Source organism: Neobacillus sp. C211, assembly GCF_051842875.1.
Classification (GTDB): Bacteria; Bacillota; Bacilli; order Bacillales; family Cytobacillaceae; genus Neobacillus.
On the sequence record NZ_JBPXRO010000015.1, the window covers coordinates 1 to 57,671 of the forward strand.

Annotated in this window: 50 protein-coding genes and 6 pseudogenes (1 of these 56 running past the window's edge); 21 read left to right on the forward strand and 35 right to left on the reverse strand. The window is 37.1% G+C overall.

The window, feature by feature from the left end:
• Positions 1-232: 232 nt before the first annotated feature.
• A pseudogene (locus tag ACSU6B_RS15245) lies at positions 233-591 on the forward strand (IS3 family transposase); the annotation flags it as partial.
• A 398-nt stretch (positions 592-989) separates the two neighbouring features.
• On the opposite strand, the gene ACSU6B_RS15250 reads toward ACSU6B_RS15245, so the two are convergent.
• The 7 genes and pseudogenes from ACSU6B_RS15250 to ACSU6B_RS15280 all read right to left on the reverse strand — a co-directional run bounded on the left by ACSU6B_RS15250 (position 990) and on the right by ACSU6B_RS15280 (position 4,380).
• Positions 990-1,118 (reverse strand): hypothetical protein, encoded by a 129-nt coding sequence (locus ACSU6B_RS15250; protein ID WP_410886434.1) that lies wholly within the window; start codon positions 1,116-1,118, stop codon positions 990-992.
• A gap of 71 nt (positions 1,119-1,189) precedes the next feature.
• Complete coding sequence (locus ACSU6B_RS15255; protein WP_410886436.1) at positions 1,190-1,465, reverse strand: hypothetical protein; 276 nt, start codon at positions 1,463-1,465, stop codon at positions 1,190-1,192.
• Between the two features lie 317 nt (positions 1,466-1,782).
• Entirely contained in the window at positions 1,783-2,373 is a 591-nt protein-coding gene (locus ACSU6B_RS15260) for a molybdopterin-dependent oxidoreductase (protein WP_410886438.1), read from the reverse strand.
• 230 nt (positions 2,374-2,603) lie between these two features.
• On the reverse strand, positions 2,604-3,185 hold the full coding sequence (locus ACSU6B_RS15265) for a pyridoxamine 5'-phosphate oxidase family protein (RefSeq protein ID WP_410886440.1): 582 nt from the start codon (positions 3,183-3,185) through the stop codon (positions 2,604-2,606).
• Positions 3,186-3,621: 436 nt separating this feature from the next.
• Positions 3,622-3,890 (reverse strand): annotated as a pseudogene (locus ACSU6B_RS15270) (permease prefix domain 1-containing protein); the annotation flags it as partial.
• Positions 3,880-4,095, reverse strand: a pseudogene (lstR, locus tag ACSU6B_RS15275) (PadR family transcriptional regulator); the annotation flags it as partial. The pseudogenes ACSU6B_RS15270 and lstR, both read right to left, overlap by 11 nt.
• Positions 4,096-4,097: 2 nt before the next feature.
• Positions 4,098-4,380: pseudogene (locus ACSU6B_RS15280) on the reverse strand (sigma factor-like helix-turn-helix DNA-binding protein).
• A 222-nt stretch (positions 4,381-4,602) separates the two neighbouring features.
• Here ACSU6B_RS15280 and ACSU6B_RS15285 point away from each other — a divergent pair.
• The 3 genes from ACSU6B_RS15285 (at position 4,603) to ACSU6B_RS15295 (ending at position 7,053) form a co-directional block, all read left to right on the forward strand.
• Complete coding sequence (locus ACSU6B_RS15285; protein WP_410886442.1) at positions 4,603-4,986, forward strand: hypothetical protein; 384 nt, start codon at positions 4,603-4,605, stop codon at positions 4,984-4,986.
• A 72-nt stretch (positions 4,987-5,058) separates the two neighbouring features.
• On the forward strand, positions 5,059-5,502 hold the full coding sequence (locus tag ACSU6B_RS15290) for a cell wall hydrolase (protein WP_168241952.1): 444 nt from the start codon (positions 5,059-5,061) through the stop codon (positions 5,500-5,502).
• Between the two features lie 180 nt (positions 5,503-5,682).
• Complete coding sequence (locus tag ACSU6B_RS15295) at positions 5,683-7,053, forward strand: MATE family efflux transporter (RefSeq protein ID WP_410886444.1); 1,371 nt, start codon at positions 5,683-5,685, stop codon at positions 7,051-7,053.
• A 183-nt stretch (positions 7,054-7,236) separates the two neighbouring features.
• On the opposite strand, the gene ACSU6B_RS15300 is transcribed toward ACSU6B_RS15295, so the two are convergent.
• Together ACSU6B_RS15300 and ACSU6B_RS15305 are read right to left on the reverse strand one after the other, a co-directional pair.
• Positions 7,237-7,644: a DUF1259 domain-containing protein gene (locus ACSU6B_RS15300; protein WP_410886635.1), complete on the reverse strand. Its 408-nt coding sequence runs from the start codon at positions 7,642-7,644 to the stop codon at positions 7,237-7,239.
• A gap of 175 nt (positions 7,645-7,819) precedes the next feature.
• On the reverse strand, positions 7,820-9,412 hold the full coding sequence (locus tag ACSU6B_RS15305; protein WP_410886446.1) for a GMC family oxidoreductase: 1,593 nt from the start codon (positions 9,410-9,412) through the stop codon (positions 7,820-7,822).
• A 244-nt stretch (positions 9,413-9,656) separates the two neighbouring features.
• Here ACSU6B_RS15305 and ACSU6B_RS15310 point away from each other — a divergent pair.
• Positions 9,657-10,095 (forward strand): annotated as a pseudogene (locus tag ACSU6B_RS15310) (YfmQ family protein).
• A gap of 445 nt (positions 10,096-10,540) precedes the next feature.
• Here ACSU6B_RS15310 and ACSU6B_RS15315 read toward each other — a convergent pair.
• The 3 genes from ACSU6B_RS15315 to ACSU6B_RS15325 form a co-directional block, all read right to left on the reverse strand.
• A complete protein-coding gene (locus ACSU6B_RS15315) occupies positions 10,541-12,055 on the reverse strand; it encodes a malate:quinone oxidoreductase (RefSeq protein ID WP_410886637.1) in 1,515 nt (504 codons plus the stop codon).
• Positions 12,056-12,342: 287 nt separating this feature from the next.
• Positions 12,343-12,831, reverse strand: coding sequence for a peptide ABC transporter substrate-binding protein (locus ACSU6B_RS15320; protein WP_410886448.1), 489 nt, complete (start codon positions 12,829-12,831; stop codon positions 12,343-12,345).
• Between the two features lie 370 nt (positions 12,832-13,201).
• Positions 13,202-13,669 (reverse strand): GNAT family N-acetyltransferase, encoded by a 468-nt coding sequence (locus ACSU6B_RS15325; protein ID WP_410886450.1) that lies wholly within the window; start codon positions 13,667-13,669, stop codon positions 13,202-13,204.
• Between the two features lie 97 nt (positions 13,670-13,766).
• On the opposite strand from ACSU6B_RS15325, the gene ACSU6B_RS15330 reads away from it, so the two are divergent.
• Entirely contained in the window at positions 13,767-14,183 is a 417-nt protein-coding gene (locus ACSU6B_RS15330) for a very short patch repair endonuclease (RefSeq protein ID WP_410886452.1), read from the forward strand.
• 442 nt (positions 14,184-14,625) lie between these two features.
• On the opposite strand, the gene ACSU6B_RS15335 is transcribed toward ACSU6B_RS15330, so the two are convergent.
• The 12 genes and pseudogenes from ACSU6B_RS15335 to ACSU6B_RS15390 all read right to left on the reverse strand — a co-directional run bounded on the left by ACSU6B_RS15335 (position 14,626) and on the right by ACSU6B_RS15390 (position 33,664).
• Positions 14,626-16,668 (reverse strand): AIPR family protein, encoded by a 2,043-nt coding sequence (locus ACSU6B_RS15335; RefSeq protein WP_410886454.1) that lies wholly within the window; start codon positions 16,666-16,668, stop codon positions 14,626-14,628.
• A gap of 15 nt (positions 16,669-16,683) precedes the next feature.
• Positions 16,684-17,628: a PD-(D/E)XK motif protein gene (locus ACSU6B_RS15340; protein ID WP_410886639.1), complete on the reverse strand. Its 945-nt coding sequence runs from the start codon at positions 17,626-17,628 to the stop codon at positions 16,684-16,686.
• Positions 17,600-20,314 carry a Z1 domain-containing protein gene (locus ACSU6B_RS15345; RefSeq protein WP_410886641.1) on the reverse strand — a complete coding sequence of 905 codons (2,715 nt, stop codon included), beginning with the start codon at positions 20,312-20,314 and terminating at the stop codon, positions 17,600-17,602. Before ACSU6B_RS15345 ends, ACSU6B_RS15340 begins: the two co-directional genes overlap by 29 nt.
• Entirely contained in the window at positions 20,298-21,728 is a 1,431-nt protein-coding gene (locus ACSU6B_RS15350) for an ATP-binding protein (protein WP_410886456.1), read from the reverse strand. Before ACSU6B_RS15350 ends, ACSU6B_RS15345 begins: the two co-directional genes overlap by 17 nt.
• Before the next feature lie 317 nt (positions 21,729-22,045).
• Positions 22,046-23,767, reverse strand: a complete 1,722-nt coding sequence (locus ACSU6B_RS15355; protein ID WP_410886458.1) for a DNA cytosine methyltransferase — start codon at positions 23,765-23,767, stop codon at positions 22,046-22,048.
• Between the two features lie 286 nt (positions 23,768-24,053).
• The gene (locus tag ACSU6B_RS15360; protein WP_410886460.1) at positions 24,054-25,871 is read right to left on the reverse strand and encodes an AIPR family protein; all 1,818 of its coding nucleotides are present in this window, start codon (positions 25,869-25,871) and stop codon (positions 24,054-24,056) included.
• Positions 25,868-26,896 (reverse strand): PD-(D/E)XK motif protein, encoded by a 1,029-nt coding sequence (locus tag ACSU6B_RS15365; protein ID WP_410886462.1) that lies wholly within the window; start codon positions 26,894-26,896, stop codon positions 25,868-25,870. The genes ACSU6B_RS15360 and ACSU6B_RS15365 overlap by 4 nt, the downstream gene beginning before the upstream one ends.
• Before the next feature lie 22 nt (positions 26,897-26,918).
• Positions 26,919-29,567, reverse strand: a complete 2,649-nt coding sequence (locus tag ACSU6B_RS15370) for a Z1 domain-containing protein (RefSeq protein WP_410886464.1) — start codon at positions 29,565-29,567, stop codon at positions 26,919-26,921.
• Complete coding sequence (locus ACSU6B_RS15375) at positions 29,560-31,032, reverse strand: ATP-binding protein (RefSeq protein WP_410886466.1); 1,473 nt, start codon at positions 31,030-31,032, stop codon at positions 29,560-29,562. The genes ACSU6B_RS15370 and ACSU6B_RS15375 overlap by 8 nt, the downstream gene beginning before the upstream one ends.
• A gap of 1,069 nt (positions 31,033-32,101) precedes the next feature.
• Positions 32,102-32,416: pseudogene (locus ACSU6B_RS15380) on the reverse strand (glutaminase); the annotation flags it as partial.
• 109 nt (positions 32,417-32,525) lie between these two features.
• Positions 32,526-32,747 (reverse strand): YdbC family protein, encoded by a 222-nt coding sequence (locus tag ACSU6B_RS15385; RefSeq protein ID WP_410886643.1) that lies wholly within the window; start codon positions 32,745-32,747, stop codon positions 32,526-32,528.
• Positions 32,748-32,791: 44 nt separating this feature from the next.
• Positions 32,792-33,664 carry a LysR family transcriptional regulator gene (locus tag ACSU6B_RS15390; protein ID WP_410886468.1) on the reverse strand — a complete coding sequence of 291 codons (873 nt, stop codon included), beginning with the start codon at positions 33,662-33,664 and terminating at the stop codon, positions 32,792-32,794.
• Between the two features lie 122 nt (positions 33,665-33,786).
• Here ACSU6B_RS15390 and ACSU6B_RS15395 point away from each other — a divergent pair, with 122 nt between their 5' ends.
• Positions 33,787-35,073, forward strand: coding sequence for an NCS2 family permease (locus ACSU6B_RS15395; RefSeq protein WP_410886470.1), 1,287 nt, complete (start codon positions 33,787-33,789; stop codon positions 35,071-35,073).
• Positions 35,074-35,120: 47 nt separating this feature from the next.
• Positions 35,121-35,339: a DUF4177 domain-containing protein gene (locus ACSU6B_RS15400; RefSeq protein WP_410886472.1), complete on the forward strand. Its 219-nt coding sequence runs from the start codon at positions 35,121-35,123 to the stop codon at positions 35,337-35,339.
• 182 nt (positions 35,340-35,521) lie between these two features.
• Here the strand turns inward: ACSU6B_RS15400 and ACSU6B_RS15405 are convergent, their stop codons facing one another.
• The 6 genes from ACSU6B_RS15405 to ACSU6B_RS15430 are packed head-to-tail and all read right to left on the reverse strand — an operon-like array spanning position 35,522 to position 41,587.
• On the reverse strand, positions 35,522-36,847 hold the full coding sequence (locus ACSU6B_RS15405) for a GntP family permease (protein ID WP_214715858.1): 1,326 nt from the start codon (positions 36,845-36,847) through the stop codon (positions 35,522-35,524).
• A gap of 52 nt (positions 36,848-36,899) precedes the next feature.
• Complete coding sequence (locus ACSU6B_RS15410; RefSeq protein ID WP_410886474.1) at positions 36,900-37,622, reverse strand: GntR family transcriptional regulator; 723 nt, start codon at positions 37,620-37,622, stop codon at positions 36,900-36,902.
• Positions 37,623-37,638: 16 nt separating this feature from the next.
• The gene (locus ACSU6B_RS15415; protein ID WP_410886476.1) at positions 37,639-38,652 is read right to left on the reverse strand and encodes a sugar kinase; all 1,014 of its coding nucleotides are present in this window, start codon (positions 38,650-38,652) and stop codon (positions 37,639-37,641) included.
• Complete coding sequence (gene dagF / locus ACSU6B_RS15420) at positions 38,645-39,400, reverse strand: 2-dehydro-3-deoxy-phosphogluconate aldolase (protein WP_410886478.1); 756 nt, start codon at positions 39,398-39,400, stop codon at positions 38,645-38,647. The genes ACSU6B_RS15415 and dagF overlap by 8 nt, the downstream gene beginning before the upstream one ends.
• Positions 39,397-40,506 (reverse strand): DgaE family pyridoxal phosphate-dependent ammonia lyase, encoded by a 1,110-nt coding sequence (locus tag ACSU6B_RS15425; protein ID WP_410886480.1) that lies wholly within the window; start codon positions 40,504-40,506, stop codon positions 39,397-39,399. The genes dagF and ACSU6B_RS15425 overlap by 4 nt, the downstream gene beginning before the upstream one ends.
• A complete protein-coding gene (locus ACSU6B_RS15430; RefSeq protein ID WP_410886482.1) occupies positions 40,484-41,587 on the reverse strand; it encodes an amidohydrolase/deacetylase family metallohydrolase in 1,104 nt (367 codons plus the stop codon). The genes ACSU6B_RS15425 and ACSU6B_RS15430 overlap by 23 nt, the downstream gene beginning before the upstream one ends.
• A 673-nt stretch (positions 41,588-42,260) precedes the next feature.
• Between ACSU6B_RS15430 and ACSU6B_RS15435 the strand changes: the two genes are divergently transcribed.
• Positions 42,261-42,884, forward strand: coding sequence for a histidine phosphatase family protein (locus ACSU6B_RS15435; protein ID WP_410886484.1), 624 nt, complete (start codon positions 42,261-42,263; stop codon positions 42,882-42,884).
• A 108-nt stretch (positions 42,885-42,992) separates the two neighbouring features.
• On the opposite strand, the gene ACSU6B_RS15440 is transcribed toward ACSU6B_RS15435, so the two are convergent.
• Complete coding sequence (locus ACSU6B_RS15440; RefSeq protein WP_410886486.1) at positions 42,993-43,544, reverse strand: DJ-1/PfpI family protein; 552 nt, start codon at positions 43,542-43,544, stop codon at positions 42,993-42,995.
• Positions 43,545-43,920: 376 nt separating this feature from the next.
• Between ACSU6B_RS15440 and ACSU6B_RS15445 the strand changes: the two genes are divergently transcribed.
• Both ACSU6B_RS15445 and ACSU6B_RS15450 read left to right on the forward strand, forming a co-directional pair.
• Positions 43,921-44,475 carry a PadR family transcriptional regulator gene (locus ACSU6B_RS15445; protein ID WP_168241935.1) on the forward strand — a complete coding sequence of 185 codons (555 nt, stop codon included), beginning with the start codon at positions 43,921-43,923 and terminating at the stop codon, positions 44,473-44,475.
• Between the two features lie 2 nt (positions 44,476-44,477).
• The gene (locus tag ACSU6B_RS15450) at positions 44,478-44,951 is read left to right on the forward strand and encodes a DUF4188 domain-containing protein (protein ID WP_168241934.1); all 474 of its coding nucleotides are present in this window, start codon (positions 44,478-44,480) and stop codon (positions 44,949-44,951) included.
• A gap of 426 nt (positions 44,952-45,377) precedes the next feature.
• On the opposite strand, the gene ACSU6B_RS15455 is transcribed toward ACSU6B_RS15450, so the two are convergent.
• Positions 45,378-46,292 carry a LysR family transcriptional regulator gene (locus ACSU6B_RS15455; RefSeq protein ID WP_410886488.1) on the reverse strand — a complete coding sequence of 305 codons (915 nt, stop codon included), beginning with the start codon at positions 46,290-46,292 and terminating at the stop codon, positions 45,378-45,380.
• Positions 46,293-46,413: 121 nt separating this feature from the next.
• On the opposite strand from ACSU6B_RS15455, the gene ACSU6B_RS15460 reads away from it, so the two are divergent.
• On the forward strand, positions 46,414-46,734 hold the full coding sequence (locus ACSU6B_RS15460; protein ID WP_410886490.1) for a thioredoxin family protein: 321 nt from the start codon (positions 46,414-46,416) through the stop codon (positions 46,732-46,734).
• A 219-nt stretch (positions 46,735-46,953) separates the two neighbouring features.
• Here the strand turns inward: ACSU6B_RS15460 and ACSU6B_RS15465 are convergent, their stop codons facing one another.
• Positions 46,954-47,868 carry a DMT family transporter gene (locus ACSU6B_RS15465; protein WP_215002144.1) on the reverse strand — a complete coding sequence of 305 codons (915 nt, stop codon included), beginning with the start codon at positions 47,866-47,868 and terminating at the stop codon, positions 46,954-46,956.
• Positions 47,869-47,982: 114 nt separating this feature from the next.
• Between ACSU6B_RS15465 and ACSU6B_RS15470 the strand changes: the two genes are divergently transcribed.
• Entirely contained in the window at positions 47,983-49,413 is a 1,431-nt protein-coding gene (locus tag ACSU6B_RS15470) for a PLP-dependent aminotransferase family protein (RefSeq protein ID WP_410886492.1), read from the forward strand.
• A 127-nt stretch (positions 49,414-49,540) separates the two neighbouring features.
• Here ACSU6B_RS15470 and ACSU6B_RS15475 read toward each other — a convergent pair whose 3' ends face one another.
• On the reverse strand, positions 49,541-50,503 hold the full coding sequence (locus ACSU6B_RS15475; protein WP_410886494.1) for an urea transporter: 963 nt from the start codon (positions 50,501-50,503) through the stop codon (positions 49,541-49,543).
• A gap of 170 nt (positions 50,504-50,673) precedes the next feature.
• Here ACSU6B_RS15475 and ACSU6B_RS15480 point away from each other — a divergent pair, with 170 nt between their 5' ends.
• From ACSU6B_RS15480 to ACSU6B_RS15515, 8 genes are all read left to right on the forward strand, one after another.
• On the forward strand, positions 50,674-50,976 hold the full coding sequence (locus ACSU6B_RS15480; RefSeq protein WP_410886496.1) for an urease subunit gamma: 303 nt from the start codon (positions 50,674-50,676) through the stop codon (positions 50,974-50,976).
• A 23-nt stretch (positions 50,977-50,999) separates the two neighbouring features.
• The gene (ureB, locus tag ACSU6B_RS15485) at positions 51,000-51,338 is read left to right on the forward strand and encodes an urease subunit beta (RefSeq protein ID WP_251032978.1); all 339 of its coding nucleotides are present in this window, start codon (positions 51,000-51,002) and stop codon (positions 51,336-51,338) included.
• A complete protein-coding gene (ureC, locus tag ACSU6B_RS15490) occupies positions 51,335-53,047 on the forward strand; it encodes an urease subunit alpha (RefSeq protein ID WP_215002138.1) in 1,713 nt (570 codons plus the stop codon). Before ureB ends, ureC begins: the two co-directional genes overlap by 4 nt.
• 10 nt (positions 53,048-53,057) lie before the next feature.
• The gene (ureE, locus tag ACSU6B_RS15495) at positions 53,058-53,513 is read left to right on the forward strand and encodes an urease accessory protein UreE (RefSeq protein WP_215002137.1); all 456 of its coding nucleotides are present in this window, start codon (positions 53,058-53,060) and stop codon (positions 53,511-53,513) included.
• Positions 53,506-54,192 carry an urease accessory protein UreF gene (locus tag ACSU6B_RS15500; protein ID WP_410886498.1) on the forward strand — a complete coding sequence of 229 codons (687 nt, stop codon included), beginning with the start codon at positions 53,506-53,508 and terminating at the stop codon, positions 54,190-54,192. The genes ureE and ACSU6B_RS15500 overlap by 8 nt, the downstream gene beginning before the upstream one ends.
• A gap of 16 nt (positions 54,193-54,208) precedes the next feature.
• Positions 54,209-54,820, forward strand: coding sequence for an urease accessory protein UreG (ureG, locus tag ACSU6B_RS15505; RefSeq protein ID WP_410886500.1), 612 nt, complete (start codon positions 54,209-54,211; stop codon positions 54,818-54,820).
• 1 nt (position 54,821) lies between these two features.
• Positions 54,822-55,646 (forward strand): urease accessory protein UreD, encoded by an 825-nt coding sequence (locus ACSU6B_RS15510; RefSeq protein ID WP_215002135.1) that lies wholly within the window; start codon positions 54,822-54,824, stop codon positions 55,644-55,646.
• A 73-nt stretch (positions 55,647-55,719) separates the two neighbouring features.
• Positions 55,720-56,397, forward strand: coding sequence for a sulfite exporter TauE/SafE family protein (locus ACSU6B_RS15515; RefSeq protein ID WP_410886503.1), 678 nt, complete (start codon positions 55,720-55,722; stop codon positions 56,395-56,397).
• 176 nt (positions 56,398-56,573) lie between these two features.
• Here ACSU6B_RS15515 and ACSU6B_RS15520 read toward each other — a convergent pair whose 3' ends face one another.
• Positions 56,574-57,671, reverse strand: the 3' portion of a protein-coding gene (locus tag ACSU6B_RS15520) for a cytochrome P450 (RefSeq protein ID WP_410886505.1). It continues 111 nt past the right edge of the window; only the last 1,098 of its 1,209 coding nucleotides appear in the window; its start codon lies off the right edge, out of view; it ends in the stop codon at positions 56,574-56,576.

Here is a 57,671-nt window from a genome sequence, read left to right on the forward strand (position 1 = left end):
AACTGCCCCGTTAGTGCAGCAAGCATAACTTCACAATTATGTATAAATATTAGCTTATATACCACTTCTTGAGTATCGACTCATAAAGATTAATAAAGATACTGCCAAAACATACATTATTTAATTTCCAAGAACAGCCAAACAAGGGTCTACTTGATTAACCAAGGCTATCACATCTCTTACTGGAAAAAAGTGTCCCAATTTATCTAGCAAAATCTGTGCCACCTCTTTAAAGCGGTCACAACTAGTCTATCAAGCCTTATCGACAATTAAAGCTGATTTAAGGCAAATTCAATTATTTCACACTGATCGAGGAAACGAATTTAAGAACAAAACCATTGATGAAGCACTAGACACATTTAATATCAAGCGTTCATTAAGCATGAAGGGCTGCATCATGTAGTTGCGGAAGCTACATTTAAAATTATTAAAACGGAATTTGTCAAAGGAATGTATTTTGATAGTTTGGAACAGTTAAAGTTAGAATTGGATGATTATGTTCATTGGTTTAATCACATCAGAATTCACGGAACGCTTGGATATTTAAGCCCTATTGAGTACAAAAAGGAACACCTTAAAAAAGTTGTCTAGTTTAGTGTTGACAAACCAGTTAGAATACCACTGTAATTTTTTTAATTCCTATTTCCATTTTTAAATTGATTTTTCGAGGGTTAAAATTCCCTAAACAAACTTAATATTACAACTTGCGGAACCAATAAGAAAATAGTTGTTTATTCAAACCAAATAGTTTCTCATAAATCTGCTCAATGTTCGGATTTTTATGCACTTCAGAAAAGCCACCAAATTTAGAAGCATTGACAAAATGGTCAACACTTCAGTCTGATATGTGGATATATATCATCCATCATAAACTTCTCTTTTTTTCTCTTCTTCCTCGAAGATTTCGTCAGTAACTTTTTCTATTTGAATATTGTTAGGGCGGAGAAAATTTATGGCTTCGTGCTCTTCATCAAATTGCTGAACAATACCTACCATGGTTGGATATTTTTGAATATACTCTTCATAGCATGATTGAAAGTCTTCGTTACAACGAGGATTTCCTTTTTATGGCCACCAATTTCATTATCTTCTATATATGAAATAATATATTCTTTCATAATTTCCTCCTTAAAAAACAAATTTTTTATAAGGGAAAATTTAAAAATACCAAAACACTTAGGGAAGCCTATTATTCATTTATATCTAATCCAGATAAATTTAAAGAAAGTTCATCTAATACTAAAAATATACAACCAAAAACGGTTCTGTAATCGATATATTCCCCTTTAACTTCAACATTTATCTCAATAATATTCCTTTTATTATGTATGTATTTTTCTTCAAATTGATTAAAATTAATACTTGTAACAGATACACTAATTTCCTCTAAGGATTTTTTTAGCTCTCTTTCAAATATTGAATTATTAAAGTTTTCCGTGAAGAAAATACGAATAGTAAATTTCATTTCAACTCCTCCTTCTACTTATGATTTTCCAAATCTTCCTTACTTAACCTTTTTTCGAATAACTTGTATATCTTTTATCCCATTTAATTTATTCAACTCCCTCAGTTTAATACGATTTTCTCCCGAATACTCGCTTGTTCGCAGGATTTCATAACCTTTCTGTTAGGTGAAACGGTAAATTGAAATTAGTTCAGATCATTCCATTCTTCTTCCATTAACCTGCACCGTTACAAAAAAAATGGCCTTGCTTTTTTATTGGAAGCAAAGTATCAAAAGTTTAAGTACTTCTCACCCTCCTTTTTGTTTCGTAACCTGTGTTAACGGTACCGCTCTTCTTTAAATGGATTTGCTGTCATCGAATAGCCAAGCTCTTCCCAAAAACCAGCCTCGTCTACTTTCATAAACTCAATCCCTGAAACCCACTTTGAGCCTTTCCATAGATAAAATACTTCTGGTGGAATAAACCTTAGTGGATAACCATGTTTTTGATCAATATCATGCCAATCATGATTTTTATCCTTCCAACGGAATACAAACAAAGAATCGTCCCCTAATAAAGGCTCTAGCGGCAGGTTTGCAGAATAACCAAATCTGTCCCCATTGTAGTAACCGTAAATTTTAATGTATTTTACACCTTCATTAATTTCAACAAATTTCAATAACTCTCTAAGTGCAATTCCTTCAAAAGTTGTATCAAATTTAGACCAGGTGGTAACACAATGCATGTTAACGCTTGATATGGTCTTTGGAAGCTCCATGATTTCCTTATAGGATAAGGACTTTTCTTCCTTCACCTCACCAAAAAGTCTGAAATCCCATGTGATTTCATTAAACTCGGGAACATCCCCTGTGTGCAGTATTGGCCATTTTTCTGTTTCGAATTGGCCAGGTGGAAGCTGCTTTTTCATCTTACACCATCCCTTTTTCATCTTAAACGTTAATTAAATCACAGTGCTTTGTATAGTTTGCTTCAAAATAATGAAAGCATACTGTAGTCAAATCCGTCATTTGAGATTTTCCTAAAATTTGGAACCAGTATATTCCCATAAATTTCTTATTCCACTATCCTGCTCCCGTTACTTGAAGAAGAAAAAAGCGACCACTTTGTTAAGCAATCGCACCCGCTGGCTATATTTTTTTAATCTTTTTTACTTTGTTTTGCTTTGAAAAAATCCCCACCCTTTTGTTTCTCATCATCAGTTCCCCAATATATTTTTTTGTCGATTTGTTTTAGCTTTGGGATATGTTTTGAACAATGAATATAAGCTTCATCAACTTTGATAATAACCCAACGTTCTGGTCCATTACCTTCTTTTTCTTTAATATCATTCATTATCTTTTCTGTCATCTTTAATGAGGCTAATTGTCCATTTTCTATAATAGAGGCTGTACCATTTACATGTAACCCAATGGAATGCTCAAAAAAATCTATAAACATTAATCCTATATGGGGATTTTCAATGATGTTTCCTAAACTTGCCATAACACCATTCCCCTTGTATTCAGGATATATTAATGTTTTATCATTAATAACCCTTACAAAACCTACTGAGCCAGCTCTAAAAGAGGAGTCACAGTTTCCACTAGAATCAGCTGTAGCAATAAACATCATACCTTGCTTAACTATAAAATCTGTCATCTTATCATTTAGGTAATTAAGCATTTGGTTCTCATAAAAAGAGGATGCTTTCTTTATATTTCCATGTTGTTCTTGCAGCAAGTGTTCCCCTCTTGACATTTTCTTTCAACCCTTTCAGTAATTCTGCCTTATATCTTAACACATAGTTGTTAGGTTATTATTCAATTCTTCAATTAACCTGCCCCGTTAGCCATCCATGCAACAATGCTGCACCACAGAGAATGGAATCCTACATCGTTCTTCCATGGTAGTTTAAGTGAAATATTTCACAATTTCTAAAATTAATTTTTAGGAAACTCCAGTAAACTATCTTTCCCTGTACAATTAATCTATGTATGATTTGATAGTAGGAAGTTTCAGAGGCAGCAAAGTCATCATACCCCCCCTCCAAGTAAAGTCCTATGTTTGTTAAAGTTAAAAACTATAAATACTTACTGTTGTTAATGCTTCTACAAAGATAGAAAACTCACATTTTTCGTATCAGTGCTTACGTTTAATACGGTGGAAAATCATACTAGCCGAGACCAAAGATAGTTATTAATAGAACCACGAGGATCCAATCTACTTTTGGCCGATGGAGTTTATTCAGCTGCTGGCCTAATTTAATCGGGCTTCCCATTTGATCTACCGCTTTTTCCTCAGCCTCTGATCCTGTTAACCCTTCTCGATCCATACATTCTTCGCTTCCTTTAAGTGATAACTCAATTCATCCGTAACATATTTCTTTGCTTCCTTCGATTTGATTTGAGCGATGACTTCATTAAAAAAAACGTGTTTTTTGTTCACCTCTTCCTCGCAACAACTTCGTTAATTCAAAGCCTGTTTTTTCATGAACAAGTAGCTGCATAACCGCTAGCAGAATATCTTCGTCATTTTCGGCTTGTTGATTAATTTTTTCACGGATGTTTATACGATGCTTCTCTGTAAAGTTCAATTGAGAAAACGCCCGTTGATCCATCGCCTTTTTTAAGTTCTTTAAACTGTCCTCCACCTCTACTCCTCCAATCGTTCTTTCAGAAGTTCCTTTGCACGTCTGAGCCTGGTTTTCACTGTGTTATCGCCTACTTCCGTTAATAACGCAATTTCTTTAATGGGCAGTTCCTCATAATAAAAGAGATATACCACTTATATCCTGAGTTAGGCCTTCTGCTATGGTACGATTATTTACATATGAAAGAACAAGCTGGAGGACTTCCTGACCATAACTATTCATAATTTCGTCTATAAGTACTTCTTTGTCTTCTGTATCTAATACTTCCAAAGTCATTTCTTCCACGTCCATCCCTCCTTCATAAACAATAGACGATGTACTCCCAGATAAAGTTTTTAAAAACAGCTTTTTTTCGTAAAGGACAAACGACAGGCCCATCTCATTTAAATCGCACGGCTTTTCGTATTTAATTAGGAAAAATATGTTAATATTATTCTACTAAGTATAGTCAATTAAAAGAAGCAGGTTCTTTAATCTGAGCTGGCTATTTTATAGGAGGGGATATAAATGAAAAAAACTATGATTAGTGTGCTATCTATCCTTGTTTTAAGTTTTTTACTTTGTAATGTCATTGCTGAGGCAAAAACACGAATAGGCGGGACGAGGGGGACGAGTCCTAGCTATACCAAACCGTCTACGACGACTCCGAAGACTTCGTCGTCAAAACCGAGCTCAAGCAGTACAACGAACACAACGACAAAACCGACATCTTATTCTTCACTTACGACAAAATATCCAAAATCTACACGTTATTTTTCTGGCGATGTGTTATCAAAAACGCTTGTTTTTGGAACGGTTTTATTAATGCTAAACGATGCAAACGAAGTTGAACCTACATATGCGGCACGCAAATATGAATGGAACATCAAAATATATTTGGACGTCGGATGAAAAGTAATTTTATTTGAAAAAAGTCTACATTAATGCAGGCTCTTTTTCATACTATATTTTTGGGGTGAAAAAATGCCACGAGTAAATTACCGAAGTTCAGACGTTGACTTAATGGCACGGATGATGAGAGCGGAAGCCGAAGGTGAAGGAATACAAGGAATGTTATATGTTGGAAATGTAATTGTTAATCGTCTTAAAGCAGATTGTTTAGACTTTAAAGGTTTAAGATTAATTCGCCAAGTAATTTTTCAAGTACAAGGAGGGAATTTTTCCTTTGAAGCTGTTCAAAAAGGAAATGTATTTTATCAAAGAGCGAGAACTTCTGAGAAAAGATTAGCAAAACAGAATTTGGATTATTGGAGAGAACACCCAGGGAAATATGCCCTTTGGTACTTTAATCCATATGCTCCATGTCCTCCAACATGGTACGGTCAACCTCAATCTGGTCAATATAAAAATCATTGTTATTATGAACCAAAAGCTGGAACATGTGATAGTGTTTATAAAGGAAGTTAAGCTTACTCTTTGAGTAAGCTTTTTACCTTTTCAGCACAATATCCTTTTTCGGTTGTTAATAGGACAAGGTGAATGTCCATCAGTCCAACTAGAATTTTTAAAAGTAACTTTTTTATTTTCATTTAGAGTAAATGTAGTAATATAGGTTTTATATGATTTTGAGTAAAGAAGGAGAATAAATTGACTGTAGAGAATAATAAGTACCAGAATCAATCATTGTTTAGTATCACGTGGCCTCTTTTTATCGAAATATCGCTTCATATGAGTATGGGAATTGTTGCTACGTTAATTTTAAGCGGATATTCAGACAACGCTGTTGCAGGAGTTGGAGTAGCCAATCAGATTCTTAATATTTTTATTTTAGTATTTAACATCACAGCCATCGGAGCGACTATCCTTATCGGTCAAAATTTAGGAGCAAGCCGATTGGACCGGGCGCGACGCCTTGCAAGATCTTCCTTTGGAGTGAATTTCTGGTTTGGAGTTATGATGACCATCATTGTGGTTGCTTTTGGCGGTTTGTTTTTAAAATTTTACGGACTTAGCGGTGAAGTTTACGACTTTGCTTACACCTTCCTTACCATCATAGGTCTATCTCTTTTCCTTGAAGCCATTTCTTTAGCTTTAAGTGCTGTTTTGCGCAGCTACGGACATACAAAAGAAACTATGGTCGTTACGGTCATCATGAATGTGATTAGTATTATCGGTTCCTTTATTGCCATTAAAGGGTGGTTCGGCCTTCCTGTAACAGGGGTTGCTGGGGTGGCTTATTCCATGTTTGTTGCCCGGATTTTTATCATTGTAGCACTGTTTTACTTTGTTTATAAACAACTAGCTTTAAAGTTTCATATAAAGGATATCTTTCAAATCAATAAGACCGATGTAAAGGAGCTCCTGTCGATCGGTATTCCATCCGCTGGAGAAAACCTTTCCTACCAATTTTCACAAGTGGTGATTACAAGCTTTGTCGCACTTACCGGTGATGCAGCATTAGCCGCACGGGTGTATATATTAAATATATCGATGATTTGCTTCCTGTTTACAGTGGCAATTGCCCAAGGGACACAACTTTTAATTGCTCGCTATATCGGAGCTATGCAATACGACAGAGCCCTGAAGAGGGGTCTTAAGACATTAAAAATTGCCGTCATTGTATCAGCTGCGGTTTCTCTTGCTGTTGCTCTCATTGGTAAGCCCATCTTAACTATATTTACAACCGATACTAATATTATTGCTATAGCTCTTCCAGTATTGTGGGCAATTGTATTTATTGAACCTGGCCGTGCCATGAATATCGTCCTTATGGGTTCTTTAAAATCAGTAGGTGATGTACGGTTCCCAGTTGTCATTGGTGTGATCTGCATGTGGGGCATTGCCGTAGTATTTAGTTACTTTTTCGGAATTACACTTGGTTTAGGACTACTAGGAATTTGGCTGGCCCAAGGACTTGATGAATGTATACGAGGATTTTTCGCCTTGAACCGGTGGGTCTCCAAACCTTGGTTGAAGAAAAAAAGTGCCGAACAGAACGTATCGCCAAGCGTGTCTTAGATTACTAGGTTACTTCGCTAACCTTGCTGCCAAAATGGCAGCTTTTTTTTTATAAACGGACCAGATTTACCAAAAGTGTTTGCTAATGATGCTAGTAGGCAAACTAACTATTACTATCATACGAAACGAAAAATAAAAAGCACTATATAAGACGATGATTGCCTTAATAGTGCCGTGTTAAAATTAGCCTCTTAAAACTCTAAAGGCTTCCCTTACTTTTCTAGCAAATTGCAGTGGTGGTTCAACTGATTCAAAGTGCATGTACATTGCTCTTGGTTGTTCAAACAGCCAGTGATTATGAACAGCCGTAACGATAATGTCCCGTTTACGAAGTTCCGTTAATAAGGGGTTAATTTCTTCTTGTAAAAGAACGGTTTCACCTAAATTTAACGCATTCCCTTGTCGATCTAAATTTTCAAAAGAAAAAAATTGAGGATTAACTAGTGGAGAATGTGTTTCACGTCCAAGAATTGTAAAGTTAATATCACGAAACTTTTGCACTAAACAAACTCCATTTTCATCAAAGCTTCCACTCCCACCGAGGATCCTAGCAAATTCTTGACATAGGTTTCTTCTCTCATTCCAACTCATCATATAACCTCCTTTGTTATAGTTATTTTAGTAAAAGGATTTCCCTTTGCTATTACACTATGATTTACTTTTTGATTTTGAGTGGACAAGTGTCTAAAAGACAATTATTTTTTTGCTGCTTTCTTAGGAATCATTATTTTATACGTCAAACGGTTTGAAGTATTCTGAAATCTGTTTAATTCCATTTTTCCTGCATTAATTGTTTGGCAATGGTATATCCAATGAGGAATGCTGCTGCAGATGTGTTGCCATCAACCGTAAAGGGAATAATCTGTGCATCGGCAACTATTAGATTATCGACTCCATGTACACTTCCAAAACGATCAACTACTCCACCTTTATTCAATGGTGCCATTCGTAGTGAACTTTGTTGATGGTGATTATGACCGAAGTTTTCTTTAATGAAATTTTCAAGCTGTTCATCATCATTCATTGTTTCAAGTGTTGGATTTACCAGTTGGTATGTTGGATCAATGTTTGATAGTTTTTCTGCAATATTTTTAATATACGTCCTATAAATCTCTTTAATGGAGTTGAGGTCATACTCGTTTTCAAGAAAACCTTCATCAGCAAGTACAATCTTTAAGGGATCATTATTTTGTATTTTAATCGTTCCTCGGCTTTTTGGTTTTAAAAATAGAATCGCAATGATTAAATTTCCTTCTGCTGGAATTCCAATTAGTTGTACTGCTCTACTGCGATCTCTTCTTCCTGAAAGAGGATGAGGTAAGAAGGCTCCACCTGTATAAAGGGAAAACGGGTCGTTTTGAAGTTCAGGAATATCCTTTGGATTCATCGTAAAGGTAGCGGTGTTTAACGTATGATTGGTTAAATATTTACCAACATTGGGATTATCAAAAACAATTGGGATGCCAGCCTGTTTTAAATCCTTGGAAGGTCCAATCCCAGATAACATGAGAAGCTGGGCACTGTTTATCCCTGCTGAAATAATCACTTTTTTCCGGGCAAATGCTTGTACTTTTCGACCTTCTTTAAGAAATTCAATTCCAATTGCCCTCTTTCCCTCGAATAGAATGCGGAGGGCGGTTGATTTATAAAAAACCCTTAATTTTCGCCCATTTACTCCAATTCCATCGGGAGTCATGATATCTGAGGATAAAAATGCAGTTGAGGAACTCTCACGCTCTCCATTCGGTTGCTGATATAATTGCCAGCGGTTAAAAGGACCCAGTGGAGTTCTGGGGTCATTATAATCAAGAATTTTAGGAAAGCCTGTTGCATCCTTTATCGCTGAAACCAATTTTTTCGTTACATGTGGAGGATTAGTAGGAGCTTGTCTGATATTTAAACGACCATGAAAGCCATGAATTACTGGATTATTCGTTTTCCCATCATAATTTTCTAACTGTTTGAAGTTTTGAATCGCTTGTTCGGGTGACCACAACGAACCCAAAAGCCTTTCCCATTCCTTTAATACTGCTGGTGTAGGTCTGACATACTGTTCCCCATTGATGGAAGATCCCCCGCCTGAAAGACGGCCTGTTGTCCATTCAAAAGTTCTTTCATCCACCTCTGGTTGTGGTACGCCTTCTCCTTGCCAAAAATACTGTGGGAAAAACTTCTCTTCAAGTTCAGGAGCAAATCTAGAATCTCTAATTGGCTGATCCCGATCATTATTCTCTCCTGTTTCCAAAACGAGAACCGAGGTGTTTTTATCATCTGTAAGTGTCTTAGCCATAACTGCACCAGCAGGTCCAGTCCCCACAACAATATAGTCAAATATAATTTTTGACTCGCTTTCATTCATATTGAATTCCCCTTTTTTTTCAGTTTATTTATCTTATGAAAAAACATCGGGGGAGTAGTGGGTAAGGTACACCTATTCACCCTTCCTTTTTGTTATTTTAGAATATATTTTATAAGAGAAGTTCTGAAAGTGGATGGTATATTTTCAACCGAATTGGATGGTTAATAATTGTTCTAGTTGAGATATTATTTAATTAATAATAAACCCTAATAATAAATTAAAGCATTAATGGAGATGATGGAAAATGACCTGGGCTGTAATTTCGATAATTCTTTTAAGTACTGTAAAAATATTAATGACTTGTCTTCCAACCGGTCCTGTGGAATGGCTTATAAGGAAATTTGAAATTCATTCAAAACTTAGTGAACCGAATGTCACCGTAACAATTGACGGAAAGCTCTTAGAAGGTAAAGACAAAATTCAAGTTATTCATTCCTTTAACGAAGCAACATTTTTAAAGCAGCATTATATATTTCCAGGGACCGAGGAATTATATTTGCATCCAGAGAACAGTGAGACTCCAATAGTCATTGATACGAAAAGAGGCAAAAAAGATGTTAGGTTATTTGTTTTTAGCTACATCGATCGCATTGATGTAGTCAAACAGTACAAGAAGAAAGTAGTTGCGTATAGTCTCCTTTCAGATCATCCAAAAAAGTTCTTTGGCCGTACAGGGGATTTAATTTAATAGATCAGAAGAAAGTCGGTTTCAACTATTTGTGAAAAGTTGTACTTAATCTATCGGAGTGCGATTGTTGACTAAAAAACACCTATACCTATCCTCAGCTTTTCTAAAAATTGAATAATAATTTTACTCTGATATGAAGATGAACACGGGAGCCTTATGCCTGTGTTCATTTTTGTTGGTCAAGACTCTTTTTTCTCTAACGCTCCTTCACCATTTATATAAAAATATAGAAAATAAAAAGAACCCTGATGAGCGTTATCAGGGTCTCTTGAAAAGTATTTAATCAACCGTTTGGTTAGTTTCTCAGTCCATGTATACCAAGAGGGTTGTCCAATTTAATTAACCGTTTAGTTAGTTTTTTCTCCACTCTTTTTATAATTCTCTTAAAAACTATCGAGTGAATCTACTCACTAGCAACCTTGGATTCTACATCCTAAGGTCTAACTAAAGACCAACTCTTTTTCCAGCTCTTTTTCGCTTAGACCAAGCGTCTTTGCTGTTGATGTATGAATTTCGTGCAGAAGCTCGGGGTTTTCCATTAGTGACATGCCAAAAGAAGGAATCATTTCTTTGATTCTCGGTTCCCACTTATTCATATGTTGCGGGAAGCATTTTTTGATTACTTCAAGCATAACGTGCACGGCAGTAGAAGCACCCGGTGAAGCGCCTAGTAATGCTGCGATCGAGCCATCAGCAGCAGTAATTACTTCCGTACCAAATTGAAGCGTTCCTTTGCCGCCAGCTTCAGTATCCTTGATAACTTGCACACGTTGGCCCGCTACTACTAAATCCCAATCCTCGCTTTTGGCGTTCGGAATAAACTCACGTAACTCCTCCATGCGTTGTTCTTTCGATAACATAACTTGCTGAATCAAGTATTTTGTCAATGACATCTCTTTTACGCCTGCAGCCAACATAGTTAAGATATTATCTGGATTTACAGAAGTTACCAAATCAAACATGGAACCAGTTTTTAAGAACTTGGGTGAAAAGCCGGCAAATGGTCCAAATAGCAACGATTTTTTATTGTCGATAAATCTTGTGTCAAGATGCGGAACAGACATTGGTGGAGCACCAACCTTAGCTTTGCCGTATATTTTTGCATGATTCTGCTCTATAACATTCGGATTATTGCACACCATAAATATTCCGCTTACCGGGAATCCTCCAATATGTTTTCCTTCAGGAATACCGGATTTTTGCAGTAAATGCAGACTTCCTCCCCCGCCTCCAATAAAGACGAATTTTGCCGTATGGCGCTCGACCGTACCGCTATCGAGATTCTGCACTTTCAATTCCCACAAGCCGTCGCTAGTACGTTTAATATTATTAACACTATGTTTGTAGTTTATATTGACATTTTTACTCTCTAAGTGATCAAACAACATCCGTGTTAAGGCACCAAAGTTGACATCCGTTCCAGCGTCCATTTTAGTTGCCGCTATCGGTTCATTCACTTTACGGCCTTCCATGATAAGCGGAATCCATTCCGCCAGTTTATCATGGTCATCCGAAAATTCCATCCCTTGGAATAGGGGATTGTTTGACAGCGCTTCAAAACGTTTCTTTAAAAAAGCAACATTTTGTTCCCCTTGTACTAAACTCATATGAGGCAGTTGTCTGATAAAATCCTCTGGATTATGCATCAGCTTGCTGTTAACAAGATAAGACCAAAACTGCATGGAAACCTGAAACTGTTCATTAATTTTTATTGCTTTACTAATATCTAAAGATCCATCCGGTTTTTCGACTGTGTAGTTAAGTTCACATAGTGCCGCATGCCCCGTACCCGCATTATTCCACTCGTTAGAGCTTTCCTCACCTGCGTTTGCGAGCTTCTCAAACACAGTAATTTCACATTCCGGTACTAATTCTTTTAAGAGTGTCCCTAAAGTCGCACTCATGATTCCGGCGCCAATTAAAATGACGTCTGTTTTAGTTTCTATGTTGTTCATTTTCATCAACCTTTTCCCTAAAATTTGGCTAGACGTCACACTAACCTAAGCGCGACCTAGTCACACACCTTTTCTGTCTTAATTATAACCATTTATAGTGTAAAAATGTTGTTTATAGATTTATACACTTATATTATATGATAATTTTAAATTATTTAAAAGCCGGTAAAAAGTGAGAAATCCTTTTATGAAACTAACATTCTCTTAAATAGTTCGAATAAAAGGTGCCTGTCCCCCAGTGTGTTAAATCTTTAATGCGCCGGGGGGTCAAACACCTTTATTAAAAATTAGCTTATCCAGGTCTCTTTCAACTTTTTTATTTGCCAATTTCCTTCGGTATAGTGGGCAGTACCTTCTACACCAATTGCACCTAATCCTGATCTATATTTAGAACCTTCAAAGAAAACATTGTTATTTAGTTTAAAGTCCATTTTCTCTATTCTAAGGAGTACACCATCCAAAGACATTTTATCTGCATTGTAGTAACCTTTTTCTTTTAGTTCATCAAAAGTGGCATCCATTACATCGACTTTATATTTATCTTTGAAAAAAATCATAATTTCTTTTTTATCCTTCGCACTTAATCCATCATCGAAATTGCTCATATCAATAGCAATAAATTTCATTTCACTACTCAATGCCTCGTCTTTTTCCATGATTGCGTCCAACGCAACGCTGTATATTTCTCCTAAATGTTCCTCCGGTTTTACTCCAAGGTTACAAGCAGTGAGAATGACCGATATAATCACTAGAATTGAAGCAGCTCTAATTTTCAATTTTTTGCCCCCTTTTATTAAGAGACGAAATATGTTCCCAAAAGTTCCAAAAAGGGAATTATTTAAATTAGTTGTGAAAAATGTTATCTGCTTTTAATACCTTCCACACTATATACACTTTGCGTTTTTACTTTCTCCTGTACCCATTGGTCCAAAGATTTTTTCGAAAAAACATATTGGTCATATATTCTCGAATAAGGGAACATCATAGAAAATGTACCACCTTGTTCAATGGTTTTTTCTTCCTGGATGATTATTTTTTTTATTGAATCCTCGCTAATCTTTAAATAGTCTGCTGCTTCTGAAATGGATATGTTATCATCTAGGGTACATGGAATGAGCAGAACAATCCATAAGTACCGTCTAAAACCTACAAATGATAACTCATGATGATTAGTTCCCCTTTTCTCCCCATCCTTCGTTCTCCTTCATCAATAAAACCACATTTTTTATATAAGCCTTGTGCGACAGTATTTTGAAGGTTAACTGCTAGGACAATTTCATTTGTTTCAATAAAGTTTTCCTTTACAAAGGAAGGTAATTGCAAAAGTACATTTTTGGCATACCCCTCGCCCTGATGACGGAAATCTGTCGAAAAGGCTCTTAGTAAAATGGATCGATCATTATTAGAAAATGGTTTTACTCCTTCATTTTTATGTAAATTGAAAAAGGTGACCAAATTTTCTTGAGCCATCGCTAAGATTGAATATCGATCTGGATCTTCATTTGAAAGTTTGATACATTCTGTTGGCGTACCAGTAAATCGAAGTTGTTCCTCCGATAATTGATACTGTTCGATGAGATTTTTATATCTCTCATCATAAAAATATAGTTGCATTGCAAGATCCCCCATTTTAATGATTTAGTTTTTTGTTATTTTTTCGCTATTTGGGAACAAATAACAGTGATTATTAATTTTATGGATGTGACTTTAATTGGCTGATAACTTAACAATAGAGCAAAGAACAAAAAATATGAAAGCAATAAAATCTCAGTCCGCACTTGAAAATAAAGTATCTAAAGCTCTATGGAAAATGGGCGTTCGCTTTCGAAAAAATGTTAATTTACTTGGAAAACCGGATATCGCAATAAAAAAATATAAAATCGTCATTTTTATTGATTCCTGCTTCTGGCATTGTTGCCCTGTTCACGGTAATATGCCAAAGTCTAACCCAGAATATTGGAGGAAAAAGCTCGATAGAAATAGAATGAGAGATATTGAAGTGAATAATTTTTATAAAGAAAATGGTTGGAATATTTTAAGGGTTTGGGAGCATGAATTCAAAGAGGATTTTAATCATGCTATTATTACAATTACAACATTTATAGAAAATATTAAAAGGAATATATAATTCAAAAAACATTCATGAGGTTTCATTCTCATACCAATCATGAAAATAAAGTTTCCTGTCCATAATTATGATGGCAAACATATTGAATATGTAGTCATTTATGGTAACTTAGACAAAATCTATTTTAGTGAATGAAGTGACCAACACTTTGTTAATCCTCCATTTTGGATGGATGCCGAACAGGGGAATCAAGATCTGAAATAGATGATTAGCAATGAAGAATTGCTCATTGCAACATACAGGAAAAATAAGAAAGCACCCGTCGCCAATTGGCACTGAATGCTTCGAATTATCTAATTTCAAGTGTTAATATATAAGACGCCATTAAAAAACTGCATTCTTGTTAGAAAAATCAAATAAAATATACATAGTTACGTTCCCACAGGGCTCTATTCATATCTTATAAATAAACTCTTCTATATACAAAACATACTACGATCATTTACCTATTTAATACTTCCCATCCTTCTTTTGTAGCTTTCTGATATAATGAATAGAGTACTTTCGACTGTTTCTCGGATGGTAAAGAGAGTTTGCCATCGATATATTTCATTAAGATGTCCCTTTGAGTAATTGTTAGTGATCTGAAGTTATTATTGCTTTTATAATAGCCGAACAGCTGAATCCAATTTTCAAAATTGGTTTGAATAACAAAGGCTTGGATTTCAATACCGTTGTCTAATTCTTTTTGTTTCTTTCCTGTTTTCTGTTCATATTTTGCTTCTTCAGTAGTGATAACCATTTTCTTAAGCGGTGATAGATCAATTTCAAGACCTCGAACATCGTTCCAGCATTGCTCTTTTTTACACCATTGGGCGATATTTGCAGACCCTGGCGGCGGATTCGTAATCCTCTCGTAAACTTTCTTTGTAATAACCTTCATTAATTCATGCAGCTCAACAGGCAATTGCTGTTCATCCCAGATACTACCAAAATTTAAAAATAGTTTTCTCTTTTGAATAGAATGAGAAAGTAATGCGACTGAATAAGCCACGGTTTGTGCTCTGAAGGAATTTTCATACCAAGAGGCCTTAGAAACAATTTTTTCTGTTGCACGGAATAGAATGACTCTTGCCACAGCATCCTTAAAATAATTTTCTGTGATTGCCATAACATTTTTCTCTAATGTATCTGTTACCGAATTAGCAAATTCTTCAAAGCTGTATTGAGCACCCTTCGAAACAATGTGCGGTTTTCGGTCCCAAGAATTTTCGCTTTTTGACAGGAATGTCTTATCGACCAGATTATCTTTTGGATTTTCAATTTGGAACTGTTTTTTCTTAGCCTGTGTTAAATAAGCCTGCTCATTTAAATATTCTCCACGCACTCTTTCATAGAACCAATGAGTGCGTTTCTGAGAACCCCCACTAGCAGCCACCCAAATACGTTTAGAGTAATCCTTCATTTCTTTGTGGAATGGACTATTTGAGAAGAAGTCCGATTTGTTCACTTTATTTTGAGTATTGGCATACTGTGATACGCTCGATACAAACTCACTTTTTTTCTCAATATTATTTACAACTGATAACTTCATTTGTACCGAAACATTGGAAATATCCAGCTTCGAATTTTTTTTCGCTGCATAAATGGCAGAGGTGGTTTGGCCACCGTTAACGATCTGGAAATCGGTAATTTTGGTAATATGCCCGTTCCTTGTTTCCACATGAGTCGCTGTTGCCGTAATACCGTTATTATAGGCAAAAAACATATCTGGTTTAAACTGAATGGTATTTTTAATGCCTTTATTGACTCCACCTCTAAACTGCAAAAAGGTACGGACGTTTTGCTCAAGAAGCTTTTGCCCGTATTCATCGTAAATTTTAAATAATTGATCCCCGTTCATAATTCCCAAATAGGACTGATATTCATCAGATGTGTTTTGCACTTCCAGAAAAGGAATTTCCAATTCAATATCATATGACCCAGAGCTGTTTTCAGACTTATAGATACTGTATAAATAGTCTATATCAATGATTTTATGCTCGCATACGATACTTTCAATCGATCCGTTTGGAATATGGGATATGTTTTTTGACATTTTACCATCGGTTAAGACAACTAAACGAAATTTATCAATTAACTTGTTTTGCACGTGCCGGTTAATATTAAATGCCAGAGAATAAGCATCTGAGGTCTCCTCTAAATCATAATGAAGACCATTAATACTTAACTCAGCAAATTTTTTCAAGCGATTAAACTTTGTCGTTACCTGTTGTTTGGTTAATGTTTCAATGGCATCATCCTGAAAGAATTGAAAATTAATCAGTGTAAATATTTTCCGTTCTTCATCAAAATCATATCCATAAACTTCGCTGCCCGTTTTAATGAATTCTGCCATTTCATAATTATTTGTTAAATCTCCTACTTGCATGAGATCTTCACAGACTAATTCGAAAAATGACTGGGCTTTCATTAATCCACGACTTTCTGAATCAGAAAGGATAGATTGTAAGAAGTCTTGATGGAACTCTTCTAAAGTTATCATTACTTACATCTCCAATTATTTTAAAATTGCATTCATATTCACCTTAAACTGTGAACAGCCTGATAATTCGATGCTGTATTTCATGTTTGGTATCAACGGAGAAACATGTTCCAAAGCTATTTTAGGAAATCCATCTCGTACTTCATAACCAATAACCCGCTCCAAAAGAAACTTTGATAGAGATTCCTGCGGTATTTCTGGAAAATAACCATATTCTTCAACCTTCTCCATAAATTCACTCAAAAGGCTTCCATTTTCAATTCCCCCCGTAATCGATTCAACCAAGTCAGCAATTGTTTCCCCGTTGCCTGCTTCATTTAAAGGACAGGCAAATAGATACAAAGGATTTTTTTCTGAATTCAATTGTTCTTTAGATGAAATCCAAACACTGTTACCAGAAGTCATCCGAAAGGATTTCACTTCAATAGTGAAGTTTTCCATAAGGAAATCCTGTTTATCTCCAAGTGCGCCAACCCAACCGTGGATTCCTGCACTATAGCCATAAACAGGAATGATGGTATCGAGTAGTATTTTTAATTCACCGTATAAACCCATCTGTTCTTCTTTTGACATGATTTTAAAGCTGGATTTGCGGAGTAGTTTCTGCCACCGATCTAACCTTTTCATGACATTTACAATGATATCTTCATCATTTTCCTTCATAATATTAATTAAATCATTGCAAAGGATCAGGAAAATCTCCCAATCCTTATTTTCTTTTAATAGTAAAATAAGCTTGTTCGGCGTTGAAGATTGATCAAGCTGAATCTGAATTCCATTTAGTTTGATATCGCGGATAGGCTGTCTAAAATCTTCATCACATTGGATCATTAAACCATATTGATTTAAGGCATCCATAATCCAAAATGCATTATATTTGATCGATTCTTTGACTCTTATCCGGCTGAGTCTATCTAATTGTAACCAGGGATTATTCATCTTCGTAGACAACTTCTTCACCAACTTCATCTTTATACGCTTCTTCCAGTTGCTTTTTATATACACTATTAATTCGAACTTTTACCGTGTTAACAAATGAATCTTTTAAACTTGGAAAGCTGATACTAAAACCAACAGCGTTAATTTCCTTGCCATTCTCATCCACAAGTTCTAAAGCATGTACAAATAGTAATGGTTTCACCAATTTTTTTCGCATTTGTTCTGAATTTAAATTTTTATATTCAGCCTGCATAATAATTCTTTCTGGATTAGCCCGTGAAAGCTGTCTATTGGTTACTTCGTAATACCCCTGCTTCTTCTTTACTTTACGAATTTGACGCTGGACTTGTATGGAATCAGCTTGGAATGCTGTCTTGCTTTTACCATTATATAAGACTACATCCCAGTCCAATTTACATAATTCAATATATTCTTTAATAAATTCAATCGGCATTCTCGATTTTAAACCCAACGGGTCATACTTATATATTAGGTAATTTTCCACGAAGCTTTGAATTATCAGTTTATCCACATTTTCCCATACATGACTATCAGTTTCTATATGTTGGTAGCCTCCATTTTGCAAGGCATGGATGGTTTCTTTTAATAGGTTTTCATTAGCATCAAGATCTGCTGTTATATTGCTTATCCAACTAGTTTCTTTAATGTGACCATCCAAGTTCATTTCTAAGTACATATCTTCTGTATATTTGGATTTATTGCGGGCTGTAACTTGGAGCAGACTATCTGGATGCAATTGTACGGCCAATCCAAAGTCTTCAGGTGTTAAATTTTCCTCGCGCATATCATTTAAACGGCTAACCAATTCATTGGTAGCATCAATGATAAAACCAAATTTCTTATTCATATCATCTGTTAAATACACCCTGCAAATATCTTCATAACCTATTCGGTAACCAAACCATCGGCCCATTTGCATTAATGTATCATAGTAAATAGTCGTTCGTAGGAAATAACTAACGCTTAAACCCTCTAATGTAAAACCGCGGGACAAACTTAACCCGCCAATGACGATTACATTGTTTTGGGTATCCTTTCGATACTCTAAAGGAGTTTTTGCTCTTTGGTGGACATCCACTATTTGGATTGAGTCTACTACCAAACATATTTCTTTTAAAATGGTTTCAAAACCAAATTCGATACCTTTTAATCTTGTAGAAAATGTATCTTTCATAGCTTTCAAATGTGGAAACTGGTACGGATTATCTATGTTTCCATATGCTTTAATTTCATCTTTAAGAACCTTATAGTAGCTTTTCACAAGCTCCATTATCTTTATATGAACATCTGTGAATCTAGAAATATGGATTAACATACTATTATGCTTTTTTTGATTTCGCAAATTACGAATCGCGATATTGATAACAAATAAACGAACGGCATCCTTTAAGCTTTCAGGCAGCCTTCTTAATTCGCTTGTATAATCCTTTTTATGTTTTATGATAAAAGGGATTTCATTAGGAGGATATACAATTTTCTCATCTAACTCATATACGACTTCATCATTAGGAATTTCAACTACGTACCTCCCATTATCTTTATTAAAAATCTTTTCCGCGCCGAAATAATTTGATGGTGCTTCTAAAGCGTAAATAAAATCGCTTGGGAATAGATCTCTGCCCGCACCATCATTTTTAGCAGCATGATCGATGAAAATGTTTGCATATGGCGTAGCGGTATAGGCAACATATGCACTCTTTTTGAATTTTTGTAAAAGAAGCCGTATCTTCTCATTGATAACGGTAGGATCTTCTTCTTTTTTTGTATTAATGGATGCATAATCAGATTCATCATCGATCACCAGCATCGCTTTATCCACTTGATTCTTATAATGGATATCTAACCATTTCAAAAGATGATCTAAGGTCTTCGTATGTTTTTTAATCACAACTAAAATTGGAAGCTGCATATTCTCAAAGTTTGTTGTTCCACGTGCTTTGGCTGTTTCAACTTTGAAGTCGTTTTTTGCATTGGTTAAGCTATCAGGCATTTTTTCTCTTCTAAATCCAGCTAATTGCCCAACACCGTTGTAATTTGCACCTACAAATACTTCGTCTAACCGCGCTTGTGTCTGGTCTCGTAAGTTATTTTGCCCGCCGGCAATGACGACGATGAATCGATAACCTGCATCCGCTGCCTTACAAATTAATGCTGCGTAGTTGGAGGTCTTTCCTGATTGGACGTGTCCAACAACCATTCCATATCTTGAAAATGCCTCTAAATCGGGATCTGCTATGTTATTCATAATCGCATCAGTATCTTCATTAATGGTATCCAGTACTTTTTGCGGCAAGTCACGTTTCATGTACGTCATATAATTGGTTAGATAATAATTATCAGATTGTAATTGTTTCTTACTTGTCCACCATGACAAGTCTCTTGTCTTCTGTTCTTCACCTGTTACAAGAATCCCAGTGGTAATGCGGACATTAAAGGATTGCTCTAATTCATTTTTGAGATAGTTCCATTCCTTATCTGTTAACTTGCATATATTTTTTGCATCTGAAATTCCTAAAATCGTCTTTAAGAACAGAGGTGGCGTATTCTCAATTAATGTTTTCCATTCCTCAATAATGGTTTGGATGGTATCCTCCTGCAAACCACTTTGTTCCTGGAGAGTTCCTGAAATCTTTTCTTTTACATGTTTGTACATGGTATGATGATTTACCTCAATATTGGTTTGCATTTTCAAAATACCCCTCCTTGTTTTTGTATACTTCCGTCTTCAGTAATTCCTTAATGAACGCCTCACTTATTCCCTTTGAACGCCAATTCTCCACTAGCATTTTTATCTCATTTTCATTAATTAGTGATTCCTGGTTAACCTTTAACGGATTGGTATTTAACTGAGCTACAATTGCATCGAGTGGAAGATAGCTTTCTAAACCCATTAAAATAACATTTAATAGATGATGTTGGTCTTCTCTTAGTGTATCTTCAAGACTCTTGATAATCGGGTGCTCACGATTGATAGCAAAGTGAATTTCCTTATTTTCTGCAACCAGCTCCCAAAAACGAGTGGTTGTTTTGTCCTCTATCTTTTTACCTCTGCCTGTAAAAGGTCTTGAACCCTTTACTGTTACCTGCTGAATGATACGTTTTAGATCTTTCTTTATTTCACTTACAGGATTGGCTGATGATTTTTTTATATCAATACCCCAATCGTGATCTTGATTGTTAGGGATATCTATTTTAATCCGCACAAGCTTATGGGCATCGTTTATTCTATGCATTCCCCACCATGTGCCATGAATAAGCAGGCGATGGGCACGATATAAATAAAATCCCTGCGATTTGGTATAGCCGTCTTTTGTAGCGTATTTATCAAATTCCTGTTGCGATAGCTTCGAATGATGTGGCAATATATAAGGCTGAACCGTTATTTCTGAATTTTTGTATTTAATTTTTTCTGGTACCAATTGCTGTGTAGCAATATGCTTTGGGTTAAACGGATTAAACGGTTCTAATGTTTGACCATTAACGGAAATTTTCAAAGCCTTTTTACCAGGAACAATGCCTTCTAAAAAGCAATGAAAGACTAAAGATAAATGGCTTCGTAAAACATCCAACTTATTCGGTATGTCGGTCTCTAAAAAAGTATCAATCCCTTGCCAAACAACTAATGTTCCGCTCTCTTGATTCATAAAGTCATCAAATAAAGGAATGTTTTTGTACTTATTTATGTCAGGAGTTATTAATAGCCACTCATTTTCCCGTGAAATATAATCTAAATCCCATTGCTTAATGGAAAAAATTCCATCTTTTTTTGACAAGACCGTTAAATCTTTACACTGTGAAAAGGACGCAGTTTTGAGCCCCAATCCAAACTTTCCTAAATCTGAACCCTCTCTTGGCGAATCCGGATCATTCGCAGATAAACGCATTGCGTCAATCAGCTCACTATTAGACATACCAATACCATTATCTAATATTGTAAATATAGTACTAGGATTTGGAATGCAAACAATTTGAATATTATTTGCTTTTGCAGTAATGCTATTATCTAGCACATCCGCAACAGCTACATCAAAGGTATAGCCTATATCTCTTAAAGACTTAATAAAATTTGAAACAATGGGTTGTACTATTTCTGTAATCACTCTTTCACCATCCTTACATCTCATATTAATGGAATCACATTATTATTTATTTCATGCGTTTTTTTGTTACTTACGAAGTAAATGTAAGCGCATTCACCGACGTTAGATGAATCATTCCGCTTCAAGTTAAAATAAAACATCGTATCTGTTTATTAGTTCTCAATTAATTTTAACATAGTAATAGGTAAATAGTTTGATTAATCACCATATTTTACCTAGCATAATTTATAAAAAGTTAATATATCAAAAACCTTTTTCTAGGTTATTAGTTTATTAAAAAAGGAAGCCAATATTTATTGGCTTCCTACATAATTATTCTATTTATTACATAACATTTTAGGACTAATAATATCCTTAATTTTTTCTCTAATCTCAACTCCTAAAGATTCTAGTAAACTCTCAGCTACAAACCTAGCCATTAATGGAGGTACTGCATTCCCTACTTGTTGATACTGTGAATCCTTTGTTCCATAAAATTTATAAGAATCCGGAAAGGATTGTAATCTTGCTGCTTCTCTAATACTAATGGCCCTATTTAGCTTAGGGTGTATCCACATTGACTTTCTTACATTAACAACAGTGTCAGAAGGCTGATTATAGTCAAGTCTCTTATAAATAGTATTCTGAGTTCTACTGTGATCACTATATGTCGACTTTAATGATTCATCCAGATTATGAAAATTTTGACCTGCTGTAAGAGCCTTAAACCTTTTTTGTGCCATTTCTCTTGATTCTGTTCTTACATGATTATAAACAATTTTAGAATTTTTGTTTAAATATTGGATTAAAGGGTTATCAATAACTGAATCTATATCTCCCCTATTAATTTCGTCATCATTAACGTTTGTTGAAGGCTCCAACCGTTCCAAATCCGCAATAGCATGAGATATCTTATAATAATCATCTTTATTTTCAAATAATGGAGTTGGCGTTTTTACTGTCTCACTATTCAATACTTCTTTTAATACCCCAATTAATATAAGCCTTCTTCTTTCCTGAGGAACCCCGTACCTAGCAGCATTAAAAATATAATTGTCTTCATTTAACAAATAACCAAAACTTGAAAACTTTGCTTTTATATAGCTAAAAACGTTATATGATTTTATATGAATTTCAACACTATCACTAATAATATTAATACCAAAAAGCTTTATTCTGTTCTGAATGACTTCAGATGTTTTGTTAATTATCCTTTGAGTTTCAATAATATCCTCAAGTATATTGGTAAAATCCTGAGTATTAACCTCTTCATTTTCTAGTAATTTTTCAAGTGATTCACCTAAGATAACCCATTTATTTTTGTAGCTAGTGTCCCAATATTTCTCGTGGATCTCTTTCCATTGACTGCTAACAATTTTCCTGAAATACCTGCGATTATTTTCCTTATTTAAGAAGTCAACTAACCCATTCTCGGATTGTTTCTTTGCATGCCTTAACAATGAATTTAACTTTGAAAAATCTTCCTTCTTTATTATAAATGGAGTTATATCAGTTTCGTTATGACATGCTACCATCAAGAAAGATTTTAGGTTCTCTGAATTATTTACCAAGTTACCTAGATTAATAAACTCATCATCAACTTTAACTTCTAATTCTTCTAACTCTTTTTCGTCATCATCACTAATAAAAAATTTATGCTTCTCCGATACTAAAGTTCTTACATTTTCCATAACAAATGCTTTAGGTCTAATTTCTTCAATTGCTCGAAGGTACTCTTTTACTAGTTGGTTATTTGACGATAGTAATGTATTCTTCTGCCTATTCGCATTAGAAAAACCTTGACATGGCGGCCCTCCGATTATTACATCAATATCGCAATAATCATCAAAAAGTGTACCATCATCCTTTTTATATTTTAATTTCGTTATATCTTCATGTAGAATAACACCTGGTTGATGGTTAAGCGCATAGGTTTTTCTAGCATTTTCATTAATCTCAACAGCAACTTTCACTTCAAACTTATTAGTCTGTTCAAATCCATTGCTAAGACCACCGGCACCTGCAAAAAGATCCATTACTTGTAGTTTTTTATCCGTCATTATTTCCACTCCTACAAGAAGAAGTCTCCTTGAATTTATTTTAATTACCTTTCAGGAATTAGAAAGGATTCTGTCATAATCTATTTTAATACAAACGTACGTTCCTATCAAATTTTAAAGTAATAACCTTACAATTATATCATCAATCTATTAGAAATGTACCCATCCCAAATAGTTAATTAATTGGGATATCTTAAACAAATATGGCTTTTCTATAAACACATGAAAACAGAAAAGAAAACACCCTCTGTCTTCCTAAAACTAAGACAAAGGGTGTTATTTCCTTTTAAATAATATTACTTAATTCCTTTGAGCAATTCTCCTTAAATTGGCTCCAACAAGCCTCTTGTTTAGCCCACTGAGTCACGTTTCGATCCCCAGCTGAATCCTTAAGGTAGGAAAGTGTTTTATCAGCAATAATCCTAATAACTTCATCCCATTTATCGGATAATGCCTGAGCTTCCCAAACTTCTATTAAATCTATCTTTTCACTGTATAAATGATTGAGCATTGATGTAGCATAGTAGATAACATTCGCCTTATAACCCCTAAGGTTCATCTCTTCTACAATTTCTTGAACGCGTTTATTAATGATAGTTCGCGCTATTAACTTTTGATAAACTGACAAAGTCATTTTGGATTGAGAGTTACCTTCGCTCTTCCAAAATTCCTTGTTTAAGTCCATGAACTTTTTAAAAGCTTCCTCCCCACCCTTACTAGAGATATGAGGATAACCTTCCCATGACATAAAGTGTTTGGCAATATCGATCTTCGTTAAAACCTTTTCTTTTGGATATTGCTTTTTAAAATCTGTTTGTTCCTTCCCTCTTTTTCTCCGGTTAATATCCACCATATACTGACCTCTAGCACGTTCAAAGTACCATTTGCTTTCAGGTCTGCGTCCGTCAAAAACAGGAATCCATATATTACGGGAAAACTTCTCTAGGTCCGACATAAATCTCGAATTTGCTAGAAGGTCCGATTTATTAATTTTGTTTTGGGTATTGGCATATTGGGATATACGTGAAACCATCTCATCTTCCAAAAGGTGCTGGTCTGTCTTAACGAACTCGTTCACCTGAAGAATCGTTAACTTCGACTGAACAAAGACATCTTTTAAGTTAATTCCATCCTTGTATGCTTGATGAATAGATGCCGTGGTTTGGCCTCCATTAACAATTTGCCAGCCGCTGAGTCGTTTTATTTTATACACAACTACTCCATCCTCAACCTTTTCAAGTTCTGCTGATCGCGCTACGGTTGAGATACCATTATTGTAGGCTACAAACATTTTACGCTGAAATGGGTCCTTAAGAGTATCACGTATTCCTTTGTTTGTTCCTCCTCTAGCTTGTAAGAACGACCTTACATTTCGTTCAACAAGTTTCTGACCCCATTCATCATATGCCTTCGCCAACAGTTCCGCTGATATATAGCCTACATAACAATCAAAATTCTTTATCCCGCTAACAGGGTCTGGTACAAGCATCATATTGAAAGTTTCTCCGTAGTCTCTTTCAAAATCAATGTAATCTGTCTCAACTCCTTGTTCAGCAGTAATCAGCTGCTGCACTCGATCAATATCCCAAACTTGTACGTTAACCGTTTCAATGCCTGGAATGGTTAGATCCACGGGTTTATTCGATGTGTAATACATATTAGTGATAACAAAAATATTTACTTCGTTGATTGATTCCATTTGTTCAGAAATCATTTTGGCAAGATCAAATGCCTGCAATGACTGGTCAATTGACTGCATTAAAGCTGGTACATTTGTTATGAACCTTTTTGCCTTGTTTGCAATTTCTGATACAGCCGTCATGCTGATCGTCAACAAATCATCCTCATTTTGCTCAAAATTATAATCTACTACATATAAATCTAATACATTATTCTCTTCGTCAAAAGAATACGCATTGACGGCAATATTTTTCGCAGTATCTAAATAAGGCGGAAATAAAATTTCAGGCTCATCAGGTCTATCCATAAAGCCCAGCATCTTGTCCAGAAACGGAATCTGATAACTACCTGCCTTTATTGCCTTTTCTTCCAGCTCATCCATAAAATCTATAAGAAATTCTTTTCTTTGTCTAAGTTCAATCATTTTTCCCCATCCACTCTAAAGTATTGATATACTGTCTCCGGATCTCTTTCAAATTCTGAACAATGTGTGAGATCTATATTATATGTAACATGAGAAATGCCTTTGGGCAGATCTTCTTTTAATAATCTTGGGAAGTTTTCATCCGCTTCATAGACCTCGATTTTCTCTACAAAATATTTTGGTTCCTCATATTCCTCTTCGCTAAATCCTAGGTCTGTCAAAAGATCTTTATATATTAGAGCAATTCTTTCCGATCGATCTGCTATCTTTCTTTTTACTTGTTCGGCAAGTTCCTGAAGAGATAGTCCATGTGTTTTACTCGGCTCTAGGAAACATACGTATAAATAGATGGTCGATATAGCATCACTAATCTTTAATTGATCCTCATTTGAAATTTTAATTGATTTAGTTAATTTATCATTTACAGTCTTAATCTCTAAGCCACAATTACCGCTTGTAAAATCAATTCTTCCTTTTGTTGGCCCCTCCCATTGTTCAATAATAAGCGGAGGCTGCCCTGGAAACTTATCCAGCCATTCATTAATAAACCACAGTTCTCCAAACAAACCTCTTTGCTGCTCCTCAGTTAATTTTCTATAACCGCCTCTTTTGAAAAAGGTCCTCCATCTGTCCAAGACACTAAATACCGTAGCAAATAAAGAACCTTCTTTATTATTTAGTAGATGATCAACCAAATTTTGCAGCACTGAATCATATATCTCCGTACTTTGCTCGTCTTCCTGTCTTATTATTAAAAAATGGCGGTTTTTTAATGTGAAAATCTTCTCAAAGTACTCGGTCTTTATAGTTAATCCACGCCATTTGGGAAGAGCCTTTAATTGTTCTTCCTCCCATGGTGATTGGCCTAAATCAATATAAAGCTGCCTGCTATAATTCCCCGCATCGATTCCTGCAAAAATGACAGGATCCTCATAGGTAAGGACATTTAGTTTATAAAATTCCTGATCCGACTGGTTAGTAAGCTCCTTAATCATTTCATCAAACTCTATTTTTAGGTTTACCACAGCTATTCTCCTTTAAACAATGTTAATGGACAGTCTTATTTGTCTGGTAAACGTCTGTCTCGTCAATTTCTGTGAAAGGGAACGAAATTGCAACACCAACAGGGACAAGTTTTTCAGAAAATGGGACATTTAAACTCTTAAAAATAGGAACATTTGGGTTTAAGGGATAGATCAAAAGCAACCCTCTTTCCCTTGGGCGGAGTTTACGTTTATCCATCCTATCCTTTTTCCCTTTGATTTTTTCAGGATCAATATCGATGTACTCTTGATTAGCAGCAACGATAGCTTTTATATCAACATCGTGATCCTTATTGATTGGAGGTTCAATCCCAGTTCCGCGGCCAACTGCCGATTCTAAATATAGGTTCCCTAAGCTGACGGGATATTGTCCAATTCCTGTTCGGTCACCAGGATCACCTTCAACGATAGCAACAGTCCAGTTTAGCAGTTCCCCATTTTCATTAGCAAGCCCAATATAATCCCGCATCAATCCTGAAACTGCTTTAGTTCCTTTAGTTTCATATTTAGAAAGATACTCTTTTACAATCTCAGCTTTTACATCCGTATCTACATAATAACTAGTCTTTCCTTTACCGAAATTGGTTTTTACAAGAGTAAGGTTATTCACCAGATCTTCGGATGCCTGCATATTTGCTTTATAAAACTGTTCTTCAGTCCCAAACAGTCTGGTCTGCTGCAATGTGCCTCCATAGATTATGTTTGATGAAATTGCATTTCTCATTTTTAATGGACTTGTTAATGTCATTGTAGGATGACTTAACATTTTCACTGCATATTCAGAAGGAGTTTTACCCAATTCTGCCAGCCGGTCAAACTCTTCCCTTAGCTCCACCATAGCGATGGCTAAATGTTCAAAGTTAGATGCGATTTCCTCAGAAGTGTATATTCTGCATAAATCCATATAACCTTTTCTATATCCAAACCAACGCCCCATTTGCATAAGGGTGTCATACATTAGAGTATTTCTGAAATAATAGGTAATGCTAAGCCCTTCTAGTGTTAATCCCCTAGATAATTTGTCCCCGCCGACCGCTATTACATTTAACCCATCTTCTTTATATTGATTGTAAGCCAATGCGTCTTTACTGTTCCCATTAATTTCAAACACTTGAATGATATCAACGACTGCTTTAAGTTCTTCGTAAACCTCATCCCAGCTAAAAATAATATCTTCTCCCGGCCAATCCTTTGTTGTGGGCAGAAAATCCTCTTCGTATAGTTTCTTAATTTCTTCTAACACATTACTTTTCGGATTATATTGAATCTGGTGGGAAATAGCTTCATAAGTCCTTGCCACTTCATCCTTTACATTGGACTGAACATCTTTGAACCGTGAAGTGTGTATAAGCATGGAGTTATGAGTCTTCCGCTGCCCCCTTAAATTTCTAATGGAAATTGTCAGTAAAAATGCTAGAATTGCTTCCTGCATTTGAGGAGGAACCTCTTCAAATTTATCTGCGTCAGTTTTTTTCCTTATAGTTGTAAATATCTCCGTATCTTCTTCTCGTAGATACCGTATTAAACTAGGCCTCTTATCTTCTGGATCTTCTTCAACATTAAAAAACTCCTCTGGACCACAATAATCCTTTGGTTTTGGAAGACCTACCAAAAAATCTTTCGGGTAAAGGTCATTCCCCTCTTCAGCTGTAACAGCTTCGGTACTTATAAGCAGATTCGCAAATGGAGTCGCGGTATAACCTGCGTAAGCTTTACGGCTGAAAATCTCTAATATTTGTCTTATCAGCCTGTTAATTGTTTTCGGATCTTCATCTTTAACGGGATCAGAAGTATCAACCGAGGCCTGGTCGGCTTCATCATCCACAATTAAAACTGGGATATCCAAACCATGTAACTTACGATGATAAATTAACTGGTCACGCAAAGACTCCAACACCGTTTTATTTTTCTTTACTACCATCAGGGTAGGAGAATTTAAGTTCCGAATCCCGCCATGCTGTGAACTAATATCGTTTTCTTCTGTTGTCCAGGAGGTGATAATATGGTCTGCTGTCGTCTGGTAAATTTGACCAACCCCTATTGGCCTGCCTTCCTTATCCACCGTGCCAATGACTTCTTGATTTAATCTAATCTGTGTTTGGGCTCTTAAGTCATTATGAATCCCTGATAAAACGATGATTAATTTGTAGCCGACATCGAATGCCTTATTTATCAATCCCGTAAAATTGGCTGTTTTTCCGGATTGCACAAACCCCAAGACTATTCCGCGCTTATCAAACGGATCCATTGATTGTGGATTCCCAAGTGATTTCATAATTTCATTTGTTGTGTCATCAATAGCCTCAACCGATTCCATTGGCCAGCCTTTGATTTGGGTCAAATATTGTCGGTACCTTGTCCAAAAAAAGCTGCCAGATATCATCTCTGGGCTGAACCAGCTTTTGCCGTTATCGGGTCTCATTACAGGGGGCGGTTTAACTATATCTGTACCAATTTTGTATTTCCTGAACATTTCTAGGGACCACTTTTCAAATGTACTTTCATCTATACTGCCGAAACCTGAAACAATGATTCTAGCTAAATTAAGCGCGTTTTCAGCAGCTTCATCTTGACTTTTAGATACTGATTTTAGGTTATAGTAATTAGTTGAGAAAGTTTTTTCAAAAAGAACTTTAATATCATCATCATTCAATTATATCTGCCTCCATTACGATCATCTTCAGGGTCGCTCTATTAAGTCCATCAAAAGCTGGCTGAGTAATTAAAATATTCAATAGCTGCTCTTCATTATTAGCCACATTTAGTTTTAACAAAGTTGAGGCAAACTGAGTAACCATTTCTTTCTGACCGTCGGTTATCTCTTGGACAATTTCCTCAGGAACCTTTGGTGAATCAATGATATTGCTTGGAGAACCCAGTTGCACAAATTTTAGATATAAATTAAAGAGTTTTGCCGTTTCATCATCTATCTTATTAAATAGTTCGGTCAAAATTGGATGATTTCTATTTAATATAAATTGCGGGCCATCCTCTCTTCCCGACTGTTCCCAAGTATTTAAACTCCCTTTAAAAGATTGTCCAGGGCTCTTGGCTTGAGTACGGAAGTAGAAAATTTCCTTAGAGACTTTCCGTGCAATAACTGAAATAGCCTCGAGTCTTCTTTTCGCATCTTCAGGAAGATTTATTCCAGATTTTTTTATATCAACCTGCCAATCGGAATCCGCTTCATTAGGAAGATCAATTCGTATCCTGGCAAGCTGCGATGCAGCATCCTTTGGAAACAGCCCCATCCAATCTCCAAAGTATAAGAGCCTGTTTTCCCTGTATATGTATAATCCTTGGTGATCTCTCCATCCTTTGTAACCGCCAGCATTTTTATATTCAGTTTCAGTTAGGTGGGATGCGTGAGGGAGGATAAAGTATTGAACCCTTATTCTATTTTCATTAATTCTCAGAACCTGCGTTTCTCCCTCAAGAGTATGTTGATGCGCTCTCAAGAATGGATCCCAAGGAATTATTTCTTTTCCATTGATAAACATTTTTATTTCATTTTTTTCAAGAATGGAATGAAAAACAAATTCCAAGTGTTTATTGACTCTTGAAACCTTTTTAAAAAAGCTGGTTTCTTTTAATATTCGCTTCCCGCCATATCCCATAAATCGGTCTAGTTTATCGATACAGACTATTGTACCGCTTTCTCCTTCTATTGTTCCCATCTTTACCTTTACTTCATCAGGAATAGAGGTAAAAAGCTGCCATTCATTACACTGAGATACATGGTCCAAATCCCAGCATCTTTCATGGTAAACACCATTCCATTTTGTTAGCACACTCAAACGTTTTCCTAATGAAAAAGATGCAGTTTTTAACCCCATTCCAAATCTTCCTAGTTCATTAGCCTCTCTTTTTGCACGCGGGTCTTTCGAACCAATATTCATGGCTGTCTGAAGCATCTCTTCATTCATACCTGTTCCGTTATCAACTATCGTAATAGCTCCATTTGAATCACCATAATCAAAATTTATATTAATAATCGATCCCTTTGCATCAAGGCTGTTATCAACTAAATCAGCAATAGCGGTGCTGGCATTGTAGCCTATGGATCTAAGCGCATGTATTACTGGTGCAGCTGACGGTTCTGTAATAACTACATTCATATTAAAACTCCGTTTCATGAGAAAATAACTATTACAATTATAACAGATTAAGGAAATTGGAAACAAAAAGGAGGATAATGTTGATTAATTACTTGTATCTAATTTTGGGGATTAAGAAGCTTTTCCTAGGTACCTAATTCTTTTGATGTAAGTTTTAAATTTTCAATATTAATTGGACCAAACTCTTTAAATAAATAGCCTGAACCTTAAGTGTTATATCCACAAAAGAATTCAAATGACCATGAATGACCATGGGGACGGTTCTTGCGGTCGGCACTAACCTAATTAAAAACCATGAGAACCGTCCCCATGGATTTTTTAGGTGTAAATAAAAAGATCCACTATTAAGATGTATATGTGGATCTTAATCTTTTCTCTCTAAATGGATCTTGCTCACTTAAAAGTATATTTAGTTACTGATGGTACAGTTCACCGTAATGTATCTAAATGAGGTTTTTAGGTTCCTTTATTTTCTCTTATAATTCTATCTGTGTTCTTTTCTGTTCTGAAATTTGCTAATTCTGTACCAAACAGTACTACAAAAATTGTTAAAAATACATAAAACAACAATTTAAACCAAATATTCTCAATGTCCCATGAGAACCAGATTGTCACTAAGTACAGAATGCCAAATATAACAATCATATAAAAAACTGGGCTTATTACTTTGAGAATTTCTCTTTTACTAAATGGCTTTATGAATCCAAGGACTAAGGATAGGTTTTTCATTTTTCGGTTGCTTGATACGCTTCTACCAATATATGATTATAGTGAAAAGAACAGTGTCAGTTACTGTTCGCCTTATTTGAACTCTCCAAAAAAGTGCTCACCCACACATTATCATCTCTGAGTGGACAGGCACCTAGGATCGGGACGCGTTTAGCACAAAAGGAAACGCTCTACCTTCCTTTAGTAGAGTTCGGACAAATAATCTTCCTGAAGTGCTTTGTTTAGTTCCTTTTCGGTCATGTTGGGAATTTTCGTATGGTCTATTAGGATTTTTGCTGCATTTGGCAGTGAATCCTTTTCACTCCATTTTTCTGGTTCCCAAAGGCCTGAACGTAAAATCAGAAGATTTAAATTCGGTTCGGGCTACCTTCTCACTATATCCAACCGAAGGGTCGCCGGACAATTCCCGGATAAAGCCTAATAACCGATTAAACCGATCCTTTACTGAATCCCCTTTAATCATATGAGTCACCACAAGCGCCCCTGCATTGATCATCGGGTTTAATGGTTTAGCTGGTGCCATTGTTTCTAATTTGGCAATAGAATTAAACGGATCTCCAGTAGGCTCCATCCCAACCCGTTCAAATACATAACGAAAACCTCTTTCCATTAAAACAAGAGCTAAGCTTATTACCTTTGAGATACTTTGAAATGTTCACTTGAACCCGCTATGTAACCAAACCCAAGTAGAACTAATTTAACGATCTATAATGAATAAAGAAGGGGCCACCCTATATAGCTAATGGCCCCAATTCCTGAGCTAATTATAACCCCAGCCCATTCAACAAATCCCTTAACGACTTTAGCTCTTCAACCGTCAATGTAACACCTTTTCCCATCTTCTCATGGTCCGGTGCCCATTCACGTAAATCATATTTTAGCTCTTTTCCGTTCCAACTAATCAGATTTAGTTCTTTGCTCCAGCCTTTTGGGGACTGTGAAATTGCCCCGATAGTCTCTTTTATTTCAAATTTAATTTCAGCCATCATCCTTGGCCTCCAATCCGTCATTATTCCTTTAGTCATTATGTTCATGAAAGCCTATAGTATTCCTTTACTAGCTCCATAAAATTTTTAGCAGGTGTGGAGACAAAATGATGTTCAAGCCAAATGACTCCTAATGAAGAGATCAAATTGGCATCCTTAATCGGTGTAGAGTCGAGACTTTTGTCTCCATAGACATCTAAAACAGATTTTGGCACGATCGTTGCTCCCATCCCTCCCTTAACCATCTCCATTAATACATGCATATCAGAGCATTCCGCAATACTTATTAGTGGAAGCTTTTGTCTAGAAAATGCTTCATGAATAACATTATAGATACCTAAGCCCTCAGAACTTGGAATAATAAGAGGCATATGTGAAATTTCTTCCAAAGATAATATGTGTGCTTTCTTCTTGCTCACGAAAACAAAGGGCTCATTAATTAGATGATGATAAGTCAAACCACGATGTTCAAGTGGCAAACGTACAAATGCCATTTCAATGGCCCTCGTTTTTACCATTTCCGCTAAATAAAGTGAATCATTTTGAACGATTTTTACGGAAACAAGGGGATACTTTTTGTGGAAGGATTGGAGCATTTCTGGAAATCCCGTAACCGGTAAGGTATTGATCCCCACAGCTAGAACACCCCTTTTCCCCTCTTCTGTTTCCTGTAATTCATTTTTTAGTTCTTCAACACTGTTCACAAGATGCAAAGCGCGATTATAGAGTACGTTTCCTTTATCGGTTAACTCCATTCTCTTGCCATTTCGCTCGATTAATTTAACACCTAGCTCATCCTCCAATTGTTTCAACTGTATGCTAAGTGGTGGTTGAGACATATGCAGCCGATTAGCAGCGGCCGTTATATTCTTTTCCTCAGCTATTGCTATAAAATACCGTAATTGTTTAATGTCCATTGATTTTCTCCTGCTATATAAAAAAAGTATGGTTTCCATATAAATTATATATTTTTCGTATAGTATAAGTCCATGATATGATAACTATCGATTTCATCCGGTAGTTAGAAAAGGGGATTGATATGGAACGTTTTTTTAAATTGCATCAACATGGTACGACAATGGCAAAGGAATTTTCCGCAGGTTTTATTTCATATATAACCGCGGTTTACATTATTATTGTCAACGCAACGATTTTAGCAGCATCCGGAATTCCGATGGAGGCGGGAATCATTGCGACAATATTAACCAGTTTTTTTGGATGTGTATTTGTCGGATTATGGAGTAATACCCCTCTTCTCCTCATTCCTGGTATGGGGCTCAATGCGATGTTTACCTATACCATCGTTCAATCTGGGGGATTTACTTGGCAGGAAGCGTTGGCGATGACTTTTGTTTCAGGGCTGATCTTCGTTGCTATTGCCTTTACACCAATGGCGAAAGTAGTTACGTCCGCCATTCCTAATTCCTTAAAAGAAGCCATTACCATCGGAATCGGAATTTTATTGATTTTAATTGGGTTTGACAATGCTGGTATTATTACGAATTCTGAGCACACCCTGCTTGCCATTGGGGATTTAAGCAGTCCCTCTGCCATCACAACATTTATTGGTTTGATTATTACAATTATATTATTTATTAAAAATGTACCTGGAAATCTTATATTAAGTATTATGATTACCTCGTTTTTATCGATTTGGCTCGGGGGAGCTACTTTTGAGGGGATTTCTTTTTCCATGGCATCTTTCCATGACTACTTTGACGTTTTTGGCCAAGCATCGTGGGTACAAGCAGGCAATATCGTATTCTGGCTAACTTCCATTTCATTTGCAATGGTAGTTGTGTTTGAAAATATCGGCTTGATCCATGGACAAAGCAAGATGTTAAACCGTCCTGAAAGCAGTAAGAAATCACTCCAGGCTACAGCTGTTTCGGTTTTATCTGCTGGAATCTTTGGAACGAGTCCTACCGTTTCATCTGTAGAAGCAGCAGTGGGAATTACAGCCGGTGGAAGAACAGGGTTAACCAGTGTTGTGACCGGGTTTATGTTTCTTGTTTCTATCTTGTTTATACCAGTGATTAAAATGGTTCCCGCAAGTGCGGTTTCGCCCATTCTGATATTAATCGGGGTTCTTATGCTGCAAAACATTGTTCATATTTCAATGGACGATTTAACGGAGAGCTTTCCGGCACTTCTAATTATTGTATTGATTCCATTGACGTATAGCATTGCAGATGGCATGGCTATCGGCTTTATTCTATACCCATTGATGAAGCTTTTAATGGGGAAAGGGAAGGAAGTTCACCCTGCGCTTTATTTGATTGCCATTCTGTTTTTTAGCAATTTTGTGATTCCATACGTATTTTAAATTTTTTTCGTTTCATCACTATATTTCTTAAAATAGAGGTTTGAATAATGTTCGAATATAAATTAGTAAAAATTAAACTTAGTAAATGGAACAATATGCCAAAGGAAGATTATCATGAAATCATTGCTAACCATGCTAAAGATGGTTGGAAATTCATCCAATTATTCGCTCCGGTTACTTCTGGATCTGGTGTTGCTACCTATTTTGAAATTATTTTTGAAAGAATTCCAAACGGACTAAAAACAATGAATCAGTCAGTAAAATAATAGAATTGTAATTTTATGTAGAATAATCTGATAAAGAGTCGACTCCTGCTGTAAGAAAAACCTGAGACTTGGTAGTAATTTATATAATTAGGAGCAATAAATAAATAGGGAGTTCCTGTTTAATGGAACTCCCCAATTTTTATAGTATTCTAATGTTTTTTCAAAAAGTCAAATCTATGACCTTAAACAAATACATCCAAAATTAAAACTAAAATAAAGGCGACAAAAGAAAGGAGCGTTTCCATAACTGTCCATGTCTTGAATGTTTCTTTAACAGTCAATCCCATATATTCTTTTACCAACCAGAAGCCGGCATCATTAACATGTGAAAGCATTAATGAACCTGCACCAGTAGCAATAACTAATAATTCTAGGTTAACACCTGACATATGCTCCACTACTGGAGAAACAATTCCAGCTGCGGTGGTTAGCGCAACAGTTGCTGAACCGGTAGCGACTCGGATTAATCCCGCGACTAGGAAGGCTAGGACAATCGGTGATAAGGACATTTGCTCGGACATTGCTGCAATCGCTGTCCCTACACCGCTTTCAATTAGAATTTGCTTGAACGCTCCGCCTGCCCCAATTATGAGAATAATCGAAGCTAATGGTAATAAACATTCTTCCGTTAATTTTTTAATTAACGTCCTGTCCATACCCTGGCGGTAGCCCAAGAAGAAATAGGCTGCAAAACATGAAATTAGTAAAGCAATAACAGGGCTGCCAATAAGCAATAGAAATTTTTCAATAGCACCTGGCAGTGAAAGATATGGGGCAATTACCGTTAACATTATTAATAAAACAGGCAGCAAGATAATGAAAAACGAAATCGCTATACTTGGTAACCCGCTTGACTTTGTCACCACGCGGATTAATTCCGGTTCTCCAACAGGAGTTACCCGTTTTTGAATCCATTTTGAAAATAAAGGTCCGGCGATGACGGCCGTTGGAAAAGCTATAATTAATGAATAAAGCATTACATGTCCTAAGTTTGCATTATAAATGCCAATCGCTGTCATCGCACCAGGATGCGGAGGAACTAATCCGTGCACAATCGACAATCCGGCAAGCACCGGGATACCAATTAATAGAATGTTTTGTTTAGTAGATTTGCGAATCGAAATAACCAAAGGCAGCAAGATTACTAGACCAACCTCAAAAAACACAGGAATCCCAATAATAAAACCAGAAAGAAGCATCGCCCATGGCAGGTATTTCACACCGAATTTTTTGATAAAGAAATCGGCTACTTGCATGCCCGCACCTGAGTCAGACATCATTTTACCTAAGATGGTTCCCAACGCTAAAATTCCAATCAGATGTCCAAGGACAGCGCCCACTCCCGTTTCATAGGCTGTGACAATCTTGTCCATTGGTACGCCAGAAAAAACAGCTAGAAACAGGCCGGCGACAGTTAAACTAATAAATGCATGCCATTTCCACCACGATACTCCTAAAATTACGATTACAATCGCTGCCAACGTAATACCTATTAAATATAAACTCATATTTTCTCACTCTCCCCTAGGAAATCGCTTACATACTATTCAAAAAAATGGGTTACTGAATGGAATCATTATAATTAACAATATAATTTTGTTTACCTGTATTATAGTAACCCACGCTATATTCCAATACATTTCCTTCATCATCACTGGAACGACGAATTCTTTTTAACACCACTGTGTCTTTTTCTACGTCTAATCTTTCACTAACATGACTAGGTGCAATCGAAACAGCAAACTCATCTCGGAATGATTCCAGTCTAATGTTTTGCTCTTCTAAAAAGCGGTACAAAGATCCGAAATTGACATCCTCTAATTCTTCCTCACTTATGTCTAATAAGATGTAATGAGTGAAATGAATATAGGGCTCGTTGTCCAATAAGTAGAGTCGTTCAATTTGGACACAATGGCTTCCAAATAAAGAATAAAGTTCCGAGTCTGAAGACAATTCAGCCTTTTTAATATTTAACACCTTTTTGGTGATGTGGTGGCCTTCTTCTACTAATAGTTCCGTAAAGCGTTTTCCTTTTGAAAGCTTCGCAGACGATACATTCGCGATGACCTTTGTTCCTTTACCACTTTTCTTCTCCAGATATCCTTCTTGAGCCAGTTCTTTAATGGCATTCCGTATAGTAATTTTGCTTACATTAAATTCTTCTTCTAATTGAGGCTCGGAGGGAATGTTCGTGTGAATTGCATAAACACCATGTAAAATACGATCCTTCAATATTTCTTTTATTTGTAAGTACATAGGTCCCTTTTTTCGATTCACATTCATTCCCTACTCGCTCCTTTTATCTCTTTATATCATCAATGGTTCCGGCCATGGCGGACAAGATCTCATCTTCCGTCGACATCGGGGTATCGCCAACAATGGTGCAGGCCAGCATTCCTGCTGCAGCTGCAAACCGGACTGTTTTCTCAGGTGAAAATCCAGACAGTTCCCCATGTAAAATCCCGCTAGTAAAAGCATCTCCGGCTCCAATTCGATCATACACGGAAAAAGAAATCTTTTCTGAGAAGTGAAACTGCCCATCTTTATACAAATATCCCCGTATAGAATGGGTATTATCACTATTAATCCCTCGGTGTGTTCCCGCAAGCGTTTGAATATCGAAGTGTTTTGCCACCTTAGGAATGAGGTCTTTCAGCTGTTCCTCCCGGGAGGTTTCTGCTGTCTCCATTCCTAAAATATACATCGCATCTTTTTCATTCATCATGACGATATCAGCCAAAGCCAGCATGTCTTCATAATGAGGTTTCGCCTCACTGTACCCTCCCTCCCATAAGGAAGGGCGGTAATTACAATCGAAACAAACCAATCCGCCTTTTTCTTTTACCTTTTTAGCCAGCTCTTTCATACTAGCACGAACACCATCGGTCATGGCAAGCGTAATACCGCAAAAGTGAATAATATCTGTTTGCTCGGCAATCAAATCCAGATCGTAATCCGAAACATGAGCGGTATTAAAGCTGCTTTCCAGGCGATTGGTATAGGTAACCCGGCTCGCCCGCTGTCCAAAACCATTTTCTAAAAAATACAACCCAAGATATTTTCCGCCTCTAGAAACAAATTTCCGATTGATTCCCAATCGCTGTAAGAAAGAAATGGCTGCATCACCTAAAGGATCCTCTGGTAATTTCGTCACAAGATAGCCATCATAGCCTAGCTTGGTCATCGCAGAAGCAACGTTTACTCCCGTGCCTGAAAAAGAGTATTGTAATGTGTTAGCTTGAGTCAGTAATTCATATCCCGGCACCTGCAAACGCATCATTACTTCACCGAATGCAACAATTTGTTTAGGCATGCTTTTCAACCAATTTTTTTGTAATGGCGAGTAGTGTCCTCACATCATCCGGATTTGTTTTTCCAGTTTCCTTATTAATAATAGAAGAATAAACGTGAGGAATAATTTTAGGCACTTTTGCTTCCAATGCAATTTCTAAAATGGTCTCAAAATTATCTAAATCAATGCCTCCAGTTGGTTCTAAGGCAAACCCTTCTTCACCGCAAGCTTGTGCAACGGCACGGAACTCTTCCACATGCTTTATGCCTTTCATCGGGAAGTATTTCAAGGCATTTCCTCCCATATCCCGTACTAAGGCAATCGCCGCTTTGATTGGAACAATAGCTGTTTCACCAACTGCCGCACTTACAGGACCAGTAGAAATATTTACGTACCCTACTTTTCCAGTTGGTGATACAAGAGAATTGATCCAGCTCTCTTTCTCCCCTAATTTGGCACGTGTTGCCCCGACAGCAGGAAACACTTGATTGATATGACTACCCGGATAAAATTTAGCGATTTCCGCTACCACTGCTGCTTGTTTATTATCCCCAGCTCCAAGGCCAATTGATACAGCTTCATCAATCGCTGCCCCGTATTCCCTCATCGCTGTCACAGCAGCCTCTACCGTAGGATAATCCTTGGAAAGCACCCCAACTAGTACATGGCCCTCCGCCGCTTCAAAAACCTCGACTGCATTTTCAATACTATTAGCCAGCACATTCAATGCGACTCGGTTGTGATAAAAACGTTTTTCGATGTTTGTCATTGTTCATTTCCTCCTAAAATGGCTCTTAATTGGGCTTCAATTACGTAAATGTCGTCACCCTGTAATGGTCGTGGATCAAGATCGAAAAAGCCCTGTCGAATTCCGTAATCACGGGTATAAATCGCAATTTCACCATTCCTTAACTGGTCATTTACTTCCTTCGCAGTTGTTTTCGTCAAAGCCGGATCAATCTGAATCCGAGCTCTAAAAATGGCACGTCCCGCTTCATCCTGTACAATCGTTACCTTTACACCGTCAATGGATTCAAGTGATTTGAGAACAGCCAGACTGGCTTTTTCCTTTTCGCTATTGTCGATCTTGACAAAATACTCATCCAATGCCTGCAAAAGTCCAAAGGTTGTTTCTTTACCGACTTTCATGCTTCTGCCAATGCAGTGCAGTTGAACCTTAAGCCAATCGATATAGTTTTGTTTTCCGGCAACGATACCAGCCGTTGGACCTTCAATCGCCTTCGAGCCGCTATAAATCGCTAAATCGGACACTTGTACATATTTCTTCAAATCTTCCTCCGCAGCTGCATCGACAATCAATGGAACATGATTCGCTTGCGCCACTTCCCATGCCTCTTCAACCGAAATCATATTTTTTTGAACAGCGTGGTGGGATTTAACGAAAAGAATCGCCGCCGTATTTTCAGTAATGGCATCGGCAATGTGCTCCGCTTTGCCCTCATTGGCATAACCGACTTCCACTAATTTTCCGCCGCCGAGGAAAACCATCGTTTCCACCGGAGCCCCGTATTGAACGTTATGGCCCTTCAGCATGATGATTTCATTTTTTTGAATCGCTTCTTGATGAAGTCTTTCGCTTCTTCGTCTGTTTCCTTCAGTCACGATTGCTGCTACTGAAAGAGCGATTCCACTCGATGCTGAGTTCACGACAACCGCTGCCTCTGATTGAAGCAGCCCAGCGATATGCTGTCCTGCTTTATCAACTAAATCAGCGATTTCAACATAATTTTGCCCGCCTATTTTCATGGCCTCCATTACGGTGTCTGTGGGAGCTGAAACACCTAAAATACTCATCCGCCCGCTTGCATTGATAACCCTTTTCAAACCATATTTAGCATTCAATGTATTCTCCATTGATTACCACTCCTTTTACGACAATATTCTGCTCTGCTGTTCGTTCTTCTCCTTCAGAATCTATCAACTGAGTCACTTTATCCTCTATAGAAAATAATGTGAGGTTAGCTAAATCTCCGACTGAAATTCTTCCGAGTGCCGGCTTATTCAACCAGTCTGCCGCTTTAACTGTAACGGCATCAATGACCTCTTTTAAGGGATATCCTAAATACAAAAATTTAGATAGTACACTGGCCATACTATAAACTGGGCCGTGCAAGCGATTTTTTCGATAGATATCCGTGCTGATCGTATCGAAGTGAATACCATACTCTTTCGCCTGCTCTGCCGTTTGGAAAGAGAAGCTAGCATTTCCATGGCCAACATCCAAATGTACTCCCCGTTTAATGGCATCCAGCAGCTTCGGAAGAGGTTTCCCAGCTTCATCAAATAAATTATTGGCTTTCCCATTTAAGTAATGGGTGATAATGTCTTTTTTCTCAAGTAAATCGAGGACATCATTAATATCCGGCGGCCCTGAACCAATATGAACCATCAGCGGCAACTCAGTTTCCTTAGAAAATTTCCGGGCCATTTTTAATGGTTCTACTCCATTTGGACCCACGACACTTTTACTAATCCTAGCTTTCAGTCCAATAATAAAATCTTTGTGTTCGGCTATGGCTCCTTTTAAAGCATCTTCATCCAGCCAAGAAAGGTCGGTTAGTTCATCGATTCGCTTTAGACCAATTCGTGAAATATTTAAAAAGGCAAAAACATTCGTCTTCGACTTTTTACAGCTGTTCACTAAGTCTGGCAAACGATCAGCGCCAGTACTGCCGGCATCAACAATCGTTGTTACTCCTGTTTTATAGCCAATCTCATCCACTTCATCCCCATATGGATTAAATTCAGGAAAGGCATGGACATGCAAATCAATCCAGCCACTGGAAACAATTACTTTATGCTTAAAGTCAATTGCCTTCCCGCCATTTCCAGTTCCCGCCGGAACAACGTTTTGGATCTTTTTATTTTCTACTTTGATGTCTACAGAATTTCCATTGACTAGTTTTACATTCTGTAATACAAAACAATCTTTCATTTCCCTCATCCTTTTCGGTAAACCTAATAAAATGGGTACTTGTATACGGTTACATCTACCTTTTTTGTTTTTCTTACAAGAGTAGGTTACCACGTAATTTCACTCAAGTCAATATAACGTTATAATGTTTAGAATCCATTTCATCCCTTCTTTATATACAGCTTAGGTAAAGCACTGAAACATATTCCAATTACTGCAGAACGAAATTCAGCTAAAAAACGGCTAAACCATTGAGTTTCCGTGCCTGTCACGCCTCGGATTTTCTTGTTTCACAACGATGTTCCACGAACAATTTTAATCTATATAACAAATAACAGGCGAACAGTACTGTCACTGTTCGCCTGTTACTTGGTTACATCGGTTGCCTTGAATCATCCTTACTGGTAATTCCAAAGTGGCGATCCCCACGAATCCCCCCGAACTCAAGATTTGCTTCTGATATTCTTCTAGTTACAAGTGCCTTTGGATTATCTGCAATTAATACCGCATTTATGTTTGCCTAGACTTTTTTCAAAAGAAAACTCACTTTCGTACAAACAATTCCTAAAAATAATACCTCACAACCTAGGTTGGACTGGAAATGCTTGGTGTATTTAATTACAAACTACTCGAAAGGTGTGGTAAAATTTATTTTATCAATCAATTAATTCCAATACAAAGCAGGTGTTTACGCGTGTCCTCTGAAAAAGAAGTGAAGCTTTATTTTGTTCGGCATGGGGAGACCCATTTTAATGTAGAGAAGCGATTACAGGGATTTTGTGATTCACCACTTACAGATAAAGGAATTGAACAGGCTAAATCTGTAGGAATCGGTTTATCTGAAATAGAATTTAAAGCAGTATACGCAAGTGAAAGCCAGAGAGTAGTAGATACGGCTAGGTATGCCATTGGCCATCGAAACATCCCCATCATTACTGATCCACGTCTAAAAGAAATGAACTTTGGTGTTTTGGAATCCCTATTACAAACGGAAATTCTAGCTCAATATGGGAATATCCTAGAGACATTATTTAGTCTTAACGATTTAAATTTGTCAGCACCTGAAGGGGAATCCTATCTACAGCTATTTTCACGAACAAGCTCGGCTATCGATGAAATCATTCATAAGCATAAAAATGAGGGTGGAAATGTCCTAGTATTTTCACATGGGGTAACAATAGGCAACTACTTAATGCAATTAACAAAAATGGGCGGTTATCCTCACCATGATAATTGCAGTGTCTCTGTAATCAATTATTTGAACGGTGAATTTTATGTAGACAGGATTGCTGACACTTCTTTTCGAGATAAATACTAACTAAAATTAAGGGCAGCCCACTCCTCAAGCTGCCCCTTGAATCTGTATCCAATATGTCTTATTTCTAGTTATAGTTAACTAAGTGATAATCAGATAATAGTCATAGTCTTATTGGTTTAATAGATTAATAAACTCTTTCATGAACCCCGGAAGATCTGGCCATGCATGCCCAGAAACGAGATTACCTTGAACATGGAGCGGATTTGTTATATAGGTTGCCCCTGCTGCTTCTACATCCGGCTTACAGGCGATATAGGCGGTCAATTCTCGACCTTCCAAATATTGACGAACGGTTGTTAATACCTGACCTGCATGGCAAATGGCCCCCACAGGTTTATTTGCTTCAAAAAAATGCGCGACGATTTTTGGAACAATTTCATTTAAGCGAATGTATTCCGGAGCCCGTCCTCCTGGAATAATGAGCCCATCGAATTCGTCCGGATTTACATCTTCAAATGCTAACTGTGCTTCAATTAAGTATCCTTTGCTTTCCGTATAAGTATCCCATCCAATAAAGTCATGGATTACTGTTTGCAGCTTCTTCTTTGATGGTGCTGCTATTTGTACCTCGATGCCTTCTTCAAGACAACGAAAATACGGATAATAAATTTCCAATGCCTCTACAGCATCTCCTGCTAGGATTAAAACCTTTTTTGACACGTTAAAAACTCCCCCTGTTAAAAAATTAGGCTATTGCCTTTATTTATATATTCATAATGCTTCTAATAATTCCTTATATTTGAAAAAGCTTCATATCCAGCAACGATCATACACAATACCGCCCGTTACTAAAAGCAAGATTTGATCATTTTCGTTTAGAGGACGATTCTTTCTAATTTAAAATAAACAAGCCTGATTCAGAGATTCCGTGCCTGTCACGACTCGGATTTTCTTGTTTCATAACGATGTTCCACACGACCCTTTATTTTAAAAAGTTTTAATTATTTTTTCTATTCTGAAAATTAACTTGTTATTTTTTAATTTATTTAATAATATATATCTAAATTTTATATATCTTTTAGATAGGTGAGGACATTTGAAAAATTATAACGATACACTCTATGCGATTTTAGGAATTTTAACCACTGACTGCAAATCTGGTTACGCCATTAAACAGCTCATTGATCAGAGCTTAAATCATTTCTGGAAGATAAGTTATGGTCAAATATACCCAACTCTTAAATTAATCGTCCAAGAGGGATTAGCAGAAGTTCGTACTTCATCAAACCCAGGAAAGCCGGATAGAAATGAGTACTTCCTCACTTCAAAAGGAATAGAAACTTTAAAAAATTGGTTGGGGCATCCCATAGAACAACTTCCTGTTGAACGAAATGAAATTTTGCTTAAATTGTTTTTTGGCCGCTATCAGTCCAGAGAAAAGACGGTTTTGCTATTACAGAATTACAAGCAAAAGTTAGAAGGGCGTTACCAAACTTATTTATCGATCGAACTGGCCATTGTTAATCACAAAGATAACGTGGAGGATTCAATGTATTGGTTGTTTACATTAGATTATGGAAAAAGGACCACGAAGGCAGCCATGGACTGGTGCGAGGTTACTCTTGAGAAGTTTTTAACTAAGGAGGATTAGTAATGGCCAAACATATCTATACTGGGCGTTATACCACTGAGAATACAGAGGATATTGTCGTTTTTATCATTGGAATGAGAGTTAACAAGCGATTTGCACTTCATAAGTGGTTACCAGTATTTAATGCAATGCCTGGAATGATTAAGGAGCTTTATACGAACAAAGATGAATTGGGATTTTTATCGATGGAAAGCTATTTCGGACTTAGAACGACTGCAATGATTCAATATTGGCGTTCAATGGAAGACCTACTCGCTTATGCAAAAAATGAGAAGCATTTGAGTGCATGGGAAAATTTTAATAAAAAGGTAGGAAACAATGATGCTGTTGGAATTTACCACGAAACCTATCAAATAAAAAATCGATCTTATGAATCTATTTATGGAAATATGCCCTACTACGGCTTAGGTAAAGCACTGAAACATATTCCAATTACTCCAGAACGAAATTCAGCTAAAAAACGGCTAAACCATTGAGTTTCAGTGCCTGTCACGCCCCGGATTTTCTTGTTTCACAATGATGTTCCACACGTGCCTTTATATTAGATAAACCAATAAAAGGCGAACAGTACCTGTCACTGTTCGCCATTATTATTCATATTGAGAAATAGTTTGTTTAAAAAGCCTCCTAAATTGCTCCCGATCTTCTGCAGTAAAAGGCTTTGGTCCGCAGGTCCCCCCACCCGCTGTTTGAAAAGGTTTTGAAAAATAAGTAGTTGCTGGAAATAGCTTGAACAAGTGCTTGAAAAGTTGACAAGATATGCCTATTGCTTGCTCCCGTTATTTTCAGCGCCCCCTAAACTTATTGGAATGATAACCTTTCAGATCCTTATATTAATTATGGGTTTGTATTTCTATGTCAGGTAGTCTAAAAAATTAACTTGGCTGCAAGCATGAAATCCATTATCTTTTTTTTACTATGACGGAATGATAGCTGTTAAACAATTCCAATGATAACTTCTTAGTGAATTCTTGTGCCTCATGAATAAATGCTGTTATCGCAGGGCTTGTATACTCTGTTGAACGGACCTCAAGCCCTAAATTTTGGTACACTTGCGGGCTTAAATAGGAAGCAGTGATCTTGGACAAGGTGGAGGGGATGGCCAGCTCCGGAAGAATCGTATTTCCAACCCCTTCTTGAACCATTGCGATGATGGTAGCGATATCACTGACTTCAAATTGAATTTTAGGTGAGAAACCTTGTTCCTTAAAGATCGCCCGGATGACATGACCACATTCTTTTGGCATGATGAAAGGTTCACTGGCGATATCCTTTATTTCGATAGATGATTGATGACTCAGTGGATGGGTTTCTGGTACAAAAACGACCATTTTATCCTGCAGTAAAGGAAAAAATTCGAATTCATGCTTTTCTTCCGTGACTACGGCAACATCCACGACTGACAATTTAATCCAATTTCTCATCTCTTCATAATTCCCCTCATAGAGCACTACTTCTACACCGGGAAACCGTTTTTTAAATGAGCTGATCATTCCTGGCAGTAGTTTGGCTGACATGCCCGAAATGCTTCCGATTCTAACCGTTCCCGTTTCAAGTCCCGTGATTCCAGCTGCCTCATTAATGATCTTTGTTTTAATCATGATTAAATCTCTAACTAAGATCGCGATTCGTTTGCCGATTTCCGTCAAACTGACACCAGTCCTGTGCCGGTTTAATAATTTTATATTTAGCGCTGATTCCAATGCTGCTACCGCTTGACTGACTGCCGATTGTGAGAGGCCGATTTGCTCACCAGCTTTTGTAAAACTTTTTGTTTCCACTACCTTTAAGAAAACCTCTAATTGAAACAGAGTCATAGGATTCCTCATTTCCTTACATTAGATTTTACTTATGTATAATATTCAAAGTATTAATTTTACTTATATTATACCTCATCATATACTACAATCAACGACGAACAGAAAGGTGAGATAGTTCATGAGCATTTTACAGGCAGAGGGACAGGAAATTCTTAAGGAAATCCAAACAAGCAAGTGGGTACTAATCGATTGCTGGGCCCCATGGTGCCCTCCTTGCAGGTTGATTGGAGCCGTATTGGAGGAAATCGATCTAGAATTTGATCTAAAAATTGTAAAAGTGAATGCGGATGATAATCCGGAGTTTATCAGCGAGTTTCAGGTAATGGGAATCCCTACTTTATTGCTTTTTCAAGATGGCCAGCTTGTTGGGAGGATCACTGGATTTCAACCTAAAGTCCAGCTAATCGAATCATTAAAAAAGTATGGATTAATAGAATAATGATTGCTTTTGTACCATGAGTCAGCTGCTGAGCTGCCTCATGGTTTACTATCATAGATAAAATAAAGGTAAAGGTAGAATAGTGATCTGTGCCTCATACAATTGTCCCTCTAAAACGTTTCATATTTAACCATTATTATAGTAGAAGGATAAAACGGAATTTTTCACCTATTTCTATATTAAGAAAAGACCGGATTCAAGTACAATCCGATCTAAGGTCTATTTCGTCATACTTCGGGTGGTGACAGGCACCATTCTTTGGCGATTGCCACTCTGCACCAGAATCGTCCCCAAAATAACCGTTAAAGCACCTATACCTGATTCCCAAGAAAGATATTCCCGATAAAACAAAACACCTAGTACCATCGCAATGAGAGGAGAAATAAAAAGCCAGGTAGACGGAAAAACAGGATTGGTCCTCGAGACTAGCCAGTAAAAAAGAGTATGACCTATCATTGAGCCAAAAACTATTAAATAAAGAAACGAGCCTATGGATGCTGTACTAGTCAAGCTAGTAAACTGTATATCCTCTGTAAAAAGAGACAAAAGAATGAGTAAGATTCCCCCATGCATCATTTGGGCTGCATTTAATGCAATGGGGGAAGCTGATTCAAATTTTTCCATCACATGTTTTGAATAAATGGCCCCAGAAGCATAAAATACCTCGCCAATGACAATCAAGAGACACCCCATTAACCAGTACCGTTCCCCCTGAAGAGTAAAGCTTGGCAAAATGAGAAGAGCAACTCCCACAACACCTACAAGGCATCCAATAAAAGAAATTTGATTCACTTTCTTCTTCAATATGGTCGTTTGGATCAATAAAATTATCATCGGACCGGTAGCCGATAGCACAGCGGCTGCACCAGACGTCACATATTGTTCTGCCCAATATAAAGTTGCAAACGTCCCAAAGGTTAAACCGATCCCTGTAATCAGCATTTCCTTACGAAATAACAAACCTATCGTGGTTTTTCTTCGCAAGACCATGAACCCAAAAAGAATAAAACCTGCAATAAAAAACCGAAGTCCAGCAGAGAAAAAGGGTGGAATACCTGCATCTATCCCTATTTTTATTGCTAAAAAGGTCGTACCAAAAATCAAACACATGAACAAATAACCAATCATCACCATTAACAATTCCTCCTTTTTTATCCATTATAGGAGGTTGGGGATAGAACAGATTATCATCAATAGAACAGTTCAATAAGGAATCGTGGTACAATCAAGGAGAAATGGGGGAAGGACATGACCAATGGTGATTATCTATTTAAACAAGTTTATGATTATGTTTTACACCGGATTGAACGCAATGAGTGGCAGGAAGAGGATAAGCTTCCCTCTGTAAGAAAATTAGCTGAGGAAATGAATGTTCATCGATTAACGGTTTTAAAAGCCTATCAGTTGCTTAAACAACAAAATAAAGTATATGTCAAAGATAAATCAGGATATTATGTTCAATTAAGTGGAAGAGCGAAATTTGAAAATCTAGAGAATCCTCTTATTTCAGCATACGCACAAAAAAATCACTTATCCGAGATTCATCAAGTTCCGGTTTCCTATAATTTTTCACAGGCGTTAATTGACCCCAGCCTCTTGCCTAATCTCTTTTTATCCGATTACGTAAAAAAAGTGTTTGATCTCTATCCCAAAGTGCTGGCAACCTACTCAACCGTTCAAGGGGACAAGGAGCTGCGGGAAGCACTGTGCGAATATTTTATTAACCAGTATAAAACGATTACGACAGCGGATAACCTGTTAATCACGACTGGTTCTCAGCAAGCGATTTACCTCATTGCTCAAGCTTTTGTTAAATCAAGAGACACCATTTTAATGGAACAGCCAAGCTATAGTGCCGCAATTGATACTTTTAGAGCACAAGGAGCAAATATTGTAACCGTGGACATCCAACCTGACGGATACGATTTAGAGCATGTTGAACTTATGATGAAAAAATACAAGCCACGACTCTTTTATATGAATCCAACCTTCCATAATCCAACTGGATACACGGTCCCAGCCGCACAAAGAAAGCAATTAGTCCAATTAGCTGAGCAATATCGCTGTCTCTTAATCGAAGATAACGCCTATCACGACATCTATTTTGACCAAGAGCCGCCTCCTCCCTTTTACACCTATGACACATCTGGAATCGTGATTTATGTAAGGAGCTTTTGCAAATATATCTCACCTGGACTACGAATTGCGGTAGTAAATGCACAATCATCCATTATGAAACCACTCCTAGGGGTGAAATCACTAGCTGATAACGGATCTCCACTCCTGAATCAAAAGATTTTCCTTCATTACTTTTCATCACCCAGACTGCAACAACACGTTGAAAAACTACGAATTGCCTTACAAATAAGAAAGGAAATCATGGAGAAAGAACTAGCGGTAACAGATTTGCACTGGACCAGCCCAGATGGTGGCTTGAACTTATGGGTACGGCTTCCCAACCACCAATCGACAGATGAATTATTAGTTAAATGCCTTCAACAATCAATCTCCATTGTTCCTGGTCGTGTTTGTGATCCATTAAACCAGCCATCCTCATGGGTGCGCTTAAGCTATTCCTATGCTAATGAAGAACAAATCCGTAAAGGAATAAGGAAATTTATCAATTTAGTAGATGGAAACCATGGGGACCGCTCTGGTGATCTACACTTCCCTAATTAAGAAGCCACGAGAACCGTCCCCCGTGGAATTCCGGCACTAACATAATTAAAAACCATGAGAACAGTCACTTTATATCCTCACAATTTCCAAATTCGTAAACTGAGCGCTTTTGTTTTTTCCATCGTAGTTACAATGTTGGCAAAACTTTTCTCGCCCCTAAAAAAAGCCAAGTAGTAAGGACAAAAGGCATAGTTAGGGCAGGAAGTCCATATGGTAAAAGCCAGATACTGGTACTAGCAGTAAGTGGGACTGTTAAACAAGCTGCTGCAATCCCTGAAATACTCTTAAAACGATTATCTTCAGTGCTAAATACAGTTGCTACTGCCATACATGCCAATATTGCATTGTAGCCATATAGTCCTAGTATAATTAATGAGTGTTCTCCTCCGAGTCCGTAAGCTGTAAGCAAAGCAGCCGTATTTCCTACTACAGCATAAAGACCGAGTTTCCATCCTGCCCAAAAAACAGCAATAAACAGCAACACTCCAGATAGGGTATGATCCAGAAAAAATATTTGTCCAATTCCATTAAAAATTCCCTCCGTCCAATTTACCTCACCTTCAATATCTAGTTTCCAGTGCGATAAACTTTGAGGTACTAAGGTGTTACTTAATTGGAATACTTTTAATCGGTAAGAAACTAATAGCATAAACCAAGTCAGGATGATAAAAGGGAAAGTAAGAATAGGAAGTGCAGCATTCTTTATAAAATGGACCATCATAGCTGCAAAGATCGCCGCAATAACTGCCCCTACTAAAGCAATAATCCACCGAGAAGATCCAGTTAAAAATAAAGTAAGGGCAATGCCTGTTAACACAGAATTATACCCGTATAAACCGGAATCTACACTTTTTTCATTTGCCCCTCCTATTTTTCCGATTAATGTACCGATAATAGAAGACAAAAAAGCAATAATTCCTAATTCATAAGAAGAAAGAGTAATAGCAATTAGAATAAGGACACCAGAAACAGCATTCTCAATAAAGATGACTTGAGAGACCCCTTTCAGCGACGCCAAAATAATTGAGGGAAACTCCCTCCTTAATAAGTAAGCCTCCTCTGGCAAATATACACTATTGTCTTTTAGCATCGACAACACTTCTCCTTAAAAAAATTTCTAAATAAAAAAATAAAAGATTAAATCAAATCTATATGGAAAAGCTATTTATGTTTGCTTTTCTAAAAGATGACTACATATTAGTATTTTCTTAATTAAGAAAAATACATTTGGTAATTATATGAAAAAGAGGAGGTTTTACCATGCAATTATTACCTCGTGAGATTGATAAGCTCATGATTGTCGTTGCTGCGGATCTTGCTAAAAGGCGAAAAGAAAGGGGCTTAAAATTAAATTACCCAGAAGCTGTTGCGCTAATTACTTATGAAGTACTAGAAGGTGCAAGGGATGGAAAAACGGTTGCCGAATTAATGGAATATGGTGGAACAATCTTGTCTCGCGAAGATGTCATGAATGGCATTCCAGATATCATTGACGATATTCAAGTAGAAGCTACATTTCCTGATGGAACCAAACTGGTAACTGTACATGATCCAATTCGATAAGAATGAACAGGAGGCTTAACTTTATGGAACACATTGAAGTGGAACCAGGACAGCTATTTTTAAAGGAAGAAGATATTATTTGTAATGCTGGAAGAACGACATCAAAGATATCTGTAACCAACACCGGCGACCGTCCCGTCCAAATCGGGTCTCATTTTCACTTTTATGAAGTAAATGAATCTCTCCAATTTAATAGAGAAGAAGGGTTCGGGAAACGTTTGAACATTCCATCAGGTGCTGCCGTTCGTTTTGAACCTGGCGATGAGAAAGAAGTAGAATTGATTCCCTATGGTGGAGAACGTCGAGTATATGGATTTAACAATAAAACAGATGGTTCCATTGAAAGAGGGTCTAATCAATGAGCTTTAAAATGACGAGAAAACAATATGCCGAAATGTACGGACCAACAACAGGTGATTCCATTCGTTTAGCCGATACGAACTTAATCATTCAAATTGAAAAAGACCTTACAACTTACGGCGAGGAAGTCGTCTTTGGCGGCGGGAAGGTTATTCGAGATGGTATGGGGCAGCATCCCCTTGTCACTCGTGGAGATGGGATACCGGATGTAGTGATTACAAATGTCGTCATTTTGGATTATACCGGAATTTATAAAGCTGATATTGGTATTCGTGATGGGGTCATTGCTGCAATTGGAAAAGCAGGGAATCCATTAGTCATGGATGGTGTCGATATTGTGATTGGAGCCTCCACTGAAATTATTGCCGGTGAGGGAATGATTGTAACGGCCGGTGGAATTGATACACATGTTCACTTTATTAACCCGGCTCAGGTAGATACAGCACTTACCTCCGGTGTGACCACTCTGATTGGAGGAGGAACCGGTGCAACTGCAGGGTCCAGAGCAACAACCGTTTCTCCTGGTGAATGGAATATTCACCGGATGCTCGAAGCTGCTGAAGGATTGCCCATTAACGTAGGTTTTACTGGGAAAGGCCAGGCTGCAGCAGAAGAACCGCTTGCGGAGCAAATACGTGCAGGTGCCATTGGTCTTAAAGTTCATGAAGATTGGGGAGCTACCGCTTCGGCTATTGACCATTCACTTAGAGTAGCTGATAAATTTGATGTACAAGTAGCCCTTCATGCCGATACCTTGAACGAAGGGGGATTTGTGGAAAATACAATGGCAGCCATTAAGGATCGGGTTATTCACATGTACCATACGGAAGGTGCAGGGGGTGGTCATGCTCCTGATTTAATCAAGTCGGCTGGATTCATGAATGTTCTTCCGTCCTCTACGAATCCAACCTTGCCTTATACCGTGAATACGATTGATGAACATCTAGACATGCTGATGGTTTGCCACCATTTGAACCCTGCTGTACCAGAAGATATCGCTTTTGCTGATTCCCGAATTAGAAAGGAAACAATTGCAGCAGAAGACATCCTTCAAGATATGGGAGTATTTAGTATGGTCAGCTCAGATGCACAAGCAATGGGACGGATTGGGGAAGTTATTTTACGTACATGGCAAACTGCAGATAAAATGAAAAAACAAAGAGGAACTATGCAAGGTGACAGCGAGTATTCAGATAATAACCGAGTAAAGCGATATATTGCCAAATTTACCATTAATCCAGCGATTACACATGGTATTTCTGATCATGTTGGTTCTATAGAAGTAGGGAAAATTGCTGATCTTGTGCTCTGGAATCCAGCGTTTTTCGGTGTGAAACCTGAACTCATTTTAAAAAATGGCTTTATTGTTCAAGCCTTAATGGGTGATGCTAATGCATCCATTCCGACACCACAGCCGATTATTTATCGACCGATGTATGCTTCAATAGGGAAAGCCCTGTCTAAAAGCTCGATTACCTTTATCTCTCAAGCAGCCTTTGATGGCAAAGTACATGAGAAATTGGGATTGGAAAAAATCATTCTCCCTGTTCACGGAATTCGAAAATTAACAAAAAAGGATATGAAGCTTAATTCCGAAACTCCTGAAATTACTGTAGATCCCCAAACATATGAAGTAAAAGTAAATGGGGAACTGATTACCTGTGATCCTGTTGACGAAGTACCAATGGGACAACGCTATTTCTTATTTTGAGGTGAAAACAATGATTGTTGAAAGTATTGTAACGAATATAGAAGAAATGGAAATGGAAGAACTTTTAAAACGACATAAGGAAAAGGTATATCTAGAAAGTTCTGATTTAGTGAAACGAATTCAGCGAGTGACAACAGACCACGGCAAAGAAATAGGGATTCGACTAAAAAATCCACGTGATCTTGTGGCTGGTGATGTTTTATTTATGGATGATAAAAATATGATTATTGTGGATGTTGTATCAGATGATGTACTCGTTATTAGCCCGCGTTCCTTGAAGGAAATGGGGACGATTGCTCATCAATTGGGAAATCGCCACCTTCCAGCGCAATTTGAAGAGGATGACATGCTCGTACAATATGATTACCTAGTGGAAGAATTGCTGCAAGAGTTGCAAATCCCTTTTAAACGCGAAGATAGGAAAGTAAAGCAAGCATTTCGGCATATCGGTCATAGTCATGATTGATAAAACACTGTCTTTGTTTCAACTTTGTGATTCTAACTTTCCAACAGGTGCTTTTAGTCATTCATATGGCTTAGAGAGTTATATTCAGGAAAATATCGTACACGATCAAGCCACGTTTGCCCAGTGGCTTCAAGTTTATTTAAATGAGCAGCTCGTCTATTCAGATGGGCTGGCAACTCGTCTTGTCTATGAATCATTAGAAAATAACGAGATGGAAAAGGTTTGGAAAATAGATCGGATGTTAATGGTTCAGAATTTACCACGAGAAACACGAGATGGGTCACAGAGAATGGGTGAACGTATGTTAAAGCTTGTGGAATCTTTATATCAGAATCCATTACTTGCCCAATATAGAGAACGAATCCAGCAAAAGAAATCTTTTGGACATCCGGCCATTGTGTTTACGATGATTGGTCATCATCTTGGAGTTTCACAAGAAAACACAACGCTCTATTATTTATATTCTACCGTGTCAAGTCTAGTTCAAAATGCGGTACGTGCCATTCCGTTAGGTCAAACAGCCGGGCAAAAAATCATCCAAGAGTTCCAAGCTGCTTTAGCCAAGGCAACCGAAAAAATTCAACTTTTGGACGAAGAGGATTTTGGAATTGTGTCTCCAGGTTTAGAATTAGCGCAAATGATGCATGAGCGTGTGAATATTCGTATTTTTATGTCTTAGGAAAGGACGTGTTGAAATGGAACCGATAAAAATTGGCGTAGGCGGTCCTGTTGGAGCAGGAAAAACACTGTTAATTGAGAAGATTACCCGAGATTTAGATGGAGAAATTAGCATGGCAGTTGTGACAAATGATATTTATACAAAGGAAGATGCTAAATTCCTTATGCAAAATGGAGTTTTACCTTCTGATCGTATCATCGGTGTTGAAACAGGTGGATGCCCTCATACAGCAATCCGCGAAGATGCCTCAATGAATTTTGCAGCCATCGATGAATTAAAAGAGAAACATCCGGATGTTGAACTTATTTTTGTTGAAAGTGGAGGAGATAATCTTGCGGCCACATTTAGCCCGGAGTTAGTTGATTTTTCTATCTATATCATTGATGTAGCCCAAGGTGAAAAAATTCCAAGAAAAGGCGGACAGGGAATGATTAAATCTGATTTATTTATTATTAATAAAACAGATTTAGCTCCCTTTGTTGGCGCAAGCTTAGATGTAATGGAATCAGATACTAAGGTTTTTCGGGGCGATAAACCGTTTGTCTTTACAAATTTAAAAAATAATTCGGGGCTTGATGAAGTCATCAACTGGATCAAGCAGGACACCCTTTTAAAGGGATTGGCTTAGAATGACAGGTTGGACAGGAGAATTACGTTTAGCTGTTGAAAATCGAAAAGGAAAGACAGTTGCAAAAAGTGTATATTTCCAGGGCGCATTGAAAGTAATGCGCCCTATTTATCACAACGATTCGGGACAAGTCTGCTATTATATTTTAAACCCTGGGGGAGGCTATTTAGACGGTGATCGATACCGCATACAAATTGCATTAGAGAAACAGGCTAGACTCACATTAACGACACAGTCTGCTACGAAAGTGTATAGAACCCCCCATACACATGCATATCAGGAAACGGAAATCTTTTTGAAGAAAGGCAGCTTTTTGGAGTATACTCCCGATCCTTTGATTGCCTATCGACAAGCGCGATATAAACAAAAAAATGTCATCCACATGGAAAAAGGCGCTACGTTTCTTTATTCAGATATTATTACGCCAGGCTGGTCTCCAGATGGGAAAAGATTTAGCTATGACCGGCTTCAATTAATGAATGAAATATACATGGATCATGAACTTGTGACTTATGATCATATTAAGTTAAGTCCAGCAAACCATAATGTGGAAACGATTGGACTTATGGAAGGTTTTTCTCACTTGGGCTCTATGCTAGTTATCGGGGAACAAACCACCTCTGAGCTACTGGATCGGTTATATCATGTGATCCAATCAGAAACGAATACCTATAAAGTTGGATTATCCCAATTAGCTGTTAAAGGATTTACCGTACGGGTTTTAGCAAACTCAACACAGGAAATTGAAAGAATATTTAAGAATGTCCATCATATGATTAGTCATGAATGGTTTGATACAACCCCAAGCTTTCTTAGAAAATATTAAGGTGTAAAATTTGGATTCAGTATTCAACAAGGGTATCGAATTAAACAGAGAAATAGTTTAAGGGAGGATCTTGATGGAGATTACTTTGTTTTCCGTGTTGGCACTTGGGTTCATTTTGGGGATTAAACATGCGATTGAACCTGATCATGTCATTGCCGTATCAACTATTGCCAGTAATAGCAAAAAGTTATGGCATGCCTCTCTAGCAGGGGTATTTTGGGGCATTGGACATACTGCCACTCTTTTTATCCTTGGGATTATATTAATCCTAATGAAAAATGATTTGTCGGATAAATGGTCCATGTCATTAGAATTTCTTGTAGGTATTATGCTTATCTATTTAGGTATTACGAGCTTACTTACATTTAGAAAGCACAAACAACACTCTCATCTAAAAGAAGAACATTCAAAGAATGATCATTTGAACAAGAAAGATGTATCCTATTTTAAATCATTGTTCATTGGATTTGTTCATGGACTTGCAGGAAGTGCGGCATTGGTACTACTTACGATGAGCGCGGTTGACACAGTTTGGCAAGGTGTTTTGTATATTTTTATATTTGGAGTAGGTACAACAATAGGTATGTTAATATTCACAACGATTCTCGGCATTCCATTTGTAATGAGCAAGAAACGTTTAAAATTAAGTCGCAGCCTTATCCTGATAACAGGAGCAATTAGTGTCATGTTTGGAATCTATTATATGTATAATTTAGGAATTAATGAAGGACTTTTTAAGCTTTGGATATAAAAGCTAGAATTTGATAAAAAGATCAATCCATTTTAATAAGGGATTGATCTTTTTTATAGACATTCACTTCATAAACGTATATATTATCTTATTTACTTAGGTTAGTCCAAGTTTGTGTCCGTTTTCTTTTACCGTACGTATTCACCATTCCAAATATGCAATCTCTTAATCCTAACTCAGTCAAATATAATTTGCAGTTCGTTTAACGATCTAAACCCAATCATTTTTCGCCATTGCAAGTCAGGAGCCGCTAATTGAAGGTTGTCTTTCCAAACCAGGAGTGATTTAATCGTAATTTGTGTTTCTAACCGTGCCAACGGGGCACCTAAACAAAAATGCGTGCCATATCCAAATGCAAGATGGGGATTCGGATTCCTCGTTATGTCGAATAAATGAGGATCATGGAATTTATTCGGATCGCGATTGGCAGCCCCCAAAAGGATATATACCTGGTCGCCTTTTTTAATAGTTGTTTGATGGATCTCGATATCCTCCGAAGCAATCCGAGCGGTCATCTGTGTTGGACTCTCATAGCGCAAAAACTCCTCAACCGCCCCTTCAATAAGTAATGGTTTTTCCTTTAGGTCCATCAGTTGATGAGGATGTTTCAATAAGGTAAGGATTGAATTGCTAATAAGATTGACTGTTGTCTCATGACCGGCAATAACAAGTAAAATGCAGGTTGCCAATAATTCCTCGTCTGTTAACCTGTCCCCTTGCTGTTCCTCCTTTATTAACAAGCTGATAAGGTCCTCTTCAGGGCTGTGTTTCCGTCTTTTAATCAGTTCTTTAAAATAATCCCTTAAGATTATAGTAATTGCATTCCCATTGTCTAACGCCTTTCTCGAACGGGTAAAATCAATGGTTTGAATTAAGCTTGCCGCCCATTCTCTAAATTGATATCGCTCTTCTTGAGGTACTCCTATTATTTTCGCTATAATGAGACTTGCTAAAGGAAACGCTAAATCGGAAACCACATCCATTGTTTTCTTATTTTGAAACTGTTGCAGTAAATCGTTTACCGTTTCTTGGATATAAGGACGAAGATGTTCCACCATTCTAGGAGTAAATACGTTACTAACCAGTAAACGCAGCCGCTTATGGTCTGGTTGATTTTTAAAAAGCATCATGTCATTTTGGGTGTTTTTTAGCCGCTCATATTTTTTTGAAGTCTGAGGCAGCGGGGTGCGATTTTTAAATCTAGTATCTTTAAGAATCGCTATCGCCTCTTCGTATCCTGTCACGTACCATCCTGGATATTTTAATAGATTTCC

Bases quoted from the DNA above. Each gene is read 5' to 3' on its own strand.
- ACSU6B_RS15385 (WP_410886643.1), bottom strand. From the start codon at position 32,747: ATGGCTGAAATTAAATTTGAAATAAAAGAGACTATCGGGGCAATTTCA.
- ACSU6B_RS15390 (WP_410886468.1), bottom strand. From the start codon at position 33,664: ATGGACATTAAACAATTACGGTATTTTATAGCAATAGCTGAGGAAAAG.
- ACSU6B_RS15260 (WP_410886438.1), bottom strand. From the start codon at position 2,373: ATGAAAAAGCAGCTTCCACCTGGCCAATTCGAAACAGAAAAATGGCCA.
- ACSU6B_RS15515 (WP_410886503.1), top strand. From the start codon at position 55,720: ATGGAGATTACTTTGTTTTCCGTGTTGGCACTTGGGTTCATTTTGGGG.
- ACSU6B_RS15470 (WP_410886492.1), top strand. From the start codon at position 47,983: ATGACCAATGGTGATTATCTATTTAAACAAGTTTATGATTATGTTTTA.
- ACSU6B_RS15460 (WP_410886490.1), top strand. From the start codon at position 46,414: ATGAGCATTTTACAGGCAGAGGGACAGGAAATTCTTAAGGAAATCCAA.
- ACSU6B_RS15285 (WP_410886442.1), top strand. From the start codon at position 4,603: ATGAAAAAAACTATGATTAGTGTGCTATCTATCCTTGTTTTAAGTTTT.
- ACSU6B_RS15425 (WP_410886480.1), bottom strand. From the start codon at position 40,506: ATGGAGAATACATTGAATGCTAAATATGGTTTGAAAAGGGTTATCAAT.
- ACSU6B_RS15250 (WP_410886434.1), bottom strand. From the start codon at position 1,118: ATGAAAGAATATATTATTTCATATATAGAAGATAATGAAATTGGTGGC.
- ACSU6B_RS15300 (WP_410886635.1), bottom strand. From the start codon at position 7,644: ATGAGTTGGAATGAGAGAAGAAACCTATGTCAAGAATTTGCTAGGATC.
- ACSU6B_RS15335 (WP_410886454.1), bottom strand. From the start codon at position 16,668: ATGATAACTTTAGAAGAGTTCCATCAAGACTTCTTACAATCTATCCTT.
- ACSU6B_RS15430 (WP_410886482.1), bottom strand. From the start codon at position 41,587: ATGAAAGATTGTTTTGTATTACAGAATGTAAAACTAGTCAATGGAAAT.
- ACSU6B_RS15305 (WP_410886446.1), bottom strand. From the start codon at position 9,412: ATGAATGAAAGCGAGTCAAAAATTATATTTGACTATATTGTTGTGGGG.
- ACSU6B_RS15450 (WP_168241934.1), top strand. From the start codon at position 44,478: ATGGCCAAACATATCTATACTGGGCGTTATACCACTGAGAATACAGAG.
- ureE (WP_215002137.1), top strand. From the start codon at position 53,058: ATGATTGTTGAAAGTATTGTAACGAATATAGAAGAAATGGAAATGGAA.
- ACSU6B_RS15315 (WP_410886637.1), bottom strand. From the start codon at position 12,055: ATGAACAACATAGAAACTAAAACAGACGTCATTTTAATTGGCGCCGGA.
- ureB (WP_251032978.1), top strand. From the start codon at position 51,000: ATGGAACACATTGAAGTGGAACCAGGACAGCTATTTTTAAAGGAAGAA.
- ACSU6B_RS15325 (WP_410886450.1), bottom strand. From the start codon at position 13,669: ATGCAACTATATTTTTATGATGAGAGATATAAAAATCTCATCGAACAG.
- ACSU6B_RS15360 (WP_410886460.1), bottom strand. From the start codon at position 25,871: ATGATTGAACTTAGACAAAGAAAAGAATTTCTTATAGATTTTATGGAT.
- ureG (WP_410886500.1), top strand. From the start codon at position 54,209: ATGGAACCGATAAAAATTGGCGTAGGCGGTCCTGTTGGAGCAGGAAAA.
- ACSU6B_RS15395 (WP_410886470.1), top strand. From the start codon at position 33,787: ATGGAACGTTTTTTTAAATTGCATCAACATGGTACGACAATGGCAAAG.
- ACSU6B_RS15455 (WP_410886488.1), bottom strand. From the start codon at position 46,292: ATGACTCTGTTTCAATTAGAGGTTTTCTTAAAGGTAGTGGAAACAAAA.
- dagF (WP_410886478.1), bottom strand. From the start codon at position 39,400: ATGACAAACATCGAAAAACGTTTTTATCACAACCGAGTCGCATTGAAT.
- ACSU6B_RS15410 (WP_410886474.1), bottom strand. From the start codon at position 37,622: ATGAATGTGAATCGAAAAAAGGGACCTATGTACTTACAAATAAAAGAA.
- ACSU6B_RS15415 (WP_410886476.1), bottom strand. From the start codon at position 38,652: ATGCCTAAACAAATTGTTGCATTCGGTGAAGTAATGATGCGTTTGCAG.
- ureC (WP_215002138.1), top strand. From the start codon at position 51,335: ATGAGCTTTAAAATGACGAGAAAACAATATGCCGAAATGTACGGACCA.
- ACSU6B_RS15500 (WP_410886498.1), top strand. From the start codon at position 53,506: ATGATTGATAAAACACTGTCTTTGTTTCAACTTTGTGATTCTAACTTT.
- ACSU6B_RS15400 (WP_410886472.1), top strand. From the start codon at position 35,121: ATGTTCGAATATAAATTAGTAAAAATTAAACTTAGTAAATGGAACAAT.
- ACSU6B_RS15480 (WP_410886496.1), top strand. From the start codon at position 50,674: ATGCAATTATTACCTCGTGAGATTGATAAGCTCATGATTGTCGTTGCT.
- ACSU6B_RS15475 (WP_410886494.1), bottom strand. From the start codon at position 50,503: ATGCTAAAAGACAATAGTGTATATTTGCCAGAGGAGGCTTACTTATTA.
- ACSU6B_RS15345 (WP_410886641.1), bottom strand. From the start codon at position 20,314: ATGCAAACCAATATTGAGGTAAATCATCATACCATGTACAAACATGTA.
- ACSU6B_RS15465 (WP_215002144.1), bottom strand. From the start codon at position 47,868: ATGGTGATGATTGGTTATTTGTTCATGTGTTTGATTTTTGGTACGACC.
- ACSU6B_RS15290 (WP_168241952.1), top strand. From the start codon at position 5,059: ATGCCACGAGTAAATTACCGAAGTTCAGACGTTGACTTAATGGCACGG.
- ACSU6B_RS15375 (WP_410886466.1), bottom strand. From the start codon at position 31,032: ATGAATGTAGTTATTACAGAACCGTCAGCTGCACCAGTAATACATGCG.
- ACSU6B_RS15355 (WP_410886458.1), bottom strand. From the start codon at position 23,767: ATGACGGATAAAAAACTACAAGTAATGGATCTTTTTGCAGGTGCCGGT.
- ACSU6B_RS15510 (WP_215002135.1), top strand. From the start codon at position 54,822: ATGACAGGTTGGACAGGAGAATTACGTTTAGCTGTTGAAAATCGAAAA.
- ACSU6B_RS15405 (WP_214715858.1), bottom strand. From the start codon at position 36,847: ATGAGTTTATATTTAATAGGTATTACGTTGGCAGCGATTGTAATCGTA.
- ACSU6B_RS15255 (WP_410886436.1), bottom strand. From the start codon at position 1,465: ATGAAATTTACTATTCGTATTTTCTTCACGGAAAACTTTAATAATTCA.